Below are 56,474 nucleotides of genomic sequence, written 5' to 3'. Positions count from 1 at the left end.
AGTCGGGCGTGGCCTCGATCGAATTCGCGCTGATGTTTCCGATCATGATGGGCTTCTTCATGATGTCGGCCGAGATGGGTCTGATCCAGCTGCGTCAGGCCATGCTGGAACGCGCCATGGACATCGCGGTGCGCGAGCTGCGGCTCGGCAATCCCGCCTACAGGGATCCGGAGGCCCTGAAGGCCGCCGTCTGCGACGAGGTGTTGCTGATCTCGAACTGTCTCGACGACATCATGCTGGAGATGGGTCCGGTGGATCCCCGCGACTTCATCTACTCCGAGGGCTCGGTTCAGTGCGTGGACCGCACCCAGGCGCTCAATCCGGTCGTCAACTACCACTCGGGGGCCAAGAACGAGGCGATGCTGCTGCGCTTCTGCGTGCTGCACGATCCGATCTTCCCGAACACCGGCCTGGGCAAGATCCTGCCCGTGGCCGCGGGCGGCGGCTATCGTCTGATCGCATCCACCTTCTTCGTGAATGAACCGACATGAAACAGCCCGGCAAGATCCGCAGAACACTCCGCCGTTTCCGGAAGAATACCGACGGGAGCTATTCCATCGAGACGGTCCTGATCCTGCCGATCCTGATCTGGGGCATGCTCGCGACCTACACCTTCGTCGACAGCTATCGCACCCAGACACTGAACCTGCGGGCCACCTACACGATCAGCGATCTGCTGACCCGGCAGTGGAATCCGGTGGACGGCAAGTTCATCACCGGGATCGGCCGGTTCTACGAATTCCTGACGGCGGCGCAGCATCCCACCACGGTCCGCGTGTCGGTCGTGTACTGGGATGAACCGAACAACACCTACCAGCTGGTCTGGTCGCAGGTGCGCGGCGTCGGGCATCCGCAGTTGCAGCAGAGCGACATGCAGGCGATGGCGCCCAGCATCCCGGCGCTGGCCAATGCCGACAGTGCGATCATCGTCGAGACCTGGCTGAAGTACGAGCCGCCCTTCAACGTCGGCCTCGGCAAGTCCGAGTTCTTCAACCGCGTCATCACCTCGCCGCGCTTCGTGCCGCAACTGCTGTGGTCGGATAGCAATCCGGGCGACTACATCAACGACGGCAACCACGACGACGGCAACAGCTACAACTACGGGGGGCTCGACCTGCTGGCGAAGGGCACCGACAGCTGACGGGGTCAGCCGCGGCGCGCGGCGATGCGCGTCGCCAGGAGCTCGGCCATCACCTTCGCCTCGGTGCCCGAGGTCACGCCGCCCACGCCCACGCGCCGTCCGATGCGCCACCACAGCCCCGGCGCCCAGGCCCGGGGTGCGGGCGTGTCCAGCACCAGAACGAAGCCGTTCGAGGGCTTGAAGGCAAACACGCCGCGGTCGACGCCCCTCATGTCCTCGACCCGGGCCAGCACCCGGCCGGTGCTTTCGCGCAGCTCGTGCTCGGTCAGTTCCAGCCGGCGGGACGTCGCCTGCCACATCCGCACCGCGCCGAACAGCGCGACGGCCCCGAAGGCCAGGAGCCCCAGCCGCCACGGCAGCGTCGGCGCGGTGGTGGCGGCGATCCAGAGCAGGACCAGCCCCAGCAGGGCCAGCGCGCCGGTGCCGAAGGCGCGGCGCGGGGTCGATGGGGCGATGATGGCGATGACGTCGGACACGGGCGCGCTCCTCTGCACGGATCGCGCCCTCCTAGCCTGCCTGCCGGCAGAAATCGAGCCGGTCAGAGCACGACTTCGGCGCCGCGCTCCTCCGGCTCGGTGTCGGTCATCTCGGGGGGGAATCCCGGCGCGCGGATGTCGAGGCCGGTGGCCTCTTCCAGCCGCTTGATGATGTTCGGCGACAGCTCGCGCGGACCGAAGCGGGCGATGCCGTCGTCGAAGATCGAGATCAGGAGCGGGTTCAGCTCCAGCGGCACGCCCGCGCGGTCTGCGACGGCCTGGAACAGGCCGATGTCCTTCTTCACGAGGTCCATGGTGAAGGAGATGTCGCGCGAGCCGTTGAGGATCACCTGGCCTTCGGTCTCGTGCACGAAGGAGGTGCCCGAGGAGATGGCGATGGCGTGGTAGGCGGTGCGCAGGTCCATCCCCGCCCCGCCCGCGACGGTCAGCGCCTCGGTCACGGAGACGAGGTTGGCGGTGGCGAGGTAGTTGGTGATGACCTTCAGGATCGAGGCGCTGCCGATCGGCCCGGTGTGCAGGATCCTGCGGCCCATGATGGTGAGGAGCGGCAGCACCGTCTCGAAGGTCGCGCGGTCGCAGCCCGCGAGGATCGCGATGTTGCCGGTGTCGGCGCGGTGGCAGCCGCCCGAGACCGGGCAGTCGGCCGCCTGCCCGCCCCGCTCGGCGATCTTCGCGCCGAGGCGCTTCACCTCGGCCTCGTCGGTGGTGGACATCTCCAGCCAGATCTTGCCGGGGCCGACCTGGGGCAGCATGTCCTCGACCACCACGGCCGAGGCGGCGGGGCTCGGGAGGCAGGTGATGACGACGTCGCAGGCCGCCATCATCGCCGCCGGATTGCCCCCGGCCGCGGCACCGCGGGCGGTGAAGCCTTCCACGAGGTGGGGATCGAGGTCGTGCACCACGAGGTCGATGCCGTTGCGCAGAAGGCTCCCGGCGAGCTTCCCGCCCACGTTGCCAAGCCCGATGAAACCGACCTTCATGCGCTGTCCTCCCCTGTCGCGGCCAGTCAGGGCACGGGCCGCGGGGTCCGTCGCCACCAGAAGCGACATGGGGCGACGCAAAGTGCGACGTGCCGCGCGATGCCCTTCCCCCGGAGGCCGCGGCACGCTAGAGCAGGGACATGAGCGACACCCCCACCCCGCCCGGCGAGCGCATCGCCAAGGTCCTGGCCCGCGCCGGCGTCGCCTCGCGCCGCGAGGCGGAGCGGATGATCGAGGACGGCCGGGTCACGGTCAACGGCAAGTCGATCAGCAGCCCCGCCCTGAACGTCACGCCGTCGGACCGGATCACCGTGGACGGCAAGCCGGTGGAAGAACCGGAACCGGCGCGGCTCTGGCTCTATCACAAGCCCGCGGGTCTGGTGACGACGGCGAGCGACGAGAAGGGCCGCGAGACGGTGTTCGACAACCTGCCGCCCGAGCTGCCGCGGGTGATGTCGGTCGGCCGGCTCGACATCACCTCCGAGGGCCTGCTGCTGCTGACCAACGACGGGGCGCTGAAGCGGCGGCTGGAGCTGCCCTCGACCGGCTGGCTCAGGAAGTACCGGGTGCGGGTCAACGGCTATCCCAGGGACGAGTCCTTCGCGCCGCTGCGCCGGGGGCTGGTGCTGGAAGGCGAGAAGTTCCAGCCGATGGAGGTGACGCTCGACCGCCAGCAGGGGGCGAACGCCTGGCTGACGGTGGGGATCCGCGAGGGCAGGAACCGCGAGATCCGCCGCGCGATGGAGTCGATCGGCCTGCCGGTGTCGCGGCTGATCCGGGTCAGTTACGGGCCGTTCCGGCTGAACGACCTTAAGCCCGGCGCGGTGGAGGAGGTCAAGGCGCGGGTGCTGCGCGACCAGCTGGGCGAAGGCGGCGCCGAGCGGCTGAAGCCGAAGCGCAGCCGCCCGGGCGAAGGGCGCGCCGCACAGCGCCCCGCCCGCCGCCCCGAGCGCAAGGGCGACGGCCCTGCCCGGCCGAAGCGCTGACGCCACGGCAGCGCCCGGGCGGCAACGGCGTCGGCTTTTTCGTGTCGGGCACGTTCAAAACCGCACCCTGCGCCGTTATCTCCACAGGGGCACGTCGGACATCGGCGCGCCGCCGCCGATGCTCTGGGCAGCACCGGCGGCTTGGATTAACGTGGCACGGGAAGAACGGGGGCGGCTCCGATGGCGAGATTTGTGATCGTGGCGTTTGCGCTGGCGGTGCTGGCCTACGGGGCCTGGGGCGTCACCCGGGCCGTGTCGGCCACGGCGCGCGCAGGGCGCGACCGGGTGCATACGGATGACTTGGGAAACGGGTTCATGCAGAAACTGTCCTTCGTGCTGCTCTGCGCGCTGATCTTCTACGTCGCGATCTGGGGAGGCGCCTGAGATGGCGCAGCGCTACGGCGGAAAGCACAGCCCCGGCGGTGCGCCGGAGGCGGCGCCGCGTCCCGCGTCCGGTGCGTCCGGCTGGGAAGGCAGGCGGCGCAGCGCCGCGGGCGGGCGGATCAACGCGCTGTTCATCGCCCCCTTCCCGCTGCTGCCGCTCGCCTTTGCGAAGGAGCCGGTGGGGCTGGCGCTGAACCTCGTCGCCTTCGGCATCCTGATGGGCGCGGCCTACCTGACGAAGCAGGGCGTGCTGGCGCAGGAAGCCTACGCGGCGCGCAGCGTCGCCAAGCGCCCGGCGATCCCGCGGAAGATCTTTGCGAGCGTGCTGACCGGGCTCGGCCTGGCCGTCGCGGGGCTGGGCGGCGATCCGGTCGCGCCCGCGATCTTCGCGGTGCTGGGGGCCGGGCTGCATTTCCTCGCCTTCGGGGCAGATCCGCTGCGAGACAAGGGCGCCGAGGGGGTCGACAGCTTCCAGGCCGACCGGGTGGCGGCCGTGGTGGACGAGGCCGAGGCGCACCTGCGCGAGATGCACGATGCGATCCTGCGCGCGAAGGACCGCGAGGCGGTGGCGCGGGTCGAGCGGTTCCAGCTCACCGCGCGCAGGATGTGCCGCCAGGTCGAGGAGGATCCGCGCGACCTGACCGGCGCGCGCAAGTACCTCGGCGTCTATCTTCTGGGCGCGAAGGACGCGACGGTGAAGTTCGCCGACCTCTATTCCCGCAGCCAGGACGCGAAGGCGCGGCAGGATTATTTTGCCCTGCTGAAGGATCTCGAGCAGGGATTCACCCAGCGGATGGAGAAGCTGCTGGTGGAGGACCGCACCGACCTCGACGTCGAGATCGAGGTGCTGCGCGACCGCCTGGCGCAGGAAGGCGTGCGCACCCGCGCCGCAGAATAGTTCAAGCGATTCAACCCGGAGCGTTCGCCCATGTCCAAGACCGTCAGCCACAAGGCCGCCGAGAAGACCCCCGAGGTGGAGGAGACCGCCGCCGTGATCCTGCCCGAACCGAAGGCCGATGTCGTGCCGCTGGAACAGGCGGAACCCGCCGTCGCCGCCGAGATCGAGAAGCGGGTGGCGGAGATCGACATCTCCGACACCAACTCGATCGTCGGCTTCGGCGCCGCGGCCCAGGCCGAGTTGCAGACGATCAGCCAGGCGATGCTGGCGGACGTCCGGAACAAGGACGTGGGCCCGGCGGGGGATTCGCTGCGCGACATCGTCTCGACGATCAAGGGCTTCTCGATCTCCGAGCTGGACGTGCGCCGCGACCGGTCCTGGTGGGAGAAGCTTCTGGGCCGCGCCGCGCCGATGGCGAAGTTCGTGGCGCGATACGAGGACGTGCAGGCGCAGATCGACCGGATCACCGGCAACCTGCTGGAGCACGAGCACAGGCTCCTGAAGGACATCAAGTCGCTCGACATGCTCTATGACAAGACGCTGGCCTTCTACGACGAGCTCGCGCTCTACATCGCGGCGGGAGAGGAGAAGCTCCGGCGGCTCGATGCCGACACGATTCCCGCGAAGGAGGCCGAGGTCGCCGCCGCCGCCGATCCCGAGGGGGTGATGGAGGCGCAGGAGCTGCGCGACCTGCGTGCGGCGCGGGACGACCTGGAACGGCGGGTGCACGACCTGAAGCTGACGCGGCAGGTCACGATGCAGTCGCTGCCCTCGATCCGGCTGGTGCAGGAGAACGACAAGTCGCTGGTGACGAAGATCAACTCGACCCTCGTGAACACCGTGCCCCTGTGGGAGACGCAGCTGGCGCAGGCGGTGACCATCCAGCGGAGCCGCGAGGCGGCGGAGGCGGTGAAGGGCGCGAACGACCTGACGAACGAGCTTCTGCGGGCCAACGCGAAGAAGCTGCGCGACGCGAACCGCACCGTGCGCGCCGAGATGGAACGCGGCGTTTTCGACATCGAGGCGGTGAAGGCAGCTAATGCCGACCTGATCGCCACGATCGAGGAGAGCCTGCAGATCGCCGACGAGGGCAAGGCGCGGCGCGCCGCGGCCGAGCAGGATCTGAAGACGATGGAGGCGGAGCTGAAGTCGACCCTCGCCGCCGCCCGGTCCCGCAGCGACGGCGCGGGCTCCGGCACGCTTTCGAAAGGCTGAACCATGGTGCGCTGGTCGAGGGCGGCGGCGGTCCTGACGCTGGGCGTCGCGGTGGCGGGCTGCGAGGTGGCGAAGCCGGTGACGCCGGTGCCGCGTCCCCCTGCCCGCCCGGAAAACCTCCAGCCCGCCCCGCCGCCGAAGCCGGAGGCGCCGCCCGAGGTGCGCTCGTCGGACAGCCTCGTGCTCGAGAAGTACTATGCGCGGGTCGAGAAGGGGCTTCTGTCCCAGGGCCTGCTGCGCAAGGACGGCGGCGGCCGCGACACGCCCTACGGGCGGCGGCAGCTGGTCGAGAACTTCCTGAAGATCGCGCTCTACGACGAGTACGCGCGGGTCGGCGGCGGGCTGGTGGCGCGGACCACGCCCTCGGTCCTGCGCCGCTGGGAGACGCCGGTGCGGATGCAGGTGGATTTCGGCGAGACGGTGCCGAACCGCATCCGCTCCGCGGACCGCGCGGCGATCACCGCCTATGCCGCGCGCCTGTCGCGCGTGACCGGCCTGCCGATCAGCGAGGTCGGGCGGGGCGGCAACTTCCACGTCTTCGTGATGAACGAGGACGAGCGGCGCGCGCTGGCCCCGGTGCTGCGCACGCGCCTGCCGGGCCTGTCGGAGGCCGACGTGCGCACCATCACCGAGCTGCCGCAGCGCGACTACTGCGTGGTCTTCGCCCGGGCGGGCAGCGACGGCGCCTATTCCAGCGCGGTGGCCTTCATCCGCGCCGAGAACCCCGACCTGCTGCGGCTTTCCTGCATCCACGAGGAGCTGGCGCAGGGTCTGGGCCTGCCGAACGACAGCCCCTCGGCGCGACCCTCGATCTTCAACGACGACGAGGAGTTCGCGCTGCTGACGACGCAGGACGAGCTGATGCTGAAGATGCTCTACGACCCGCGGATGCGGGTCGGCATGAGCGAGGAGGAAGCGCGCCCGGTGGCCGAGGAGATCGCGGCGGAGCTTCTGGGCGGCGACAGCTGAGGCCGGGGGCCGGTTTCCTTGAGGAAACCGGTCCGTTTTCCTTCAGGAAAACGGCCCCGCCCCAGTCGTGCGGCCCGCATCGCCCCGGCCGCCGCGCCGTCTTTCGGGCGCGGGTGCCGGTTTCCTCAAGGAAACCGGACCATTTTTCTGAAGAAAAATGGCGCCCCGCGTCGGGGGCGATGGCACGCGCGGGGCGTCCGGGAAACCGGATGGCAGGGACAGGCGCGACGGGCTATAAGGCAGGGCAGGATCCGGCCTTCGGGGCGGGTCGGGCGACAGTGGGAGACAGCCATGAGAGACGATCTGCGAACCTTCCCGGGCCGCGCCGGGGGCGCGGGGACGTTCAGGCGGGGAGGTTGCTGAGATGTCGATCTTCGATTTCCTCTCCGGACAGTTCATCGACGTCATCCACTGGACCGACGACACCCGCGACACCATGGTCTGGCGGTTCGAGCGCTACGGCCACGAGATAAAGTATGGCGCCAAGCTGACGGTGCGCGAGGGGCAGGCCGCCGTCTTCGTCCACGAGGGGCAACTGGCCGACGTGTTCACCCCCGGGCTCTACATGCTCGAGACGAACAACATGCCGATCCTGACGACGCTCCAGCACTGGGACCACGGCTTCCGCTCGCCCTTCAAGTCCGAGATCTACTTCGTCAACACCACCCGGTTCGCGGACCTGAAGTGGGGGACCAAGAACCCAATCATGCTGCGCGACCCCGAGTTCGGGCCGACGCGGGTGCGCGCCTTCGGCACCTACAGCGTCAAGGTCAGCGATCCGGGTCGGTTCCTGACCGAGATCGTGGGCACCGACGGCGAGTTCACGATGGACGAGATCAGCTTCCAGATCCGCAACATCATCGTGCAGGAGTTCTCGCGCGTGCTGGCGACGAGCGGGATTCCCGTGCTCGACATGGCGGCGAACACCGAGGACCTGGGGAAGCTCGTCGCCGGAAAGATCTCCGAGACCATCGCCGCCTACGGGCTGGTGATCCCCGAGCTCTACATCGAGAACATCTCGCTGCCCCCGGCGGTCGAGGCGGCGATGGACCGGCGCACCTCAATGGGGGTGGTGGGCGACCTGAACCGCTATACCCAGTTCCAGGCGGCCGAGGCGCTCGGCAATGCCGACAGCGCCGCCGGTTCGGCCATGGCGACGGGGATGGGCGCCGGGCTTGGCATGGCGATGGGCGGGCAGATGGCGAACGCGGGCCCCTGGGGCCCCCGTGCGGCGCCCGCGGCCCCCGCCCCGGCGGCCGCATCCGGCATGGCCGCGCCGCCCCCGCCGCCGCCGCCGCCGGTCGAGCATGTCTGGCACATCGCCGAGAACGGCGCGACGCGGGGTCCGTTCTCGAAGGCGGCCCTCGGGCGCATGGTGACCGACGGCAGCCTGACGCGGGAGACCCACGTCTGGACGCAAGGCCAGGACGGCTGGAAACGGGCGGGCGAGGTGACGGAGCTGGCGCAGCTCTTCACCGTCATGCCGCCGCCCCCGCCCCCCGGCGCGTGAGGGAACCGGAGTGCTGACCGTCACCTGCGACTGCGGCGCCGTCACCGTGACCGCGCCCGGCCTGCCGGACGAGGTCAACGCCTGCCCCTGCGGCTGGTGCCAGCGGATCGGCGCCCGCTGGGGATATTACAGGCGGTCGAGCGTGACCGTGACCGGCGAGACCCAGGTCTACCTCCGCGCCAGCCGCCGGATCGAGTTCCACCGCTGTCTCGTCTGCGGCGCGGTCACGCACTGGCTGCCGAACACCGGTCTCGACCGCGCAGGGGTGAACCTGGCCAACCTCGACCCGTCCCTCTATGCCGCCGTCCCGGTCGTCGCCGAGGGTCCGTGACAGCGCGCCCGCCCCGGCCCGCGCGCCAAAGCACCCCTGCCGCCGGCATCCTGCCTGTGCCGCGCGTGCGGCCCCTGCCCCTCTACCGGATACACGCCTGAGCCCATGGACAAGACCGAACACCGCTTCCCCTGCGACGCCTGCGGCGCCGACATGCGCTTCGACCCGGCCCGCGGCCTGATGGTCTGCGATCACTGCGGCAACGAGACGCCGGTCAACGGGCCGAAGCCGCAGCTGGCCCCGATCCGGGAACTCGACTTCCGCGCCGCGATCGAGGCGCGCCTGCCCGAGGCCGAGATGGAGGAGACGCGCGTCACCTCCTGCCCGAACTGCGGTGCCGAGATCGGGTTCAAGCCCGACGTCCACGCCACCGAATGCCCGTTCTGCGCCACGCCCGTCGTCACCGGCACCGGCGCCAACCGCCACATCAAGCCACGCGGTCTCGTGCCCTTCGCGCTGGACGAGGGGCAGGCGCGGCAGGCGATGACGGACTGGCTGGGCTCGCTCTGGTTCGCGCCGAACGGGCTCACGGAGTATGCCCGCAAGGGGCGGCGGATGCAGGGGATCTATGTCCCCTACTGGACCTTCGACGCCGGGACCGAGAGCGATTATCGCGGCGAGCGCGGCATCGTCTATTACGAGACGCAGACCGTCATGCGCGACGGCAAACGCGAGACGGTGCAGGTGGAACGGGTGCGCTGGTACTCGGCCGCGGGCCGGGTGGCGCGGTTCTTCGACGACGTGCTGGTGCTGGCGTCGAAATCCCTGCCGAAGACCTATACCGATGCGCTCCAGCCTTGGGACCTGACGGCGCTGACGCCCTATGCGCCGGCCTTCCTGGCGGGTTTCCGGGCCGAGGCCTATCAGGTCGAGCTGACCGACGGCTTCACCGAGGCGCGCGCAATCATGGACCGCCAGATCGAACGCGACGTGCGCTTCGACATCGGCGGCGACCGGCAGCGGATCCACGACATCCAGACGCGGATCTCGGACGTGACCTTCAAGCACGTGCTGCTGCCGGTGTGGCTGGCGGCCTACAAGTACAAGGGCACCACCTATCGCTTCGTGGTGAACGGACAGACGGGCCGGGTGCAGGGCGAGCGGCCGTGGTCGGCGGTGAAGATCGCGCTGGCGGTGATCGCGGGCCTGATTGTGGCGGGCGTCTTCGGCTATTTCTACGCGCAGAACCGGTGAGGCTGGCGCGGGAACGCTGGTGGCGCTAACACCGTGTAACAAGCGGAAAGGAGAGCCCCGATGATCCTCTGTTGCGGCGAAGCCCTGATCGACATGCTGCCCCGGACCACCGCCGAGGGCGAAGCGGCCTTCGCGCCCCACGCCGGGGGCGCCGTGTTCAACACCGCCATCGCGCTTGGCCGTCTGGGGGTGGCGACCGGCTTCTTCTCGGGCCTGTCCACCGACATGTTCGGCGAGATCCTGGTCGAGACGCTGGCGGCCTCCGGCGTCGATGCAGCCCCCGCCCACCGGTCGGACCATCCCACCACGCTTGCCTTCGTGAAGCTGGTGGAGGGCCAGGCGACCTATGCCTTCTACGACGAGAACACCGCGGGGCGTCTTTTGTCGCCCGACAACCTGCCGGAACTCGGGGAGGAGACCGAGGCGCTGTTCTTCGGCGGCATCTCGCTGGTGGTGGATCCCTGCGGCATGGCCTACGAGGCGCTGGCCCGGCGCGAGGCGGGGCAGCGGGTGGTGATGTGCGATCCGAACATCCGCCCCGGCTTCATCCGCGACGAGGCTGCCTATCGCGGGCGGATCGCGCGGATGCTGGCGGCGTCGGACATCGTGAAGCTGTCGGACGACGACCTGCACTGGCTGGAAGGGCCGGGCGACATCGCCGGGCTGGCGCGCGGGATCCTGGAGAAGGGACCGTCCCTGGTCTGCATCACCGAAGGGGCGAAGGGCGCGACGGGATTCATCGCCGCGGGCGCGGTTTCGGTCGCGGCGACGCCGGTGACAGTGGCCGACACCGTCGGCGCGGGCGACACGTTCAACGCGGGCGTGCTGGCCTCCCTGTCCAAGGCGGGGCTGCTGACGCGGGACGGGGTGCGGAACCTGCCCGAGGACGCGGTGCGCGATGCGCTGACGCTGGGGGTCCGCGCGGCGGCGGTGACAGTCAGCCGGGCGGGCGCGAACCCGCCGCGCCGCGACGAGCTCTGATGCGGGCGCTTCTGCAGCGGGTGTCCGAGGCGTCGGTCTCGGTCGCGGGCGAGGTCGTCGGGCAGACGGGGCCGGGCCTTCTGATCCTCGTCTGCGCGATGGAGGGCGACACGGCCAAACAGGCCGGGGCGCTGGCGGCCAAGGCGGCGAAGCTGCGGATCTTCCGGGACGAGGCGGGCAAGATGAACCGGTCGCTGCTGGATTGCGGCGGCGGCGCGCTGGTGGTGTCGCAGTTCACCCTGGCCGCCGACACCTCGCGCGGGAACCGGCCCGGCTTCTCCGCGGCGGCGCGGCCCGAGGTCGGCGAAGCGCTGTACCTGGCCTTGGCCGAGGCGCTGCGGGAGCTCGGCGTGCGCGTGGCGACGGGGCGCTTCGGCGCCGACATGGCGGTGGCGCTGGTCAACGACGGGCCGGTGACGATCTGGCTCGAAGGCTGAAATTGCCGTTAAGGATTTGTTTACGCTGAGACCGCTAGAACGGTGTCAGTCCGGAGAATCTGGGCTGGATGCCGGGAACCACGGTGTCCGCCAGCGGCAGAGCCGGGAGGAGCCCGGCCTCGCCCCTTCACGGATCGCATGCGCCCGTCCCTCGAACAGGGGACTGGCGCATGGCCGTGGCGGCCTGTTGGCGCCGAATGTGCCAGTCCGGTCGCCACCCCCTGCGCGGTGCCGTCCCCGCCGACCTCGCGGTGAAGGACGGCGCACGGGCCGGGGCGGTCCGGGGATGGGCCGACCCTCCGGGACCGCCCGCGGGGATGACGGAAGCGGTGTGGCGGGCCGCCGACGCTCCCGCGCCGGGCAGGACCGGGCACGTCAGGGGGCCGCGCGGACGGGACGACGCGCGGACCCCTGGCGGGGCGACGGCCGGCAGGTCACGGTCGGCGGGTCATGTTCGGCAGATCACGGTCGGCGCGGGGGGCACGCAGGCGGGATGCGGGCGTGCGGCTCCTTCGCGTCGGACGCGCTGTGGCGGTCGTCGGAATGCCTGCGCGGCGCCATCTGCCAGATGCCTGCGCGGCGCCATCCGCCTGCTGGGCGGCCGGATACCGCTGCGGCGCCTCAGAGACCGCCGCGCGCGATGATCCGGGCCAGTTCGCGGATCGCCTGAGCCTGGGCGGTGGCGATGGTGCGCACGTCCTCGGGGTTGTAGGGCGCGGCGACCTCGAAGGGCTTGGCGACCTCGCGGCGGTTCCCGGAGGGCGACGAGATGTAGTACTGCCCGGCCATGCGGTATTGGCCATCGACCGAGGCGAGCGCCTTGGAGAAGCGCACCTCGAGGCGGGCGTCGGGCAGGTCGGACAGCGGCCAGGGCTCGGCCGCGACCTTGGCGCGGGTGATCGAGGACAGCGCATCGGCCAGCCCCTGCGTCACCGCCCGCGTGGGATCGTCGGCCCAGAGACGGTTCGGATCGGTCATCAGCTCGCCGTTCGGACCCTCGATCGCGATCGTCTCGAGCCCCGCGTAGAGCGGCAGGTCGGCCTCGCGCACCTCCAGCGAGCGTACGCCGACGCCGATGGTCGCGTCGTCGGCGACGTCGGGCACCGGATAGCGCAGGACCGGCGCAGAGGAGCAGGCGCCGAGCGCGACCAGGACGAGGGCAAGGGCGGGCAGTGATTTCATGTCAGCGTCCAAAGAGCAGGGAATTGGGATTGCGCTCGATCGCGCGGGCCAGGGAGTTGACCGAATTGGCGGCGTCGCGGATCTCGCGCAGGGTCGAGCGGGTCTCGCTGCCGAAGGTGCCGTCGCTGCTGTAGCCCGAGATCACCGTCTCGGCCTCGGCCAGCAGGCGGTTCATCCGGTTCAGCAGTTCGGGCAGGTTGTCCGACGTCGTCGCGATCGACCCCGCGGCCCGCTCGGCCGCGGCGAGGGTCGAGTTGGCGTTCTCGATCAGCCCCCCTGCCCGCGCCTCGGCCAGCACCGCCTCGACCTGCGCCAGAGCGCCGTTCAGCGCGGCCGGGACCGCCTGGCTGTCGGTGGAGGAGATCAGCGTGTTGGCGCTGTTCACGAGGTCGGTGGCGCGGTTGGCCAGCTCCTCCAGCGGCAGGTCGGCGGCGGTGTTCGCCAGCTCCTCCAGCTGCGTGGCGATGCCGTTCGCGCGCTCGACCAGGGCCGGCAGGTCGCTGGTGGCGGCGCTGAGGCTGTCGGCGGCGGTCCTGGCCGAGTCGAGCACCGGCATCAGCGCGTCGGTGATCCGCTGCACCGCCGCCGAAGTGGTGATGAGCGCGTCGTTCGCCCCCGCGATCAGGCCCGAGGTGCGGATGTCGGTGATCGCCCCCTGCGCCTGGCGCACGGCGGATTCCAGCTGGCCGGGCAGCGCCTTCGTCCCCGGATCGTTCAGCAGCGCGTTGGCCGAGGCGATGACGTCGTTGGCCTGGTTCACCAGGTCGTCGAGCGGCAGCTGGTCGGCCTTGACGAGCAGCGCGTCGGCGCTTTGCGCCACGCCGTCGATGCGCTCGATCAGCTGGGGCACGCCCTGAAGCGAGGTGTTGGCCTGCGCCACCGTCTGCTCGGCAGCGTCGATGACGGGCAGCAGCGCCTCGGTGACGCGCTGCACCGCCTGTTCGGTGGAGGTCAGCGTGCTGCCCACCTGTTCGATCACGCCGCTGCTGCGCACGTCGGCGATGGCGCCCTGCGCCTCCTGGATCGCCGCGCCAAGCTGCACCGGAAGCTGCTGCACGCCCTCGCTGTTCACCAGCGTGTCGGCGCTGGTCAGAAGCGTGCTGGCGCGGGTCAGAAGCTCGTCGAGCGGCAGGTTGTTCGCGGTGGTCATCAGGTTGTCGGCGCTGGCGGCCACCTCCTCGATGCTGGTGATCAGCTCGGGCACGTCGGCGACCGAGGCGATGACCGCTTCCGAGGCGTCCGAGGCGGCGTTCAGCGCATCGGTCAGGGCCTGCACCGTGCCGGCCTCGCGCACGCTCTGCAGGATCGCCTCGAACTCGTTCGCGCCCTCGTTCAGCGTCGCGATCATGTCGGAGGCCTGGACCGGCAGCCCCTGCACCTGTTCCGAGCCGACGAAGCTGCGCACGTCGTTCAGCAGCGCCAGCACCTCTTCGGGGGTGCGCTTCACATTGTCGTCGGAGAGGATCACGTTGACGCTGTCCAGCACGTCGACGGCCGAACTGAGAAGTTCCTCGATGGGCAGGTTGTTGATGCGGTTGAAGACGCCTTCGGCGGTGTCGGCGAAGTCCGAGATCTCGGCCGGGATCGAGGGCAGGATCGGATAGGGTTCGCCGTTCATGTCGATGCTGGCCGAGGGCTGGGGGCCGATGGTGTCGGGCAGCAGGATCGCCACCTTCAGCCCGCCGGTCAGCAGCGAGGCGTTCTGGAGCTGCGCGCGGTAGCCGCGCCGCACCGCGTCCTGCATGAACCGCAGTGCGCTTTCCTCGGTCGCGTCGGCCGGAAGCCCCAGCTTCGAGGTGGACAGCTCCAGCGTGGCCAGCAGGCGCACGGCGTTGTCGCCGAAGCGGTCGGGATCCACGAGGCCGGTGATGGCCGTGACCTTGCCGACCTTGATCCCTTGGAACTCGACGTCGGCGTCGTTGGTCAGGCCGCTGACCGCGCCCTCGAAGATCACGGCGAGGTTCAGCGTCACCCCCTCGGCCCCGTCGGTGAAGAGGCTGGCGCGGGCGCTGTCCTCGTCGTCGTAGAGCTGGAAGGTTGCGCCGTCGTCGACGGCGTTGCCGCCCGAGACCAGCGTCTCGAAGGCGACGCCGCCCGAGACGAGGGAGGCGAGGCTGGAGACGTTCAGCTGCGCGCCCTGTGCCCCGAAGGAGAAGGAGAAGCCGGAGGTGTCCCAGAACCGGGTGGCGGAGGTCAGCAGCCGGTCCTCGGGGGCGCGGATGAAGCCGTCGGCCAGCACCGAGACGCCGTCGTCGGAGAGCCGGAGGTTGGCGACGCGGCCCACCTCGATCCCGCGGTAGAGGATCGGCGTCCCCTCCCCCAGCCCCTTGGAGGAGCTTGTGCGCAGCGTGATCGCGGTGCCCTGCTGGTCGGAGCGGACGAGCGGTGCCTTGGGAAGGCCGTCGAACCTGCTCTGCGGCTCGCCCTTCTCGTTGTTCCAGGTGCCTTCGATGAAGACGCCCGAGAGCACGGTGTCGAGGCCCGAGACGCCCTGTGCCGTCACCTCGGGGCGCACGACCCAGAACTGCGCGTCGGCGTCGACGTATTCGGCGACGTCCTTGTCGACGCGGACATGGACCAGCACCGAGCCGAGGTTGTCGCTGAAGCTCACGGATTCGACGACGCCCACTTGCACGTCGCGGTATTTCAGCACCGTCTCGTTCGCCTTGACGCCCGAGGCGTTGTCGAAGGCGATCTCGATCATCGGGCCCTGGCTTGCGAAGCTCTGCCAGAAGACGGCGAGCGAGACGAGAAGCGCGCCGATCGGCACGACCCAGATGAAGGAGATGCGGTCGCGCCAGGATCGCCTGGCCGGGCGGACGTGAAGTTCGGGGGCGTCGGTCACTCTGTGTCTTCCTCTTCGGCGTCCCAGATCGAGCGGGGGTCGAAACTCTGCGCCGAGAGCATCGTGAAGATGACCGACAGCGCGAAGGTGATGGCGGCGGGCCCCGGATTGATCGCCGCGACGGCGCTTAACTGCACGAGAGAGCTGAGGATTGCCACCACGAATACGTCGATCATGGACCAGCGGCCGATGAACTCAACATATTCGTAGAGCCGGTGCCGGGCGGCGGCCGACAGCTTCACCTGGTGCTTCAGGCTGAGCGCGAGATAGGCGATGGCCACGAACTTGCCCATCGGGATCAGCACCGAGGCGACGATGATGATGATGGCGATGCCGACGGCGCCGTGGTGGATCAGCTCGATCGCGCCGCCGATGATGGTGCTTTTCGAGGTCGACAGCAGCGTCTGCGTCAGCAGCATCGGGTAGAGATTGGCGGGGATGTAGCAGATGATGCCGACCGCCATCCAGGCCCAGACCCGGCTGAGCGCGGTGGGGTCGCGCGATTGCAGGGGCGCGTGGCAGCGGCCGCAGATGTCGCGGTCGGCGGGCCAGACCCGCGAGCAGCGCGTGCAGGCCACCAGCCCGCTGCCCCTCGCGGTCACTGTCTGCTGCGGTCGAGCGCTTTCCATATCGTCCATCTGTTGATGTAGCTGTCCTGCACGACGATCACGACGACCAGCGCGGCGAACATCCAGAAGGCGGGGCCGAAGCCGACGCGGGCGAGGTCGGCGACCTTCACCAGCGCCACGGCGACGCCGATCACGAAGATCTCGGCCATGGACCAGGGGCGCATCGCCTCGGCATAGCGGAAGGCGTCGACGGCGTGGCGGAACGGCTTGCGGCCGAAGACCAGCGGGGTCAGGACGTAGAGGACCAGAACCGAGCGGGCGATGGGGATCAGCACGATCAGCGCGGCCACGGCGACCGAGAGCGCGAACATCGGCCCCCCCGCGAAGGCGAGCGCGGCATCCAGCACCGAGCTGGAGTTGGTCAGCCCGGCGACGCTGACCGACAGGAACGGGAAGATCGTTGCGCCGATCATCAGGACCACCACCGTCAGCGACAGGGCGGCGGCCCGCGCGAAGGCGCGGCGGCGGGACGAGATCAGGACGGTGTGGCAACGGGTGCAGTTGGCGCGTTCGCCATGGTCCAGCGACACGACCCGGTACAGCGCGTCACACTGCGGGCAGGCGATCAGCTCGCCCTCGTCCTCGGGGGTGTCGTCCACCGTCATCCATACCCTTTACACAAACCAACATGGCGCCTTCGCGTATCTATCAGGTCGCGCCCCCCCGCAAAAGCGGCAAAGTTACGCGGCGAAGTCGCACGGAACCTCAGACGGACACGGTTTTCTGGAGCGTCTCGCGGGGGATCTCGGACTTGGCGCCGCTGAGCTTCACGCTGCCGCGTTCGAGGACATTGAACCGGTCGGCGAGGTCATAGGCGAAGCTGAAATACTGCTCGACCAGGACGATCGCCATCTCGCCCTCGTCCCTCAGCCGCGCGATGACGCGGCCGATCTGCTGGATGATGTTCGGCTGGATCCCCTCGGTCGGCTCGTCCAGCAGCAGGAGCTTCGGCTTCGTGATCAGTGCCCGGGCGATGGAGAGCTGCTGCTGCTGGCCGCCCGAAAGGTCGCCGCCGCGCCGCGCGGTCATGTCCTTCAGCACCGGGAACAGCTCGTAGATCCGGTCGGGGATGCGGTGTTCGGACTTCGGCAGGCAGGCAAAGCCGGTTTCCAGGTTCTCCTTCACGGTCAGCAGCGGGAAGATGTCGCGCCCCTGCGGCACATAGCCGACGCCCTTCTGCGCCAGCACCTGGGCGGGCACCCTCCCGATCTCCTCGCCGTCGAGGCGATAGGTGCCGCCGGACCGGGGGTGCGTCCCCGATATCGCCTTCAGGAGCGAGGTCTTGCCGACGCCGTTCGTGCCCATGACGCAGGTCACCTGCCCCTTCGCGGCGGTCAGCGACACGCCGTTCAGGATCTGCGAGCCGCCGTAGTGCAGGGTAAGGTCGTTGACTTCGAGCATCAGCCGCGCCCCAGGTAGACGTCGATCACGTCCTTGTTGGCCGTGACATGGTCGAGGCTGCCCTCGGCCAGCACCGACCCCTCGTGCAGCACCGTGACCTTGCAGTTCAGGCGGCGCACGAATTCCATGTCATGCTCGACCACCACCACGGCGCGGGTCTTCGCCGCCTCCACCAGGATGTCGGTGGTGTGCTCGCGCTCGGCGAGCGTCATGCCGGCGGCGGGTTCGTCGACCAGCAGCAGGCGCGGCTCCTGCGCCAGCAGCATCCCGATCTCCAGCCACTGCTTCTGGCCGTGGCTGAGCTCGCCCGACTTGCGGGTGAGCGCGTCGGCAAGGCCGATCTCCCGCGCCAGTTCGCCGACCCGGGCGACGTCGGCCTCGGAGGGACGGAACAGCAGGGTGGCGAGGGGGCCGCGGGGCTTCTTCAGCGCCATCATCAAGTTGTCGAACACCGACTGGTCCTCGAACACGGTCGGGCGCTGGAACTTGCGCCCCACCCCGGCCTGGGCGATGCGGTTTTCCGAGAGGCCGAGGAGCGAGACGTGCTCTTCCCCCCAGAGCACGCTGCCCTCGTCGGGCCTCGTCTTGCCGGTGACGATGTCCATGAAGGTGGTCTTCCCCGCCCCGTTCGGCCCGATGATCGCCCTGAGTTCGGCTGGGCCGATGGAGAAGGACAGGTTGTTGATCGCCTTGAACCCGTCGAAACTGACGGAGACGCCGGAAACTTCGAGGAGCTGGGTCACGTCTCGGCCTCCTTCTCGCGGAAGCTGCCCTGGTCGGGGCCGAGGTCGGCGCCGCGCCGGTTCGGGCTGCGGATCCCGGCGGCGAGGTCGAACAGCCCGCCGATGCCCTTCGGCGCGAAGAGGGTGACGAGCACGAAGGAGAGGCCGAGCAGCACCAGCCACCAGTCGACCCACTTGACGGTGTAGACCCCGAGGTTCAGGTCGGGCGCCTGGCCGCCGGTGAAGAAGGTCGACAGCAGCGACACGAAGGCCGCGCCGATCACCGCGCCGTAGAGGCGGCCGCGCCCGCCGATGGCGACCCAGACGGCGAGGTAGATCGAGGCGATGGGCGCGATCTCGGCCGGGTTGATGATGCCGGCCTGGGGGTAGTAGAGGGCGCCCGCGATGGCGGCGATGATCGCGGTGAGGGTGAAGACGAAGAGCTTGAACGTCTCGACCGGGTAGCCGAGGAAGCGCACCCGCGCCTCGTCGTCGCGGATGCCGCGGATCACCGAGCCGAGCTTGCCCGAGACCACCCAGGCGGCGAGCAGGTAGCCGAGCGCGAGGGCGAGCGCGGAGGCCCAGAAGAACCAGAGCGAGACGAGGGATTGCGGGGTGTCGGCGAGGCCCGGAAGATTCTGGAGGCCGGAAAGGCCGTTGTTGCCCCTGAGGCCGCTGTCGTTCTGGAACAGGTAGAGCGACAGCGCGAGGGTCATCGCCTGGGTCAGGATCGACAGATACACACCGGTCACGCGGGAGCGGAAGGCGAGCCAGCCGAAGACGAGGGCGAGGACTCCGGGGACGAGCACCACCATCACGAGTTGCAGCGGCAGGCTGTGGGCGAAGGCCCAGACCGGCGGAAACTCGGCGCTGCCGACGACGCCGAAGATCTGGGTGCCGATGGCGTCGGCGATCTCCTGCTCCGTCGGCGGCAGGGGCGCGTTGGCGAGGCTGTCGACCACGATCAGCCGCGTGCGCTCGTACATCAGCCACATGCCGATGGCGTATCCCCCGAGGCCGAAGAAGGCGAAATGGCCGAGGGAGAGGATGCCGCAGTAGCCCCAGACGAGGTCCATGGCGATGGCGGCGAGGCAGAGGCAGAGGGTCTTGCCGAGCGTCTTGACGAAGCTCGTGGAGACGAGGTTGAGGCCGAGGCCTTCGGACAGGACGGTGACGCCGAGGGTGAACAGCGCGAGGCAGAGGAGGAAGGCGAGGACCGAGGGATTGCGGGCCAGGAAGGACTTCGTCATTGCGCCGCCTCCGGCGTCGCGACGGCGGGGGGCAGGCCCCCCGCACCCCCCGGGGCGACGGTGCGGCCTTTGTCGCGGACGGGATGGGTTGCGCTGCCGGGGGGCCAGCCCCCCGGACCCCCCGGGATATTTGTGAAGCAAAGATGGGAGGGGCGGTGGCACAGAGGGCGTGCGGCGGGGCGCGGTCCGTGGCTGCCTTGGCCGGTCGGTGTGGCCGGGCGGGTCATTGCGGCGCCTCCGGGGTGGTGGCGGCAGGGCCGAGGGCGCCCGGTGGGATGGGTGTCGGGCGCGGGAGGAAGAGCCGGAGCAGGGTCGGACGGTGCATGGTCAGTCTCCTGCCGCGCGGCCCCTGAGGGCGATGATGCCCCTGGGGCGGAACTGGATGAAGATGATGATGAAGACGATCATGTAGGTCTGGGCGGCCAGCGTGTTGGAGGGGTTCAGGAACTCGATCCCCTTCTGCAGGAAGCCGATGCCGGTGGCACCGATCAGGGTGCCCCAGATGTTGCCGACGCCGCCGACCACCACAGTCATGAAGGACTGGACGATGTAGTCGGCGCCCATTTCCGAGGTGACCTTGGCGTAGAGGCCGATGGCGACGCCGGCGATGCCCGCGATGCCGGAGCCGAGGGCGAAGGTCAGCATGTTGATCCGCCCCGGGTTGATCCCCATGGAGGCGGCCATGCGGGGGTTCTGGGTGACGGCGCGGACCTCGAGGCCGAGGCGGGTCTTCTTCATGATGAAGAGGAACAGGGCGAGGAAGAGGAGCGCCAGGACGAAGATCGCGATGCGGATGTAGCTGATCGACACCACGTCGTTCAGGGTGAAGGCGCCGTCGAGCCAGCCGGGCGAGGTCAGGGGCCGGGCCTGGGTGCCGAAGATCGTCTTCGCCAGCTGCTGGAGCGCGATCGAGATGCCGAAGGTGGCGAGGAGCGTCTCCAGCGGGCGGTGGTAGAGGTGGCGGATCACCAGCCGTTCCATGGCGATGCCGGCGGCCGCGGTGACGCAGAAGGCGAGCGGCAGGGCGACGATCAGCGAGAGCGTGTAGTCGGGGATCACCTGCTGCACGACGTAGCCGGTATAGGCGCCCATCATGATGAACTCGCCATGGGCCATGTTGATCACGCCCATGACACCGAAGGTGATGGCCAGGCCGATGGCGGCAAGGAAGTAGATCGAGGCGAGGGAGAGCGCGTCGAGGGTGAGGTCGAGGCCCTGGTTCAGGGCGAGCTTCGTCTCGATGGATTTCAGCGTTTCCTCGGCGGCGGCGGTCACGGCAGGGTCCGGCTCGCGGTAGAGGGCGAGGAACTCGGCGCCGTCGAGGGCGGTGTCGATCGTGTCGGCGGGCGACCAGGCGGGGACGAGACCCGCCTCGGCGAGGGCCGTGTAGGCGCGGTCGCGGGCGGCGTCGGTGTCGAGCGCTGCGACGGGGACACCGCCGACGGCGCCGTTGTCGATATGGGCGATCATCGCCTCCTTGCGGGCGGCGGCATCGGGCGGGCGGGCGAGGCCCCGTGCCTCGGCCAGGAGGTCGAAGGCCTGGTCGCGGGAGAGCTCGGGGCTGCCCGGCACGACAGGGCGCGCGACATTGGCGTTCGCGGGGGCATCCTCGGCCAGGACCACGCGGGTGGCGAGGAGCGGGTTCAGCGCCGCGCGGACGTCGACGGAGAGGGATCCGCGGAAGCTTTCGATGGCGGCGACGCGGTCCGCGGGGGCGCCGTACTGGATCGTCAGGAGGCGTTCGAGACGTTCCTTGCGGGCAAGGAGGCCCGGGTCGGTCTCGGACGGGATCGACTTCCTGAGCGCTTCGAGATGGGAGTCCTTGGGCCGCCGCTCGATGGCCCGGAGGCCCTCGGCGCGCTTCCTCGGGTCGGGGTCGGTCAGCTGGAACTGCACCAGCGCGGCGCCGATCAGGCCGCGGATGCCGCTGTTCGGCTTCAGCTGGTCGAGCGTCTTCGGGTCCTCGACCGCGAACCGTTCGCCGGTGGTGATGTCGACAAGGCCGAGGCCGCCGTCGGCTTTCTGGCCGAAGACGAACAGGCCGTCGGACTTCCTGACCCAGAGGTTCTTGTCCTGCCACTGGTTCAGCACCGCCCGCGCTTCCGGAAGGCCGCTTGTGGCCAGCGCGTCGATGGCGGGGCCTATGCTGGTGCGGGAGCTTTTCAGGATCACCGCCCTGTGCTCCTGAAGGAGCTGCTGAATCGGGCTGTCGGGGGACTGGGCGCGTGCTGCGGGGGCGAGGCCCGCGATGAGGCAGCAGACAAGCGCCAGGGCGCGGAATGGGATCACTTGGGTTGGTCCTGCTCGGAGGCTGCCCGGGGCAAGGCGCCCTGCCCCGGGTCGTGCCGCCTCAGTAGTTGGACTTGGTCTGCACGCAGGTCTTCGTCTCGGTGTTGTACATGCCGCACTTCAGCTCGGCCCAGTCGGCCTCCAGCACCGCCGACTCCGGCAGGTAGTCGGTCCAGGCGTCGCCCGGCACCGGCTCGGTCTCGCTGATGATGTCGAACTGGCCGTCGGCCTGGATCTCGCCGATCAGCACCGGCTTCGTCAGGTGGTGGTTCGGCAGCATCTCGGCGGTGGAACCGGTGAGGTTCGGATAGGTCTGGCCGATCATCGCTTCGGTCACGGGATCGACGTCGGTGGTGCCCGCCGCCTCGACCGCCTGCACCCACATGTTGAAGCCGATGTAGGTGGCTTCCATCGGGTCGTTGGTCACCCGGCTGTCGTCGCCGGTGAAGGCGTGCCAGGTCTTGATGAATTCCTCGTTCTCGGGGCTCTCGGCGGACTGGAAGTAGTTCCAGGCGGCGAGATGGCCGACGAGGTTCGAGGTGTCGAGGCCGGAAAGCTCTTCCTCGCCGACCGAGAAGGCGACCACGGGAATGTCGTCCGCCGAGATGCCGGCCGCCGCCAGTTCCTTGTAGAAGCCGATGTTGGCGTCGCCGTTGATGGTGGAGATCACGCCCACCTTCTTGCCGTCGGCGCCGAGCGCCACGACGTCGGCCACGATCTTGGACCAGTCGGAATGGCCGAAGGGGGTATAGTTGACGAAGATGTCCTCTTCCGCGATGCCCTTGTCCTTCAGGTAGGCCTCGAGGATGTTGTTCGTCGTGCGCGGATAGACGTAATCGGTGCCGAGCAGGGCGAACTTCTCGACCCCGAGTTCGTCGAGGAAATAGTCGGTGGCGGGGATCGCCTGCTGGTTCGGCGCGGCGCCGGTGTAGAATACGTTCTTCGAGCTTTCCTCGCCCTCGTACTGCACCGGGTAGAACAGCAGGCCGTTCAGCTCCTCGATCACCGGCAGCACCGACTTGCGGCTGACCGAGGTCCAGCAGCCGAAGATCACCGCCACGTCCTGCACGGTCAGAAGCTCGCGTGCCTTTTCCGCGAAGAGCGGCCAGTCCGACGCCGGATCGACCACCACGGCCTCCAGCTGCTTGCCCAGCACGCCGCCCTTCTTGTTCTGCTCGTCAATCAGCATCAGGACCGTGTCCTTCAGCGTCGTCTCGGAAATGGCCATGGTGCCCGAAAGCGAATGCAGCACGCCGACCTTGATCGTGTCCTGCGCAAAGGCGCCCCCCGCCAGCAGCAGCGAAAGGGCCGTGGCCCCCAGTGCCGTCACCTTCCTGAAATTCATCGTGATCTCGTCCTTGTCAGGGCGCGCAAGGACCGCACGCGCGGCGGCGGCCCTTGCACAAGGCCGCTCGCCGTGGTCGACTGCCCCCGCAACGCCAGTTGCATCGGTGCGGTGGTGACGGACCGCCAAGAACGCTCGCCACCGCACATCCTCAAGGGTCGGAAATGACCCTTGGATCAACCCAATCCGGTAACGGGGCGGGAACGAAGCGAAACCGCAAATACGGGATGGTTGACGCCGCAAGGGCGCGGGGGCTGCACGTTTTGTTGCCGCTGGGGAAGGCGCTGCACAAATTCTGCGCGGCGGCGTCACCGGAGCCTTCGCCCGGCGCGAAGAATCGCGCCGGGCGGAAACGGGTTCAGAACGCGACGTCCTGCGCCACGCCCCGTTCGATGGCGAGGTCGAGGACGGCCTGGGCCACCGCAAGGTCCTGAAGGCCGACTCCGGTCCCGTCGAACAGCGTGATCTCGCCGTCGCTGCTGCGTCCCGGGTGGTCGCCGTTGATGACGGCGCCGATCTCGACGATGTCACCAGCCTGCTTCAGCCCCTGCGCGACCGCATGCTGCGCCTCGCCGATGGTGGTGGACTGCGCCACCTCGTCCGTGAAGACCGTGGCGCGGGCGACCAGCGCCGCCTCGACCTCCTGCTTGCCCTTGGTGTCGGTGCCCATGCAGGCGAGGTGCGTGCCGTCCTTCACCTGCGCGTCCTTCAGGATCGCATCGAAGGAGGAGGTGATCGAGACGATGACGTCCGCCTCGGCGCCGAGGCGGTCGAGATCCACCGCCTCGAAGGGCAGGCCCAGCTCCTCGGCCGTCTCGGCGAGGCGGGGCAGCATCTCGGGGTGGAAGTTCCAGCCGATCACCTTCTCGAAGTCCCGCTGCTTCACCGCGGCGCGCATCTGGAAGGCCGACTGGTGGCCCGCGCCGATCATCCCCAGAACCTTCGAGTCCTTCCGGGCGAGGTGTTTGATCGACACCGCACTCGCCGCCGCGGTCCTGAGCGCGGTCAGGAGGTTCCCCCCGACCAGCGCCTTGACCCGGCCCGTGTCGGCGTCGAACAGGATCACCGTGGACTGGTGGTTGGTCAGCCCCTTCGCGGCATTGCCGGGCCAGTAGCCGCCGGATTTCAGGCCAAGCGCCAGCGACTCCCGGTCGAATCCCGACTTGAAGCCGTAGAGCGCGTCGCCGTGGCCGATCGCCTCGCGGATCACCGGGAAGTTGTAGGCCTTTCCGGACGACATCGCGGCGAAGACCGCCTCGACCGCGTCGAAACTCGCCTCGGGGGTGATCAGGCCGCCGATGGCCGCCTCGGGTACAATGAACATTCCGCTCTCCTCCATGAAGAAGGGGGCGGCAGAACCACCCCCCTGCTCTTTCTTGCTCCAGATACTCGAAAACCCCGCGCTCAGAACGCCTTGCCGCGGGCCGAAACGGGCCACAGCGTTTCGACCTTCCCGTTGCGCACGCCCACGTACCAGTCGTGCACGTTGCAGGTCGGGTCGCAGTGGCCGGGCACCAGCTTCAGCTTGTCGTTGACCTTCAACTTGCCCTCGGGGTCCATCACCACGCCGTGCTCGTCCGAACACTTGACGTATTTCACGTCGTCCCGGCCGTAGACCACGGGCAGGCCCGAGTCGACCGACTGCGCCTTCAGGCCGGCATCGACGATGGCCTTGTCGGCCTTGGCGTGGCTCATCACGGTGGTGAGGATGAACAGCGCGTTCTCCCATTCGCCGCGGTCGATGCGGTTGCCATCCTTGTCGAGGATGCGGCCATAGTCCGCGTCCATGAAGGCGTAGGAGCCGCACTGAAGCTCGTTGAACACGCCCGAGGCGCTTTCGAAGTAGTAGGAGCCGGTGCCGCCGCCGCCGACGATGGCGCATTCCAGCCCTTCGGCCTTCAGCGCCGCCACGGCGTCCTTCACCATGGCGATGGCGATGTCGGTCTTGGCCTTGCGCTCGTCATAGCTGTCGAGGTGCTGCATCGCGCCCTGGTAGGCCTGGAGCCCGGCGAACTTCAGCCCTTCGGCCGCGTCGATGGCTTTCGCCAGCGCCACAACCTCGGGCGTCGTCGTCACGCCGCAGCGCCCGGCGCCGCAGTCGATCTCCACCAGGCACTCGATCTCTGTGCCGTGCTTCACCGCCGCCGCCGAAAGGTTGGGGATGTTCGCCATGTCGTCGACGCAGCAGATCGTCCGCGCGCCGAGCTTCGGCAGCCGCGCCAGGCGGTCGATCTTGGTCGGGTCGGTGACCTGGTTGCTCACCAGCACGTCCTTGATGCCGCCACGAGCGAAGACCTCGGCCTCGCTGACCTTCTGGCAGCAGACGCCGACGGAGCCGCCGAGCTTTTCCTGCAGCAGCGCCACGTCCACCGACTTGTGCATCTTGCCGTGCACCCGGTGCCGCATCCCGTGGGACTTGGCGTAATCGCCCATCTTCCTGATGTTGCGCTCCAGCGCGTCGAGGTCGAGGACCAGGCAGGGCGTCTGGATCTCGCTCTCGTCCATGCCGATGGCGGCGGGAATGTCGTAGCCCACCTCGTAGTCGTCGAAGTTCACGTCTTTCATCTTGTCTCTCCCATGATGTCTGCAGGCAGGATGGGTGATATCACCCATCCTACGCCGAAAGGGTGGCGTAGGCCGGGCTTCAGCCCGGCATCCCCATCCAGGGCAGCTTCGCGAGGTCCACGTTGCCGCCGGTGATGATGACCCCGACCCGCTTGCCGCGGAACACCTCGGGGTTCTTCAGGATCACCGCCAGCGGAACCGAGCAGCTGGCCTCGATCACGATCTTCATCCGCTTCCAGGTCAGCTGCATCGCGTCGACGATCTCGTCCTCGGTCGCGGTCAGCACGTCGGTCACGTGGCGCGAGACGAAGTGCCAGGTCAGCTCCTTCAGCGGCACCTTCAGCCCGTCCGCCACCGTGTCGGGCGCGTCGTCGGCGATGATGTGCCCGGCGCGGAAGGACCGTGCGGCGTCATCGGCATTGACCGGCTCCGCGGCATAGATCTCGACCCCCGGCGCGATGTTGGAAAGCGTCAGGCAGGTGCCCGAGATCATACCGCCGCCGCCGATCGGCGCGACCACGGCATCCAGTCCCTCGACCTGCTCCATCAGTTCGCGCGAACAGGTGCCCTGCCCCGCGATCACCCGGGGATCGTTGTAGGGGTGGACAAAATCCGCCCCCGTCTCGGCGTGCACCTTGGCGAACACGGCCTCGCGGCTTGAGGTCGAGGGCTCGCACTCGGTGATGATCCCGCCGTAGCCGCGCACGGCGTCCTTCTTCGCCTGCGGCGCCGTCCGCGGCATCACCACGTGGCAGGGGATCCGCCGCCGCCCCGCCGCGTAGGACAGCGACAGCGCGTGGTTGCCGCTGGAGTGGGTGGCGACGCCCTTTTCCAGCATGTCGTCGGGCAGGCCGAACACGGCGTTCGAGGCACCGCGGACCTTGAAGGCGCCGGCCTTCTGGAAGTTCTCGCACTTGAAGAACAGCTCGGCCCCCGTCAGCTCGTTCAGGTAGGACGAGGTCAGCACCGGCGTCTTGTGGATATGGGGCCGGATCCGCTCGTGCGCGGCGATGACGTCGTCGAACGTCGGGATGATCATGTCGCCGGTATCCTTCATCACGCGGCCTCCTTCTTTGCCGTCTCCGTGCGACCCCGGGCATAGACCTTCTGGGCCGCGGCCACGCCCGAGCCCAATGTAATGTCCATGCCGAGATCCGCCATGCACATCTCGGCCGTGGCGAGGCCGCTCAGCATCATCGCGTCGGTCAGGTTGCCGAGGTGGCCGATGCGGAACAGCTTGCCCGCGACCTCGCCGAGGCCGACGCCGAACGCCATGTCGTAGACGCTGGCGGCCTGGCCGACGACCTCGGTGCCGAGCGGGGTCATCACGGCGCTGACCGTGTCGGACTGGACGTCCGCGGACTCGGCGCAGAGCTTCAGCCCCCAGGCCTCGACCGCCGCGCGCACGCCGGTGGCGATGCGGCGGTGGCGGGCGAAGACGTTCTCCAACCCCTCGTCCAGCAGCATCTCGGACGACATCTTGAGCCCGTTCAGCAGGCCCACCGACGGCGTGTAGGGATAGCCGTTGACCTGGTAGCCCTTCTCCATGTCGCGGATGTCGAAGAAGCAGCGCGGCAGGCCCGCCGTGGCCCCGGCCGCCTTCGCCTTTTCGGAGAAGCCGACGATGGCCAGGCCCGCGGGCAGCATGAAGCCCTTCTGGCTGCCCGTCACCGCCACGTCGACGCCCCAGTCGTCGAAGCGGAAGTCCATCGAGCCGATGGAGGAGACCCCGTCGACCAGCAGCCGCGCCGGATGATGGGCCCCGTCCATGGCCCGGCGGATCGCCGCGATGTCCGAGACGACGCCGGTCGCCGTCTCGTTGTGGGTGGCGAGCACGGCCTTGATGGTATGCGTCTTGTCCTCGGCCAGAATCGCGCCGAAGGTGTCGGCGGGGATGCCCTGACCCCAGGGAGTCTCGACCACCTGCACCTCCAGCCCGAAGCGGCGGCACATGTCGATCCACTTGTGCGAGAACATGCCGTTCCTCGCCATCAGCACCTTGTCCCCGGCGGAGAGCGTGTTCGTGATCGCGCATTCCCAGCCGCCGGTGCCGGTCGCCGGGAAGACGATGACCGAGGCGCTTTCGCTCTTCAGCACGGCGCGGACGTTCTCGCGCACGGGGTGCAGGATCCTGCCGAAGATGGGCGAGCGGTGGTCGACGGTCGGCATGTCGCAGGCCTTGCGGATCACTTCCGGGATGTTGGTCGGGCCGGGAATGAACACCGGGTTCTGAAAGCTCATCGCAACCTCCTCTTTGCGTCGGATGTGGTCTACGCCTCTCCCACCACATGCGCAATTTTTTTGAAATCGTTTTTCAAAAATGAAACGCGCCGATTTCCCTTGCAAGGTCAGCGCCTTGCCTTTTTCATCCAGCGAAACGGTTTTTCACGGAGCAGCCGGACATGCCCGCCGACGACAGCAGCCCCCGCCGCGGCCGCCCCCGCGCCTTCCACGACAAGACCGCCCAGAACACCGTGAAGTCTTTGGACCGGGCGGTGCAGGTACTGGAGACCCTCGCGCGGCTCGGCTCCGCCACCCTGTCGGGCCTTGCCGCCGAGATGGGCGAATCGCCTGCCACGCTCTACCGCGTGCTGGTCACGCTCCAGGCGCGCCGCCTCACCGACTTCGACGAGGCGGCGCAGACCTGGGCCATCGGCGCGGGCGCCTTCCTGATCGGCGCCGCCTTCCTGCGCCGCACCTCGCTGGTGGAAACCGCCCGCCCGACGCTCCGCGCGCTGATGGAGGCCACGGGCGAGACCGCCAACCTCGGGATCGAACGCGGCGACCAGGTGCTCTTCGTCGCCCAGGCCGAAACCCACGCGACCATCCGCGCCTTCTTCCCGCCGGGCTCGCTCTCGCCGCTCCACGCCTCGGGCATCGGCAAGGCGCTGCTGGCGCGCTGGAGCGAGGACCGCCTCGCCCGCTATCTCGCCAGGACCCCGCTCACGCCCTTCACCCCGCACACGCTGGTCAAGCCCGAGGCGCTGGCGGCCAATCTCGAAACGATCCGCAGCCGCGGGTACTCGGTCGATGCCGAGGAGAAGAACACCGGGATGCGCTGCATCGCCGCGGCGGTGACGAACGCACTGGGGGAGACCGTGGGGGGCATCTCGGTCTCGGGGCCCACAAGCCGGGTCGATGTCGCCAGCATCCCGGCGCTGGCGGGCCACGTCACCCGCGCCGCGGCCGAGCTCTCGCGGGCCATGGGCGCCCAGGCCTGAACACGGGCGCCCACGGACCCGTTCCCGCCGCAAGGCGGGGATGGGGACATGGTGTCGCGCCGAAGGCGCGCCAATCTAAAAGCTCTGCCGCAAGGCGCGCCAATTTCAAAGCTCTGCCGAAAGGCGCGACATTTCAAAAGCTCTGCCGCAAGGCGCTGCTTCCGGATCAATCCGGACGCGGGAAGATCAGAGCGCGGGCGCCTTCTGGAGCAGCGGCATCACCTCGGCCATCTCCGGGCCGCGGGTGCGCCCGGTCACGGCCAGCCGCAGCGGCATGAACAGGGCCTTTCCCTTCCGGCCCGTCTTCTCCTTCACCGCCGTCGTCCAGCTGCCCCAGGTGGTGTCGTCATAGGGCGGCGGCGGCAGCAGGGCAAAGGCCTCGGCCACGAAGTCGCGGTCCTCGCCCGCAAGCTCGGGCGCGGCGCCGTCGCGGAACATCGACCACCAGCCGGCCATGTCGGCGCGGGTCTCGACGTTCTCGCGCACGACCTGCCAGAAGCGCGGCGCAAGGTCGTCCGGCACGCCCAGCGCCGCGATCTCGTCCCGCACCGCCTCGAAGGGCATGGCGGCCACGGCGCGCGCGGTCAGCGGCTTCAGGTCCTCGGCGTCGAACTTCGTGGGCGCCGAGCCGAAATTCGACAGCTCGAAGCCGTCCAGCAGCTCCTGGTGGCTGGTGCGAAGCTCCACCGGGTCCGACGAGCCGAGCCGCGCCATCAGCGACAGGATCGCCATGGGCTCGATCCCCGCCGCGCGCAGGTCGCGCAGAGCCAGCGTGCCAAGCCGCTTCGACAGCGCCTCGCCCTGGGGGCCGGTCAGCAGCGAATGGTGGGCGAAGTTCGGGGGCGTGCCGCCCAGGGCCTGCATGATCTGGATTTGGGTCGCGGTGTTCGTCACGTGGTCCGAACCGCGGACAATGTCAGTCACGCCCATGTCGATGTCGTCGACGCTGGACGCGAAGGTATAGAGCACCTGGCCGTCGCCCCGGATCAGCACCGGATCGCTGACCGACCCTGCGTCGATCGAGAGGTCGCCGAGGATGCCGTCGGTCCACTCGATCCGCTCGATGTCGAGCAGGAAGCGCCAGTGGCCGCTGCGCTCGGCCCTGAGCCGCGCCTTCTCCTCGTCCGACAGCGCCAGCGCCGCGCGGTCATAGACCGGGGGGCGGCCCATGTTCAGCTGCTTCTTGCGCTTCAGGTCCAGCTCGGTCGGCGTCTCGAACGCTTCGTAGAGCCGCCCCTTGCCGCGCAGCTCCTCCGCCGCCTCGGCGTAGCGGTCCAGCCGGTCGGACTGCTTCTCGATCCGGTCCCAGGTCAGGCCCAGCCATTCCAGATCCTCCTGGATCGCGTCGGCATAGATCTGCTTGCTGCGCTCCGGATCGGTGTCGTCGAGGCGCAGGATGAAGGTGCCCCCGGCCTTCCTCGCGATCATCCAGTTGAACAGCGCGGCGCGGAGGTTGCCGATGTGGATGTATCCGGTGGGCGACGGGGCGAAGCGGGTGGTGGTCATGGGCGGTCTCCTGTTGGCCCGGGTGTTCCCACAGGCGGGCCCGCTTGTCCAGAAAAGCCGCAGGGCGCGGCGCGTCCGGCGCGCCTTTCCCGTTGCCGCGCCCCGCCGCCGGGGCCTAGATGGCGCCATGAGCGACACCGACCTCTCCACCCTCGAGGCCCCCTCCCTCGCCGATATCGAGGCGCTGGCCGAAGCCGCCCGCGTCGCCCTGCCCCGCGCCTTCGCGGCGGCCGCCGCCTCGGTCGTGATCCGGGTCGAGGATTTCGCCCCCGACGCGCTGCTCGACGAGATGGAGATCGAGGACGCCTTCGACCTCACCGGCCTTTACGACGGCATCCCCCTGACCGAGAAGTCCGTGGCCGACCAGCCCCGCGGCCCCGACACGATCTGGCTTTTCCGCCGGCCGATCCTCGACGAGTGGGCGGCCCGGGGCGACGTGACGCTGGGCGAGATCGTGACCCATGTCTACGTCCACGAACTGGCCCACCACCTCGGCTGGTCGGACGACGACATCGCCTCCGTCGACCGGTGGTGGGAGTAGCCCTCCGCATCCGCGCACAGCCTTGGTGCGGTCATGGACGCTGCCGGGCCGCGCCCTAGCTTCCCGCCCATCCTTCAACGCCGGGAGAGCACCATGACCGACACGCCGCCGACCATCACCCGCCGCGCCGCGCTTCTTGCCGGGGCCGCCCTGCCCGCCGCGGGCCTCCTGCCGGGCCTCGCAGGCCGCGCCGAGGCCGCCGCCCACGCGCCCGAGGCCACGTCCGCCCCGATCCAGAACACCTTCGCCATGGGCGACATGACCGTTTCGACCCTGCTCGCAGGCACCCGGACGGTGGAGGAGCCGCACAAGATCTTCGGCCTGAACGTGCCCGACGAGGAGTTTGCCGAGGTCAGCCGGGCCAACTTCATCCCCGCCGACGCCGCGCAGTTCTTCTTCACCCCGACCGTGGTGAAGGCGGGCGGGGAGCTGGTGCTGTTCGACACGGGTACGGGGGCCGAGGGCGTCACCGCCGCGCTGGCCGCCGCGGGCCATGCGCCCGAGGACGTGACCACCGTGGTCATCACCCACATGCACGGCGATCACATCGGCGGGCTGATGAACGGCGACGCCCCGACCTTCGCCAATGCCGCCTACGTGACCGGCCAGGCCGAGTACGATTACTGGAGCGGCCAGGACAACGAGGGTTTCAAGACCAAGGTCGCGCCGCTGGCCGAGAAGATGCGCTTCGTGAAGGACGGCGATTCGCCGGTGCCGGGCATCACCGCCATGGCCGCCTTCGGCCACACGCCGGGACACATGGTCTATCACCTCGAATCCGGGTCGGACCGCCTGCTGATCATGGCCGACACCGCGAACCACTATGTCTGGTCGCTGGCCCACCCCGACTGGGAGGTGTCCTTCGACGTCGACAAGGCCGCGGCGGCGGCGACGCGGCGCAAGATCCTGGACATGGTGGCGACGGATCGCATCCCGCTCGTCGGCTACCACATGCCTTTCCCCGGCCTCGGCTTCGTCGAGACGCGCGAGGACGGCTTCCGCTTCGTGCCCGAGACCTACCAGATGATGCTGAAGGGCTGACGCGTCCCGAAAAGGCACGGGGCCCGGATGCCGGGCCCCCTCGCCCCCCCGCCCCTTGCGGGCGCGAGAGAAACGCCTCCGGCTTCTTCTTTGCAAAAATACTCCCGCCGGAGGCGTCCGGCGGGTGACGCAGCCCACCGTCTGAAGGTGAGCGCCAGGGGCGACGCCCGCCCGCGCTCAGGAGGGATCGCGCCAGCGGTTGACGATCGGATAGCGGCGGTCGAGCCAGAACGAGCGCTTGGTCAGCCGCGCGCCGGGCGCGGACTGGAAGCGCTTGTATTCGCTGATGTAGATCAGGTGCTCGACCTTCTTCACCGTCTCCCTGTCGTAGCCCAGGGCGACGACGTCGGAGACCGCGGCGTCGCGGTCGATCAGCTGTTCGAGGATCGCGTCGAGCACCTCGTAGGGCGGGAGCGAATCCTCGTCCTTCTGGTCGGCCCTCAGTTCCGCCGAAGGCGGCTTGTCGATGATCCTCGGCGGGATCACCTCGCCCTCGGGGCCCTTCATCCAGGGGCGGTGGTTCTCGTTGCGCCAGCGGCAGGTCTGGAAGACGCGGGTCTTGTAGAGCTCCTTGATCGGGTTGTACCCGCCCGCCATGTCGCCGTAGATCGTCGCATAGCCGACCGCGACCTCCGACTTGTTGCCGGTGGTCAGGAGCATCTCGCCGAACTTGTTGGAAAGCGCCATCAGCAGCAGGCCGCGCAGGCGGGACTGGATGTTCTCCTCGGTCAGGTCTGGGGCGCGGCCCTCGAACAGCGGCGCCAGCGTCTCGGTGATCGCAGCCCGGCCCGCGTCGATCGGCACGAAGTCGTAGGGACAGCCGAGCCGCTTCGCCACCTCCTTCGCGTCGTCGAGCGAGCCTTGAGAGGTGTATTCCGAGGGCAGCATCACGCAGCGGACGTTCCCGGGGCCGAGCGCGTCGGCGGCGATGGTGGCGACCAGTGCGGAATCGATGCCGCCCGAAAGCCCGAGCAGTGCCTTCCTGAACCCGCTCTTCCTCATGTAGTCGCGCAGGGCCGTGACCATGACGCGATAGTCCTGTTCCCAGGCATCGGGGATCGGCGCCTCTTGCCCCTGCTCGATCCGCCAGCCGTTCACCCCGCGCACGAGGTCGATATGGGCCAGCGTCTCGTCGAACATCGGCATCTGGAAGGCGAGCTTGCCGCCGGGGTTCAGCCCGAACGAGCCGCCGTCGAACACCTGGTCGTCCTGGCCGCCGACCATGTTGAGATAGATCAGCGGCAGCCCCGTCTCGATCACCCGCGCGACCATGTGGTTGAAGCGCGTGTCGAGCTTGCCGCGGTAGTAGGGAGAGCCGTTCGGGACCAGCAGGAACTCGGCCCCCGTCTCGGCCAGGGTCTCGGACACCTCGGGGTGCCAGGCGTCCTCGCAGATCGGCGAGCCGACGCGGGTGTTGCCGACGGAATAGGGCCCGCCGAGGGGGCCGCTGTCGAACACCCGCACCTCGTCGAACACCGTCTCGTTCGGCAGGTTGTGCTTCAGCACGCGGGAGGTCACCTTGCCGCCCCGGCAGATGTGATAGGCGTTGAACAGCTCCGCCCCCTCGATCCAGGGGCCTCCGATGGCCAGCGCGGGACCGTCGGCGCAGTCCTGCGCCAGCCGCTCGATCGCGGCGATGGCGTGCAGGTGGAAGGCCGGCTTCATCACCAGGTCCTGCGGGTTGTAGCCGATGATGAAGAGTTCGGGCAGCGCGACCATGTCGGCACCCGCCGCGCGCGCCTTCTCCCAGGCGTCCCGGGCGAGGGCCGCGTTGCCCTCGATGTCGCCCACCGTGGGGTTCAGCTGGGCAAGCGTCAGGCGGAACCTGTCGCGGCCGGTCTCGCGGGACGGTTCGGTCATCGGGTCGGGCATCGGGCTTCCTTTCGCTGGGTGCCGATCTAGCAGAGTGCGCGGGAATGGGAAGGCGAGCCGCCGCCGGGCGGGGCAAAAAGCGTTGCGGCGTTTCCGGGCCGCGGCTAGGTTCGGGGACGCGGCGAAACAGGGGCCGTTCGGAACGATGGGGGCAGACGTGCGATACAGAGCGACCAAACGGTCCGGCCGGGTCCTCCGGCTGACGACGGCGGTTCTGGCGGCGGGGCTCGGCACCGGCTTCGCCATCGCGCAGGACAGCGGCGAGGTTCAGACCAAGCAGTACGACGACGGCGGCGTCTACGAGGGCACGTTCAAGGACGGCCGCCAGAACGGCACCGGCACCTACCGCCTGCCGAACGGCTACGAATATTCCGGCGAATGGGTCGACGGCGAGATCAGGGGTCAGGGCACCGCGCGCTTCCCCAACGGCTCGATCTACGAGGGGCAGTTCGCCAAGGGCAAGCCCGACGGGATCGGCAAGATCACCTTCGCCGACGGCGGCACCTACGAGGGCGACTGGGTCGACGGCAAGATCGAGGGCCAGGGCATCGCAACCTATGCCAACGGCGTGACCTACGAGGGCGGGTTCCGCAACGCACAGCACCACGGGATCGGCCGCATGACCTCGCCCAACGGCTATGTCTACGACGGCGCCTGGGTCGACGGCGAGAAGGAAGGCCGCGGCACCATCACCTATCCCGACGGCGCCATCTACGAGGGCGACCTCGTCGGCGGGGTGCGCGAAGGCGAAGGCACGCTGACCATGCCCGACGGACTGAAGTACGTCGGAAGCTGGAAGGACGGCGAGATCAGCGGCACGGGCGTCCTGACCCAGCCGAACGGCGACGTCTACGAGGGCGAGCTGGTGGCCGGCGAACGGCAGGGCCAGGGCAAGGTCACCTATGCAAACGGCGATGTCTACGTCGGTGCCTTCGCGGGCGACCAGCGCGAGGGCCAGGGCACCTTCACCGGCGCCGACGGCTATTCCTATACCGGCGACTGGGTCGCGGGGCGGATCGAGGGGACGGGCACCGTCACCTACCCCGACGGCTCGGTCTACGAGGGGCAGTTCAGGAACGACCTGGCCGACGGCTCGGGCAAGATCACCTATCCCGACGGCAGCACCTACGAGGGCCAGTGGAAGGCCGGGGTGATCGAGGGCGAGGGAATCGCGACCTATGCCAACGGCCTCGTGTACGAGGGCGGGTTCAAGGACGCGAAGAACGACGGCAAGGGCACGATGACCTATCCCGACGGCTACACCTACGTGGGCGACTGGAAGGAGGGAAAGAGGAACGGCCAGGGCGTCGCCACCTATCCCGACGGCACGATCTACGAGGGCAGCTTCGTCGACGGCCAGCGCCAGGGGCGCGGCAAGATCACCATGCCCGACGGCTTCAGCTACGTCGGCAACTGGGAGAACGGCGAGATCTCCGGCGAGGGCGTGGCGACCTATGCCAACGGCGACGTCTACGAAGGCGCCTTCGTCGAGGGCAAGCGCGAGGGCCAGGGGACGATCAAGTACGCCAGCGGCGAAGAGGCCTCGGGCGCCTGGAAGAGCGGCGTCCTGACCGAGCAGACGGAACAGGGCGGCCAGACCCAGCCCGATCAGCCGCAGACCGAAACGCCGTCCGAAACGCCGTCCGAAACGCAGTAGGGGGTGACAAGGGCGCGGCTCAGACCGTCGCGCCCTGGGCCATGCGGTTCAGGAAGGTCTCGGCCTCGGACAGGATCGTTTTCCGCTTTTCGGCATCCATCCGGTCCCAGGTCGCGTACATCTGCGCCATGCGCGGGTTCGGCTTGAAGCGGTCGCGGTGGCGGTCGAGGAAGGCCCAGTACAGCAGGTTGTACGGACAGGCCTGTTCGCCGGTCTTTTCCTTGACGGAATAAGCGCAGGACTTGCAGTAATCCGACATCTTGGCGATGTAGTTGCCCGACGAGACATAGGGTTTCGAGCCGACGATGCCGCCGTCCGCGAACTGGCTCATCCCGATGACGTTGGGCGCCTCGACCCACTCATAGGCATCGGCATAGACCGCAAGGTACCATTCGTGCACCTCGTGGGGGTCGATCCCCGCCAGCAGGGCGAAGTTGCCGGTGATCATCAGCCGCTGGATGTGGTGGGCATAGGCCTCGGTCCGGGTCTGCTCCACCGCCTTCTCGATGCAGTGCATCCGCGTCTCTGCACCCCAGAACATCGGCGGCAGGCTGCGCCCGTGCTTCAGCGCGTTCCGGCGGGTGTAATCCGGCCCTTCCCGGAAGTAGATGCCCCGCATGTATTCGCGCCAGCCGATGATCTGGCGGATGAAGCCTTCGACGGCGTTGATCGGAGCTTCGCCGTCCTTCCACGCCTGCTCTGCCGCCTCGCAGATCTCGCGCAAGTGCAGCAGGCCCGCGTTCAGGTACATCGAGACGACGGCGTGGTAGAGGAATCGCTCGTCGCGCAGCATCGCATCCTGGTAATCGCCGAACTTCGGCAGGGCGTTCCGGATAAAATGGGTCAGCGCCCGGCGCGCCTGGCCACGGTCGGTGGCGAACCAGAACGGGCGCAGCTCGCCGAAATTGTCGGAGAAGCGCGCCTCGACCAGCTCCAGCACCTCGTTCACCGTGTCGTCGGGGGTGAACTGCATCGGCCCGCCGAAATCGACCTCGTCCGGGGCGGGCTTGCGGTTGTCGTGGTCGAAGTTCCACTTGCCGCCCGCGGGCTCGTCCCCCTCCATCAGAAGGCCGGTCTTCCGCCGCATCTCGCGGTAGAAATACTCCATCCGCAGCTCCTTGCGCCCCTTCGACCAGGCCTCGAACTCGCTGTGGGAGGCGAGGAAGCGGTCGTCGGACAGCTGGCGGACCTTCAGCGGCATGTCGTTCAGCGCCTCGATCAGGCGCCACTCGCCGGGCTCGGTCGCGATGACCTCGGATGTTCCATACTGCTCGGCCCGGCGCAGAAGCTCGCCGGGGATCGAGCCGGAATTGTCGGTATCGTCCAGCTCGGTATAGGCGACGTCCCAGCCATCGTCGCGCAAGGCGGCGGCAAACTTGCGCATCGCGGCGAAGAGGAAGGCGATCTTCTTCGGATGGTGGGGCACATAGCTCGCCTCGTCGGCGACCTCGGCCATGACGATGACATCGCCCTTCTGCGCCGCCTTCAGCGCGGCGATCTCGGGCGAGAGCTGGTCGCCGAGGATCAGGATCAGGCGGCTCACCAGGGGATCTCCTTCCCGGCATAATCGTAGAAGCCACCGGACTGGTCGGGCGTCAGTCCGTCGATCACGTCGAGCAGGTTCTTCGCGGCGGCGGCTGGCGTCACCTTGTCGTGGTCGGGGTATCCGGCGGTGAAATCGGTCGCCACGGTGCCGGGGTGCAGGCAGACGGCGATGGCCTGCCTGTGGGTGCGCCCGATCTCGATGGCGGCACCGTGGATCAGCTGGTTCAGAGCGGCCTTGGACGCGCGGTAGGAATACCAGCCGCCCAGCCCGTTGTCGCCGATGGACCCGACCCGCGCCGAAAGCGCCGCGAAGACCGCGCGGCGGTTGCGGGGGATCAGGCGCAGCGCGTGCTTCAGAACCAGCGCGGGGCCGATGGCGTTGACGGCGAACTGGCCGCAAAGCCCCTCGGCCGACAGCGCCTTCAGCGACTTCTCGGGCTGGTGGCCATCGACGACCAGCGCGCCGGTGGCGACGAAGACCAGGTCGAACGGACCGTCGAGGCGGCCGAGATGCTGGGCCACGCTCGCCTCGTCCGTCACGTCGAGGCCGTCGCCGCTGCGCGACAGGGCGGTGACGTCATGGCCGCGGTCCCGGAGCTCGGTCGCGATGGCCGCACCGATGCCGCCCGAGGCGCCGATCACCAGGGCCCTCATCGCTCATTCCTCATAGATCATCTTCACGGTCATGCCGCCGTCCACCGTGATCGTCTGGCCGGTGACGAAGCCCGCATCGGCGAGATAGCGCACCGCCTCGGCGATGTCGGCGGGCGTCCCCGCCCGGCCCGCAGGGTGCTGGGCGTGATCCTCGGGGCGCAATTCGCCCGGATCGCCGGTGACGATCCAGCCCGGCGCCACGGCGTTGACGCGGATTGCGGGGCCGAGGCTGACGGCCAGCGCGTGGGTCAGCGCGGTGAGGCCGCCCTTGCTGGCGGCATAGGCCTCGGTATGCGGTTCGGACATGAAGGCGCGTGTCGAGGTGACGACGACGATGCTGCCCTGCGCCGCGCGCAGCTTCGGGACGCAATGCTTCGCCATCAGGAAGCTGCCGGTGAGGTTGGTCGCGATCCTGCGGTTCCATTCGTCGAGCGACAGATCCTCTACGGGTCCGTTCTCCGGCCCCGCGATCCCGGCGTTGCTGACCAGCAGATCCAGCCAGTCGAGCCGCGCGACGGCGGCCTTCACCGCCCCCTCGTCTGCCACGTCTCCGGTGATCCGCGTGAGTTCCGGCGCCTCCCCGAGCGCGTCGAGCGCCGTTCCGTCCACGTCCATGGCCGCCACCTGCCAGCCGTGTTCCAGCAGGTCGTGCACCACGCCCCGCCCGATTCCCTTCGCGCCGCCGGTGACGAGCGCCTGTCGCTTTTCCGTTGTCATGCCGGGGCAGCTAGCGGCGGCTGCCTCTCCGTCAATCGGGGGTTTTCTTTTGTCGCACCGGGGTTATAGTGCGGCCCATGGAACACCGCGCCCATATCCCTGCCCTGCCCGCCCGTCCGGCGGCGCCCGGCCTGCGCGGTCTGCTGCTTCTTAGCCTCTGCTGAGCGTGCCTTCCGGCGCGGCCGCTCGGCTTGGACAGCGTCGGAACCCAGGATCAGCCACAGGACCCCTCCCATGCAGAAGATCAACCTGGCCGGAACGCTCGGGCTGTTCGATGCCATGCAAGGTCAGCCCCGCGCGTCCGTTGACGTCGTGAGGTTGGACGTCCTGCCGATCAAACCTGTGGAACAGCCGTGTTCCGGCGTTTCCGGCGCCCCCAGAGCCGCCAAGACCCCTATCTGAAGGAGGCTTTCCGATGAGCCAAGAGACCCCCCAGGACCAAGACCGCGTCTTCATCTTCGACACCACCCTGCGCGACGGCGAACAGTCCCCCGGCGCCACCATGAGCCATGCCGAGAAGCTGGAGATCGCCGAACTGCTCGACGACATGGGCGTCGACATCATCGAGGCGGGATTTCCCATCGCCTCTGAAGGCGATTTCGAGGCGGTGAGCGAGATCGCGAAGCGCAGCAAGCGCGCCGTGATATGCGGCCTGGCCCGCGCCAACTTCAAGGACATCGACCGCTGCTGGGAAGCGGTGAAGCACGCGAAGCAGCCGAGGATCCACACCTTCATCGGCACCTCGCCGCTGCACCGGGCGATCCCGAACCTCGACAAGGACCAGATGGCCGAGCGGATCCACGACACCGTGACCCATGCGCGGAACCTCTGCGACAACGTCCAGTGGTCGCCCATGGACGCGACGCGGACCGAGTGGGACTACCTGGCGCGGGTCGTCGAGATCGCGATCAAGGCGGGCGCGACGACGATCAACATTCCCGACACCGTTGGCTATACCGCGCCGGTCGAATCGGCCGACCTGATCCGGCGGCTGATCGCCGAGGTGCCGGGCGCCGATGGGGTCATCTTCGCCACCCACTGCCACAACGACCTCGGCATGGCGACGGCGAACTCGCTGGCGGCGGTCGCGGGCGGGGCCCGCCAGATCGAGTGTACGATCAACGGATTGGGCGAGCGGGCCGGGAACACGGCGCTGGAAGAGGTCGTGATGGCGCTGAAGGTCCGGAAGGACATCATGCCCTGGACCACCGGCGTCGACAGCACCAAGATCATGCACATCTCGCGCCGGGTGGCGACGGTGTCGGGCTTCCCGGTGCAGTTCAACAAGGCCATCGTGGGCAAGAACGCCTTCGCCCACGAGAGCGGCATCCACCAGGACGGGATGCTGAAGAACGCCGAGACCTTCGAGATCATGCGTCCCGCTGACGTGGGTCTGAAGGAGACCAACATCGTCATGGGCAAGCATTCGGGCCGCGCCGCGCTGCGCTCGAAGCTGAAGGAGCTGGGGTTCGAACTGGCCGACAACCAACTGAACGACGTCTTCGTGCGGTTCAAGGCGCTCGCCGACCGCAAGAAGGAAGTCTACGACGAGGACCTGGAGGCGCTGATGCGCACCCAGGCGGGCAGCGACGCCGAGCGGATCTCGATCAAGTTCCTGCGGGTGATCTGCGGCACCGAGGCGCCGCAGTCGGCCGACCTGACGCTGACCATGGACGGCAAGGACCACCAGGTGACGGCCACCGGCGACGGGCCGGTGGATGCAGCGTTCAAGGCGGTGAAGCAGGTGGTCGGCCACGACGCGCGGTTGCAGCTCTACCAGGTGCACGCGGTGACCGAGGGCACCGACGCGCAGGCCACCGTGACCGTGCGGCTGGAGGAGAACGGGCGCATCGTGACCGGGCAGTCGGCGGATACCGACACCGTCGTCGCCTCGGCCAAGGCCTATGTCGCGGCGCTGAACCGGCTCCTGCTGCGCCGCGCGATGTCGGGACCGGATGCCGACGTGAAGGGCGTGAGCTACAAGGACGCCGGCTGATCGCCGCGTTTCGGGACGGCATCCATGGTGCCGTCCCGACCTGCCGACGCCGCGTCGGCAGAGGATTTCGCGGGGCGGGCGCTGAAAATGCCACACCCTGCCCGGCCTTCCAATTTCGAACATTCCGCCGCCCCGGACCCCTTGAGGCCCGGGGCAGCTTTTCACTTTTCCCGCAACACGGCTGCCGGATGCGGCATTTCGACCGTGCCGGCGAAGGCCCCGGCACGCGGGAATTGGCCGAAAGCCGCCAATCGGGCCTTTCCCGTCCCCGGCCGCCTGCCTATAAGCCGGACGGACCTGCGGGGGGTGGAGTCGCGGGGCCAGAACCATCTTTCAAGGGGTAACGCGCCGATGGGAAGTTTTACCGGTCTGTTCTCGTCCGACATGGCGATCGACCTCGGCACGGCCAACACGCTGGTCTATGTCAAGGGACGGGGAATCGTGCTGAACGAGCCCTCGGTCGTCGCCTTCCACATCAAGGAAGGGCGCAAGCAGGTGCTTGCCGTGGGCGAGGACGCGAAGCTGATGCTGGGCCGCACCCCGGGTTCGATTCAGGCGATCCGGCCCATGCGCGAAGGCGTCATCGCCGATTTCGACGTGGCCGAGGAGATGATCAAGCACTTCATCCGCAAGGTCCACAAGCGCACCACCTTCTCGAAGCCGAAGATCATCGTCTGCGTCCCCCACGGCGCCACCCCGGTGGAGAAGCGGGCGATCCGGCAGTCGGTGCTGTCGGCCGGCGCGCGGCGCGCCGGGCTGATCGCCGAGCCCATCGCGGCGGCCATCGGGGCCGGCATGCCGATCACGGATCCGACGGGGAACATGGTCGTCGACATAGGGGGCGGCACCACCGAGGTCGCGGTGCTCTCCCTCGGCGACATCGTCTATGCCCGCTCGGTGCGGGTCGGGGGCGACCGGATGGACGAGGCGATCGTCAGCTACCTGCGCCGCCAGCACAACCTCCTGATCGGCGAGGCGACGGCCGAGCGGATCAAGACCACCATCGGCACCTCGCGCATGCCCGACGACGGGCGCGGCGCGGCGCTGATGATCCGGGGGCGCGACCTGCTGAACGGCGTGCCGAAGGAGACCGAGATCAACCAGGCCCAGGTGGCCGAGGCGTTGGCCGAGCCGGTGCAGGCGATCTGCGAGGCGGTGATGATCGCGCTGGAAGCGACTCCGCCCGACCTCGCCGCCGACATCGTCGACCGGGGCGTGATGCTGACCGGGGGCGGCGCGCTGCTCGGCGACCTCGACCTCGCGCTCAGGGAGCAGACGGGGCTGGCCGTTTCGGTGGCCGACGAGTCACTGAATTGTGTCGCCCTCGGCACGGGCAAGGCGCTGGAATACGAAAAGCAGCTCCGGCATGTGATAGACTACGACAGCTGAGCGGCGGGACCGTTCCGCCCATCGACCCGCAGCACGGGACAGGCCCATGGCACGCGACAGAGGGACCAGCGATACCTATGTCCGCCCGATCCGCCGCATCCTGGCGTTCGGGATCATCGGCCTGTGCCTTGCGATCTTCCTGTTCTGGCGCATCGACAGCCCGCGGGCCGAACGCTTCCGCGCGCAGGTGGTGGACCGCGTCGTGCCGTCCTTCGACTGGGCGCTGGTGCCGGTGACGCGGGTCGCGCTGATGGTCGAGAACTTCCAGAGCTACACCCGGATCTACGAGCAGAACCAGGAGCTGCGCCGCGAACTCCAGCAGATGAAGGCCTGGAAGGAAGCGGCGCTCCAGCTGGAACAGGAGAACGCGAAGCTTCTGGACCTGAACAAGGTGCGGCTGGACCCCTCGCTGACCTACATCACCGGCGTGGTGCTGGCCGACTCGGGCTCGCCCTTCCGGCAGTCTGTGCTGCTGAACGTCGGCGCGCGGGACGGGATCCAGAACGGCTGGGCCACCACCGACGGGCTGGGGCTGGTCGGCCGCGTCTCGGGCGTCGGGCAGAGCAGCAGCCGGGTAATCCTGCTGACCGACAACAACTCGCGCATCCCGGTGACGATCCAGCCCTCCGGCCAGCGCTCGATCCTGGCGGGGGACAACACGCCGCTGCCGCTGCTCGACTTCCTCGAGGCGCCCGAGGCGGTCCGCCCCGGCGACCGGGTCATCAGCTCGGGCGACGGCGGGGTGTTCCCGGCGGGGCTGCTGGTGGGCCAGGTGGTGCTGGGCACCGACCGGCAGCTGCGCGTGCGCCTCGCCGCCGATTCCGAGCGGCTGGAGTTCCTGCGGGTGCTGAGAAGCCACGCGGCCGAGTCGATCACCGACCCCGGCACCCTCGTCGTGCCGCAGCGCGCCATCGCTCCCATCGTGACGGGGGATGCCGATGGTTGATCCCGTCGCCCGCCGCAGGATCGCCTACCGGCTGCTGTTCGTGGCCATCGCCATGGTGGTGGTCTTCGTCCAGCTGCTGCCCTTCCGCCTGGGCGATCCGCGGTTCCCGGGGCCGGACATCCTGGCGCTGCTCGCCTTCGCCTGGGTGCTGCGCCGCCCGTCCTACGTGCCGGTTCTGCTGGTGGCGCTGGTGTGCCTGTTCACCGACATCCTGTTCCTGCGGCCCATCGGCCTCTGGTCGGCGCTGACCCTCGCCGGGCTCGAGTTCCTGCGCGCCCGCGAACATCTGAGCCGCGACCTTCCCTTTCTCGTCGAATGGTTCATGGTGAGCGGGATCCTGGGACTGATGACCATGGGCAACGCGCTGATCCTCGCCATCTTCTTCGTGCCGCACCCGCCCGTCGGCATGGCGGCGCTGCAGCTCGTCACCTCGATCCTCGGCTATCCGCTGGTGGTGCTGGTGTCGCGCTATGCCTTCGGCGTGCACAAGATGGCCCCGGGCGAGGCCGACGCATTGGGACACAGGGCATGAAGCGATCCCCTAAGGATACCGAGGCTTCGGCCAGGAAGATCACCCGGCGCGGGCTGGTACTGGGCGGATTGCAGGCGGGCATGCTGGGCGTGCTGGGCTGGCGGATGCGGCAGATGCAGGTCGAGCAGGCGGACGAGTTCCGCCTGCTGGCCGAGGAGAACCGCATCAACATGCGCCTGATCGCCCCGGCGCGCGGGCTGATCTTCGACCGCAACGGCATCCCGGTGGCCGAGAACACCCAGAACTACCGCGTGGTGATCGTGCGCGAGGATGCGGGCGACGTCGACACCGTGATCGACCGGCTGCGCCAGCTGATCTACCTCGACCCCGACGAGCTGGAGCGCAGCTTGCGCGAGATGCAGCGCCGCAGCCCCTTCGTGCCCGTGACCCTGACCGATCAGCGCAGCTGGGAGGACATCGCGACCGTCGCCGTCAACGCCCCTGCCCTGCCGGGGATCTTCCCCGACGTTGGCCTGACGCGGCACTATCCGCTGGGCCCCGACTTCTCGCATATCGTGGGCTATGTCGGCCCGGTCAGCGACTACGACCTGAACCGGATCGAGGACAACGATCCCCTGCTCCAGATCCCGAAGTTCCAGATCGGCAAGACCGGGGTCGAGAACAAGTACGAACGCGACCTGCGCGGCAAGGCCGGAAGCAAGCGGATAGAGGTCAACGCCGCCGGACGGGTGATGCGCGAGCTTGGCCGCGACAACGGCGTGCCGGGGTCGGACCTGCAACTGACGGTGGACACCAACCTCCAGAACTTCGTCGAGGCGCGGCTGATGCTGGAGGAAAGCGCGGCGGCGGTGGTGATGGATCCGCGCTCGGGCGACCTGCTGGCCATCGGCTCGGCCCCGACCTTCGATCCGAACAAGTTCGTGCGCGGCATCTCCAGCGCCGATTATGCCGAGCTGACCGAGAACAAGTACCGCCCGCTCGCCAACAAGTCGGTGCAGGGCGCCTATCCGCCGGGCTCGACCTTCAAGATGATGGTCGCCCTCGCCGCGCTCGAAAGCGGCATCAGTTCGGAAGAGACGGCCTATTGCCCCGGCTTCACCAAGGTCGGCGACCGCCGCTTCCACTGCTGGAAGCGCGGCGGCCACGGCTACGTCAACCTCGAGAAGAGCCTCCAGCAGTCCTGCGACGTCTACTATTACGAGATGGCGCAGAAGATCGGCGTGGACAAGATCGCCGAGGTGGCGCGCCGCTTCGGATTCGGCGAACGGTTCGACATCCCGATGTCGGCCGTCACCGGCGGGATCATGCCGGACAAGCAGTGGAAGCGTGAACGCTACGGCAAGGACTGGCTGGTGGGCGACAGCCTCAACGCCTCCATCGGCCAGGGCTTCGTCCTGGCCTCGCCGCTGCAACTGGCGGTGATGACCGCGCGGCTGGCCTCGGGCAACGCGATCATGCCGCGGCTGGTGAAATCCATCGACGGGATCGAGACCGAGATCGTCGGCGCCTCGCCCCTCGGCTTCAACGAAAATCACCTGCGGCTGGTCCGCAAGGGCATGTACGCGGTCGCCAACACCCGCCGCGGCACCGGGTATTCGGTCAGGATCGACGCCGACGGCCACAAGCTGGCCGGCAAGTCGGGCACCAGCCAGGTCAGGAACATCACCGCGGCCGAGCGGGCGCGCGGCGTGACCTCGAACAGCGACCTGCCGTGGGAGCGGCGCGACCACGCGCTCTTCGTCGCCTTCGCCCCGTTCGAGAACCCGACCCACGCCGCGGCTGTGGTCGTCGAACACGGCGGCGGCGGATCCTCGGTGGCCGGGCCGCTGGCGCGCGACGTGCTGCTCTACGCGATGTACGGAGGGATGCCGCCGATCGAGGCCTATCCGTCCTACCAGCGCGGGAAGATCCGCGAGATGCAGGCGAAGCTGGTGCTGCGCGACAGCGCGGCGAGCCCCGGCCGCGACCGGGCCTGAGGGGAAGCGCATGAGTTACCTCGAATACAACGTCAAGCGGGTGCCCACCGGCCTGTCGAAGATCCTCTATCTCAACTGGCCGCTGATCCTGCTGCTGATGGCGGTCGCCTCGGTCGGCTTCCTGATGCTCTACTCGGTGGCCGGCGGCTCGCTCGAACCCTGGGCCGAGCCGCAGATGAAGCGCTTCGCCCTCGGCATGGCGGCGATGCTGACCATCGCCATGGTGCCGATCTGGTTCTGGCGCAACATGGCGGGGCTCGCCTACGGCGTGTCGATCCTGCTGCTGCTGGCGGTCGAGTTCTTTGGCACCACCGGCATGGGCGCGACGCGCTGGATCGACCTCGGCTTCATGCGGCTCCAGCCCTCGGAGCTGACGAAGATCACGCTCGTGATGATCCTGGCCGCCTATTACGACTGGCTCGACATCCGCAGGACGTCGCATCCGCTCTGGGTGGCGATCCCGCTGATCCTGATCCTGCTGCCGACCTTCCTGGTGCTGAAGCAGCCCGACCTCGGCACCGCGATCCTGCTGGTCGCGGGGGGTGGCACGGTGATGTTCCTCGCCGGGGTCAGCTGGTGGTACTTCGGCGTGGTCATCGCCGGGGTCGGCGGGCTGGTCTTCGCCGTCTTCGCGTCGCGCGGGACGGACTGGCAGCTGATCAAGGACTACCAGTTCCGCCGGATCGACACCTTCCTCGACCCCTCGTCGGATCCGCTCGGCGCAGGCTACCACATCACCCAGTCGAAGATCGCCCTCGGCTCGGGCGGCTGGACGGGACGCGGCTTCATGCAGGGCACGCAGTCGCGGCTGAACTTCCTGCCCGAGAAGCACACCGACTTCATCTTCACCACGCTGGCCGAGGAGTTCGGCTTTCTCGGCGCCTCCTCCCTCCTCGTGCTCTACGGACTCATCATCTTGTTCTGCTTCTACTCCGCCTTCTCCAACAAGGACCGGTTCGGCTCGCTCCTCACGCTCGGGATCGGGACGACCTTCTTCCTGTTCTTCGCGATCAACATGTCGATGGTCATGGGCCTCGCCCCCGTGGTCGGCGTGCCGCTGCCGATGGTCAGCTACGGCGGCTCGGCGATGCTGGTGCTGCTCGTCGCCTTCGGGCTGACCCAGTCGGCCCACGTGCACAGGCCGCGCGGCCGATGATCCGCGTCCTGTTCTCCGCGAGGCCCGATCGCTGGGACGAGTACGAGGCGCCGCTGCGGCGGGCCTTCGCCGCCGAGGGGCTGGACGTGGACCTCGCCACGTCGCATCCGCCCGAGACGGTCGATTACATCGTCTTCGCCCCGAACGGGCCGGTGACGGACTTCACGCCCTACACCGCCTGCAAGGGCGTGCTCGGCCTCTGGGCGGGGGTCGAGACGGTGGTCGGCAACCCGACGCTGACACAGCCGCTGGCCCGGATGGTCGACACCGGCCTGACCGAGGGTATGGTGCAGTGGGTGGCGGGCCACGTCCTGCGCCACCTCCTGAACCTCGACGCCGACATCAAGGGACAGGACGGCCGCTGGACGCCCCGGCTGCCGCCGCTCGCGCGCGAACGGCAGGTCGGCATCCTCGGCCTCGGCGCCCTCGGCGCGGCCTCGGGACAGGCGCTGGCCGGGCTCGGCTTTCCCGTTGCAGGCTGGAGCCGCCGCGAGAAGGCCGTGCCGGGCATCACCTGCCATCATGGCGCGGAGGGGCTCTCCGAGGTGCTCTCGACCTCCCACTTCCTCGTCCTGCTGCTGCCCCAGACCCCGGCGACGGAAAACCTGCTGGACGCCGAAAGGATCGCCCTGCTGCCCGAGGGCGCGGTGATCCTGAACCCCGGCCGCGGCCCCCTGATCGACGACGCGGCCCTGCTTGCCGCGCTCGACAGCGGCCACCTCGCCCATGCCACGCTCGACGTCTTCCGGACCGAACCGCTGCCCCCCGACCACCCCTTCTGGGCGCATCCGAAGGTGACGGTCACCCCACACATCGCCAGCGAGACCCGGTCCGACACGGCAGCCCAGACCATCGCCGCGAACATCGCCCGCAGCGAGGCGGGCCAGCCCCTGCTGCACCTCGTCGACCGCGCGGCGGGCTACTGATCCCGGGCCGGTCCGGCGCAGGGACCCGGTCCCTTGCGCCGCGCCCCGTGCCTGCCGATGTCAACCCAGCGGCACCACGGGGAATCTCAAACTCCCCTGTTTCTTCTTTGTACAAATACTCCCGCCGGAGGCATCCGACTTCTCCGCCAGCACCCCCGCCGACCGTTCAGCGCAGCTTCGGCGGCCGCTCCGGATCCATTCCGGGCGCGACGGGGGCCGCGGCCTCGGCCTTCGGGATGTCGAAGCGCAGCCCGACCCGGGCGAGCCGCGCCGCCAGCGGATCGGCGGCGGCAAGGAAGGCGACGTCGAGCGTCCCAGCCTCGATCCCCGAGAAGGTCAGCGCCTCGCCCGCGGCCCGGGCCAGTGCCGGTTCCGCCCCCGGCAGCGCACCGACGAAGGCCAGCAGGTGCCCCTGCCCGCCGCCGTCGTACCGCACCCCGGCGAGATAGGCCGAGGACGCCAGCCCCCGCGCCGTCGCGAGCTTGGTGTCGAGCGCACCCAGCAGCACCTCGGGCAGGCCGCGGGGCGCGCTCACCTCCTCGGGGCGGGTCTCGACCGTGTCGGGCACCCGGGCCAGCGTCGCGTGCAGCCAGTCCACCGCCTCTGCCCCGAGCAGGGTGGCCGAGGGCGCGGCCTCGGGGTTCAGGGCAAGGCCCAGCCCCTGCCCCGCCAGCATGGCGATCACGCTGCGCCCCGAGAGCGCGGCATAGGGGGCGGGGCGGCCGGTGAAGGCGGCGAGCCGGTCCTCGCGGTCGAAGACCAGCACGAAGCGGCCGTCGGCGGTGTCGAACACGTCCGGGTCCAGCGTCTCGCCGTCGGAGTCGCGGGCGAGAAGCAGGAACAGCTCGCCATCGGCGAGGCGTTCGTAGAAGCGCAGGCGCGCGGCATCGTCCTCGGGCGCGGCCTCCATGGCGGCGTGGGCGCGGTCAAGCGGGGTCATCGGATCTCCTCGGCGACGCGGGCGCGCAGGGCGGGCAGCAGTTCGGCCTCGAACCACGGATGCCTGCGCAGCCACGCGGTATTGCGCCAGGACGGGTGAGGCAAGGGGAAGACGGCGGGCGCATGGTCGCGCCAGGCGGCGACATGGGCCGCGACCGTGCCGGGGCCGAGGTGCCACTTCTGGGCATAGCCGCCGACGAGCAGGGTCAACGGCACATGCCCGATGTGGTCCATGACCGCGTTCCGCCAGGTCCGGGCGCAGATCGCGGGGGGCGGCAGGTCGGACCCCTTGGCGTCGTAGCCCGGGAAGCAGAAGCCCATGGGCACGATGGCGACGCGGTCGCGGTCGTAGAAGGTTTCGGCGTCGAGCCCCGTCCAGTCCCTCAGCCGGTCGCCCGAAGGATCGCTGAACGGCCGCCCCGAGGCATGGACCCGCGCGCCGGGCGCCTGCCCCGCGATCAGGATGCGAACGCCGGGGCGGAACCAGACCACGGGGCGGGGCCGGTGGGCGGTCGCCGTGGCGGCGAAGCGGTCGGCGCAGAGGGTGCAGGCGGCAAGGCGGTCGGGAACGGACATGGGCGGCACATAGGCGTCGCGGGGGGCATCGGCAAATGCGGCTTGCGCGATTTCCATATTTCTAAGATTATCGAAATGAACAGAGGGAGAATCGCGCCATGGACCTGACCCCCGCCTGTGGCCTCAGCATCGAGGAAGCCGCCTCGACCTTCGCGGCCCTCGGGTCGGAGCAGCGCCTCGGCGTGCTGCGCGTGCTGGTGCGCGCCGGGCCGCCGGGGCTCTCCATCGGCGCGCTCGGCGCTGCCGCGGGCGTCACCGGCTCGACCCTCACCCACCACCTGCGGATCCTGACCCAGGCGGGGCTGGTGCAGCAGACCCGGCAGGGCCGCTCGATCATCTGCGCCGCCGCCGCCTTCGACCGGGTGCAGGCCCTGTCGGGATATCTTCTGACCGAATGCTGCGCCGATTGCGCCACGCCCGGAGAGCACGACCATGGCTGACATCACCACCGCCCCCGCCCCGCGCCGGAAACTGCCGGGCTGGACCTTCTCGGCCTGGACGGCCTCGGTCGCCGTGGTGCTGGCCGTCGCGCTGCTCGACACGGCCGCCGCGCCGGAGATCGTCGCGAAAGCCGCGGGATCCTTCCTGCACACCCTGCCCTTCATCGTCTTCGCGGTCCTTGCCGTCGCATATCTGAAGGCGAGCGGGGCCGAGACGCTGCTGGCCCGTGCCTTCGAGGGGCGGGAGGTCAGGATGATCGCGCTGGCCGCGCTGCTCGGGGGGCTGTCGCCCTTCTGCTCCTGCGAGGTGATCCCCTTCGTCGCCGCGATGCTGGCGCTCGGGGCGCCGCTCTCGGCCGTGATGGCCTTCTGGCTGGCCTCGCCGCTGATGGACCCGGCGATGTTCCTGATCACCTCGGCCACGCTCGGCTTCGATTTCGCGCTGGCCAAGACGATCGCGGCCGTCGCCATCGGGCTTCTCGGCGGGGCGACGGTGATGGCGCTGAAGGCGAGCCCGGTCTTCGCCGATCCGCTGAAGCCGCAACCCGCGCGCAAGGGCTGCTGCGGCGCGAGGAAACCCTTTGCGGGCAAGCCGGTCTGGACCTTCTGGACCGAGGCGCCCCGGCGCGAGACCTTCCGCGACACGGCGGTCGAGAACGGCCTGTTCCTGACTAAGTGGCTGCTGCTGGCCTATCTGTTCGAGGCGCTGATGCTGGCCTATGTCCCGGCCGAGACGGTGGCGGGGCTCCTCGGCGGCACGGGGCTGAAGCCGATCCTGATGGGCGCGCTGGTGGGCGGACCGGCCTACCTGAACGGCTATGCCGCGGTGCCGCTGGTCGACGCGCTGCTGGTGCAGGGCATGGCGCCGGGCGCGGCGATGTCCTTCGTCATCGCGGGCGGGGTCAGCTGCATCCCCGCGGCCATCGCCGTCTGGGCGCTGGTGAAGCCGCGGGTCTTCGCCGCCTACATCGGCCTCGCCATGACCGGCGCGATCCTCGCCGGGCTGGCCTGGGGCGCGCTGGCCTGAGCGCGCCCGGGGCGGGGCCCATTCCTTCGCAGCGGGCAGATGTGCACAATTTGCGCGGAATCTGCGCGGATGTCCCGGCGGGTCCGTCCTGTCCGGTTGCCCAAGGATAGGGGATCGCGTACCCCTTTCGGACAAAACGGCCTGGGGGACACCGCCACATGTATCGCGTCTGGAACTTCGTCACCAACTATTCGCTGCTGCTGATCTTCGGCGCGCTGATCGCGCTGGTCTGGGCGAACGTCGATCCCCACAGCTATCACCACATGGTCGACTATCCGCTGTGGTTCAACGACCTGGTGGGCACCGACGCCAGCAAGTGGCTGGCCGCCTACGGCGAGGACTTCCACATCGACAGCATCGGCGACACCACAAAGGTGCTGAGCTTCCACTACCTCGTGAACGACGTCCTCATGGCCTTCTTCTTCGCCATCGCCGCGAAGGAGGTCTGGGAGGCGGTGATCCTCCAGAACGGCTCGCTGCGCGGCAAGAAGGCGGCGACGCCCCTGGTGGCGACGCTCGGGGGCATGCTCGGGCCGATCACGGTGTACCTCGGCCTCGCGCTGTTCCTCGGGTCGGACACGTTCAACGCGGTTCATCGCGGCTGGGCGATCCCAACGGCCACCGACATCGCCTTCTCCTATCTCGTCGGCCGCATCGTCTTCGGCGCGGGGCATCCGGCGGTGCGGTTCCTGCTGCTTCTGGCCATCGCGGACGATGCCGCGGGCCTGATCATCCTCGCGATCTTCTATCCCTCGGGCGATCTCGCGCCGCAGATGCTGCTGATCTCGCTCGCCGCCGCGGTGATCGTGTTCCTCCTGTTCAACTGGCTGCCGCGGCGGCTGGACCGCCACAACGAGGTGCGCCCGAACTCGACCTGGGTGCGCGAGAAGCTGTCGTTCTGGCCCTACCTCGTGGCGGGCTGCATCAGCTGGTGGGCGTTCCAGGAAAGCGGCCTGCACCCCGCGCTTGGCCTCCTGCCGATCGTGCCGACCCTGCCCCACGCCGACCGCGCCTTCGGCATCTTCAGCGAGGCCGAGCAGTACCTGACCGACCTGCTGAACCATGCCGAGCACCTGCTGAAGCATCCCGTCGAGGTGATCCTGTTCTTCTTCGGCCTGCTGAACGCTGGGGTCGAGTTCAACTCGATCGGCGCACCGACCTGGCTGGTGCTGGCGGGCCTGCTGATCGGCAAGCCGGTGGGCATTTTCCTGTTCGGCTACATCGCCGCCTACCCGCTGAAGCTCGGGCTGCCGAAGGGCATGCGCTCGGTCGACCTGGTGGTGGTGGGCTGCGTCGCGGCCATCGGCTTTACCGTGTCGCTGTTCGTCGCCTCGGTCGCCTTCCCGGGCGGGCCGGTGCAGGACGCGGCGAAGATGGGGGCGCTCTTCAGCTTCGCGGCCGCCATCGTCTCGATCATCGCGGGCAAGATCGCGCGAGTCGAAAAGCAGACCGGCTGAGCCCGATCATGGCGCAACGGTGCCCCCCGGGGCGCCGTCGCCCTGGCTCGATTGTGCAGGGATCTGTCAAAATTGCGTGCAGGGCCGCAGACAGTGCCCGGAATCGGGCTTAATCTGGCCGAATTGGATCTGTAGGTGTTGGGTTAACCACAGTTGCGCTACTGTGACCGAACCCACCGCAATGCGCCGGGGCGCGAATGATCGAGTTCGAGAACGTCAGCAAGTCCTACTGGACGGGATCGCATCACAAGGTGATCCTGGACTTGGCTTCGTTCCGCATCGAGCTTGGCAATTCCCTGGGGATCCTCGCCCCGAACGGCACCGGCAAGACCACGATCATCAACATGATGGCCGGGCTCGAGAAGCCGGACGAGGGGCAGATCAACCGCACCAGCCGCATCTCCTTCCCGCTCGGCTTCATGGGGGGCGTCATCAACCGCCTCTCGGGCACCGAGAACGCGCGCTTCATCGCCAAGCTCTACGGCATCGACCCCGACTACCTCGAGGCGTTCTGCCGCTGGCTTTGCGGCCTCGGCGAATACTTCGACATGCCGGTGGGCACCTACTCGGCCGGCATGCGCTCGCGGCTCAGCTTCGCGCTGCTGCTGGCGCTGGAGTTCGACATCTACCTGATCGACGAAGGCATGCCCTCGACCACGGATGTGGAATTCAACCGCAAGGCCGGCTCGCTGCTGCGCGAACGGCTGGAGAACGCGACCATCGTGATCGTGTCGCACCAGGCCCAGACGCTCGAGAAATTCTGTCGCTCCGCGGCCGTCCTGATGAACGGACAGTTGCAGATGTTCGACACACTGGAAGAGGCGAAGGCACTTTATGACTACGAAACCCAAGGTTAGAAAGTTCCGCATCCGCCGTTCCAGTCCGCTGGCCATGGTGATCGAGGACGACCTGCCCGCCGCCCCCGCGACCCCGGACGCCGTCCCCGCGCGCGCGGAGCGGCAGGCGCCCGAGACCGCCCCGCGCCGCCCGCGGGTGCAGCCGATCCTGGAGCCGGGCGATACCGCCGCCCGCGCCCCCGCCAACGACTCCCCCACCCCGGCCGAGGACGCGCGGATCGCCGACCCCGGGGAACTTGCCGCCGAAGAGGACATCAACGCCCTGCGCCGGGAGGGGCTGACCGGCCGCCAGCTACGGATGGCCCGGCGCCTGGCGCAGAAGCACGGCCTGACCCCGACGTCGGACTTCGAGGCGGTGCGCCAGCTGCGGGCCCGGGGCATCGACCCGTTCGAACGTGCGAACATGCTGGAACTGGTGGTGCCCGACGCGGGCCAGGGCGAAACGCGGCAGACGGGCCGCGAGGTGGGAGAAAGCCGCGTGCAGCTGCCGCAGACGGTCGCCCCCGGCGCCGTCCCCTCGACCGAGGTCCGGCACGCCGATCCCCGCGCCGACCGCATGGCCGAGATCCGCCGCATCCAGCGCGACATCGCGCGCCGCCGCCGCCGCAAGTCGCTGCTGCTGCTGGTGCGGCTGGCCTTCTTCGTCGGCCTGCCGACGCTGCTGGCGGGCTACTACTATTACGCCATGGCCACCCCGATGTACGCCACCAAGTCCGAGTTCGTGATCCAGCAGAACGAGGGCGGCGGCGGCGGCGGCGGCGCCCTGTCGGGTCTGTTCTCGGGCACCGGCTTTGCCACCAGCCAGGACTCGATCACCGTCCAGAGCTATCTCCAGTCGCGCGACGTGATGATGCGCCTCGACGGCGACGTTGGCTTCAAGAAGGTCTTCGCCGATCCCGCCATCGACCCGATCCAGCGCCTGCCGGCCGACGCCACGAACGAACAGGCCTACAAGGTGTTCCGCAGCAACGTGGAAATCGGCTACGACCCCTCCGAGGGGATCATCAAGATGGAGGTCGTGGCCCCCGATCCGGAGCTGAGTGCCGAGTGGTCGCGGAAGATGATCGCCTATGCCGAGGAGCAGATCGACAACCTGACCCAGCGTCTGCGCGCCGACCAGATGGAAGGCGCCATGGAAAGCTACCAAGACGCCGAGGCGAAGATGCAGGCGGCCCAGCAGAAGGTGCTGGACCTGCAGGAACAGCTGGGCGTCTTCGACCCCCGCGCCGAAAGCGGCGGCGTGATGAGCCAGATCACCACCTTCGAGGTCCAGCTCCAGGAGAAGCGGTTGCAGCTCCAGCAGCTGCTGGACAACCGCCGCCCCAACCAGGCCCGGGTCGACGGCGTGCGCGGCGACATCGAGCGGCTGGAGAAGCTCGTCGCCTCGCTGCGCGGCCAGCTGACCGACGGCACCGGCGACGGCCGCTCGCTGGCGCAGGTCAGCAGCGAACTCCGCATGGCCGAGGTCGATCTCCAGACCCGGACGCTGATGATGCAGCAGGCGCTCCAGCAGCTCGAGACCGCGCGGATCGAGGCGAACCGCCAGGTACGCTATCTCTCGGTCGGCGTCAGTCCGATCCCGCCGGACGAGGCGACCTATCCCCGCGCCTTCGAGAACACGCTGCTGGCCTTCCTGATCTTCTCGGGAATCTACCTGATGTGTTCGCTCACCGCGTCGATCCTGCGCGAACAGGTCTCGGCCTGACGGCGCGCGCCCCGGCCCCCCGGCCGGGGCTTCCCTGCCCGCTCCGGCCCGGCTAACCTTCGGCGACGAAGACCGAAGGCACGCCGCTCCATGATTTCCCTTTTCCGCCTGACCGGCGCCCTTCTCGCGATCTGCCTCCTGACGGCCGCGCCGGTGCCCGCCCAGGACACCCGCGCCGCCGACGGCGGCGCCACGACCACCGAGGACAGGCCCGAGGCCACCCCCGACGGCGAGGCCGGACAGGTCTCCCTCGCCGATGACATCGCCACCGACGCCCGCATCGCCGAGCGCATCCGCGGCATCCTGATCGAACTCGACGGCTACGAGGCGGTGGATGTCACCGTGCGCTCGGGGATCGTGACCCTGACCGGCGAGGTGCTGGACGCCAACGCGCTGGCCCGGCTGGAAACGCTGGTGGCGGGCATCGACGGCGTTCTGACGGTGCAGAACGAGGTGGTCGAGACCACGGACCTGGCAAAGCGGCTGAACCCGGCGGCCGAGCGGATGCTGGTGCGGCTGCGCCAGGGCGCCGCGGCGCTGCCGCTGCTGCTGGTGGCGCTGACCGTCGCGGGCGCGATCCTCGCGATCGGCCTGCTGCTGGCCCGCCTGCAGCGCCCCTGGGACCGGATCGCCCCCAATGCCTTCATCGCCGACATCTACCGCCAGATCGTGCGGCTGGTCTTCGCCGTCGCGGGAATCGTCGTCGCCCTCGACATCCTGAACGCCACGGCCCTGCTCGGCACGATCCTCGGCGCCGCCGGGATCATCGGCCTCGCCATCGGCTTCGCCGTCCGCGACACGGTCGAGAACTTCATCGCCTCGGTGATGCTGTCGATCCGCCAGCCGTTCCAGCCCAACGACGCGGTCGAGATCGACGGCGACCAGGGCAAGGTGATCCGCCTGACCAGCCGGGCGACGATCCTGCTCAGCTTCGACGGCAACCACATCCGCATCCCCAACGCCACGGTGTTCAAGAGCCGCATCGTCAACTTCACCCGCAACGCCGAACGCCGCTTCCAGTTCTCGCTGCCCGTGGCCCCGGACAGCGACCTTGCCGCGGTGCGCAGCCTGATGGAGGAAACGGTCGCCGCCCTGCCCTTCACGCTCGAGCAGCCGGGCATCTCGGTCTGGATCGAGGGTCTGACCGACCGCGGGGTCGAGTTCACCGTGACCGGCTGGATCGACCAGCGCACGACATCGCTGCTGCGCGCCCGGGGCGAGGCCTTCCGCCTGGTGAAGGCGGCGGTGGAGGCCTCGGGCGTGCGGGTGCCCGAGGCGACCTACGGCCTGCGCCTCGACGGCGACGTGGGCCTGCCCGAAGTTACTGCCCCCGCTCCCGCCCGGCCAGGTCCCGTGGGCCCCCTGCCCGGCGCCCCGGTGGCGGCGGATGTCGACGCGAAGGACGACGTGGCGCTGGAGGAGATGATCGCCCACGAGCGCCGCGACGAGGCGAATCCCGACCTCCTGCGCCGCGAGGCCCCGACCGAGTGAGGGCCGTTCCGGAAGCTGTCGTCGCCACGCATTTTTTGCCTTGCACCGCCCGACGGCCCCCAGTAGAAACCGCGCACCGTTGGGGTGTAGCCAAGTGGTAAGGCATCGGTTTTTGGTACCGTGTATCGTAGGTTCGAATCCTACCACCCCAGCCATGTTTCCCAATCAGACGCAAAAAGCCCAAGAATATTGGGTCGACAGGCCCCTGTCCCAAAACCCTGTGTCACACTCCGCCGAGCCTGTGACACACGCCATGACACAAACGGCCTCGCGGCCAAGCGCGGGGGGTGCCGGTGCCCGGCGCCGTCCGGCCGGCCCCTACCTCCAGCGCCGAGGCCGCATTTATTACTTTCGCAAGCGTTTACCCGACGTCATCGCAAAAAGGGGGCGCCAAAAGTTTTTCTGTCTCTCGCTTCGGACCGCTTTACTGCCCGAGGCGATGAGCCGCGCGGCTCGTCTCCTCGTAGTGGCTCTGTTGCGCAAATCACCTGGCGACCGAGGTTCCCCTTTCCCCGGACAGACTTATCCCACGGCCTCTGTGACGGGGATGCCGAGCGCGGTGTAGCCGTTGAGGACGGCTATGCGGACCTGGAGT

At 68.9% G+C, this 56,474-nt stretch carries 52 protein-coding genes, 1 tRNA gene and 1 pseudogene; 32 read left to right on the top strand and 22 right to left on the bottom strand.

Annotated elements, in window-relative coordinates; genetic code table 11:
• The first annotated feature begins 8 nt into the window (after positions 1-8).
• Positions 9-491, top strand: coding sequence for a TadE/TadG family type IV pilus assembly protein (locus A7B20_RS09070; protein WP_157937636.1), 483 nt, complete (start codon positions 9-11; stop codon positions 489-491).
• Positions 488-1,141: a TadE/TadG family type IV pilus assembly protein gene (locus A7B20_RS09065; protein ID WP_102108254.1), complete on the top strand. Its 654-nt coding sequence runs from the start codon at positions 488-490 to the stop codon at positions 1,139-1,141. Before A7B20_RS09070 ends, A7B20_RS09065 begins: the two co-directional genes overlap by 4 nt.
• Positions 1,142-1,146: 5 nt before the next feature.
• On the opposite strand, the gene A7B20_RS09060 is transcribed toward A7B20_RS09065, so the two are convergent.
• A complete protein-coding gene (locus A7B20_RS09060) occupies positions 1,147-1,617 on the bottom strand; it encodes a hypothetical protein (protein WP_172960982.1) in 471 nt (156 codons plus the stop codon).
• 62 nt (positions 1,618-1,679) lie between these two features.
• Complete coding sequence (locus A7B20_RS09055) at positions 1,680-2,618, bottom strand: NAD(P)-dependent oxidoreductase (RefSeq protein WP_102108252.1); 939 nt, start codon at positions 2,616-2,618, stop codon at positions 1,680-1,682.
• 140 nt (positions 2,619-2,758) lie between these two features.
• Here A7B20_RS09055 and A7B20_RS09050 point away from each other — a divergent pair, with 140 nt between their 5' ends.
• The 10 genes from A7B20_RS09050 to dtd all read left to right on the top strand — a co-directional run bounded on the left by A7B20_RS09050 (position 2,759) and on the right by dtd (position 11,523).
• The gene (locus A7B20_RS09050; protein WP_102108251.1) at positions 2,759-3,604 is read left to right on the top strand and encodes a pseudouridine synthase; all 846 of its coding nucleotides are present in this window, start codon (positions 2,759-2,761) and stop codon (positions 3,602-3,604) included.
• 180 nt (positions 3,605-3,784) lie between these two features.
• On the top strand, positions 3,785-3,988 hold the full coding sequence (locus A7B20_RS09045) for a hypothetical protein (protein WP_102108250.1): 204 nt from the start codon (positions 3,785-3,787) through the stop codon (positions 3,986-3,988).
• Position 3,989: 1 nt separating this feature from the next.
• Entirely contained in the window at positions 3,990-4,886 is an 897-nt protein-coding gene (locus A7B20_RS09040; RefSeq protein ID WP_102108249.1) for a 5-bromo-4-chloroindolyl phosphate hydrolysis family protein, read from the top strand.
• A 30-nt stretch (positions 4,887-4,916) separates the two neighbouring features.
• Positions 4,917-6,101: a toxic anion resistance protein gene (locus A7B20_RS09035; protein WP_102108248.1), complete on the top strand. Its 1,185-nt coding sequence runs from the start codon at positions 4,917-4,919 to the stop codon at positions 6,099-6,101.
• A 3-nt stretch (positions 6,102-6,104) separates the two neighbouring features.
• A complete protein-coding gene (locus A7B20_RS09030) occupies positions 6,105-7,070 on the top strand; it encodes a DUF2927 domain-containing protein (RefSeq protein WP_102108247.1) in 966 nt (321 codons plus the stop codon).
• A 364-nt stretch (positions 7,071-7,434) separates the two neighbouring features.
• Positions 7,435-8,580 (top strand): SPFH domain-containing protein, encoded by a 1,146-nt coding sequence (locus tag A7B20_RS09025; RefSeq protein WP_102108246.1) that lies wholly within the window; start codon positions 7,435-7,437, stop codon positions 8,578-8,580.
• A gap of 10 nt (positions 8,581-8,590) precedes the next feature.
• Positions 8,591-8,911: a GFA family protein gene (locus A7B20_RS09020; RefSeq protein ID WP_102108245.1), complete on the top strand. Its 321-nt coding sequence runs from the start codon at positions 8,591-8,593 to the stop codon at positions 8,909-8,911.
• A 105-nt stretch (positions 8,912-9,016) separates the two neighbouring features.
• Positions 9,017-10,105, top strand: a complete 1,089-nt coding sequence (locus tag A7B20_RS09015) for a TFIIB-type zinc ribbon-containing protein (protein WP_102108244.1) — start codon at positions 9,017-9,019, stop codon at positions 10,103-10,105.
• 60 nt (positions 10,106-10,165) lie between these two features.
• A complete protein-coding gene (locus tag A7B20_RS09010; protein WP_102108243.1) occupies positions 10,166-11,086 on the top strand; it encodes a carbohydrate kinase family protein in 921 nt (306 codons plus the stop codon).
• On the top strand, positions 11,086-11,523 hold the full coding sequence (dtd, locus tag A7B20_RS09005; protein ID WP_102108242.1) for a D-aminoacyl-tRNA deacylase: 438 nt from the start codon (positions 11,086-11,088) through the stop codon (positions 11,521-11,523). The genes A7B20_RS09010 and dtd overlap by 1 nt, the downstream gene beginning before the upstream one ends.
• A 621-nt stretch (positions 11,524-12,144) precedes the next feature.
• On the opposite strand, the gene A7B20_RS09000 is transcribed toward dtd, so the two are convergent.
• The 13 genes from A7B20_RS09000 to bhcA form a co-directional block, all read right to left on the bottom strand.
• Entirely contained in the window at positions 12,145-12,705 is a 561-nt protein-coding gene (locus tag A7B20_RS09000; RefSeq protein WP_102108241.1) for a PqiC family protein, read from the bottom strand.
• A 1-nt stretch (position 12,706) separates the two neighbouring features.
• Positions 12,707-15,550 carry a PqiB family protein gene (locus tag A7B20_RS08995; RefSeq protein ID WP_102108240.1) on the bottom strand — a complete coding sequence of 948 codons (2,844 nt, stop codon included), beginning with the start codon at positions 15,548-15,550 and terminating at the stop codon, positions 12,707-12,709.
• Positions 15,547-16,179, bottom strand: a complete 633-nt coding sequence (locus tag A7B20_RS08990) for a paraquat-inducible protein A (RefSeq protein ID WP_102108239.1) — start codon at positions 16,177-16,179, stop codon at positions 15,547-15,549. Before A7B20_RS08990 ends, A7B20_RS08995 begins: the two co-directional genes overlap by 4 nt.
• Entirely contained in the window at positions 16,149-16,784 is a 636-nt protein-coding gene (locus tag A7B20_RS08985; RefSeq protein WP_102108238.1) for a paraquat-inducible protein A, read from the bottom strand. The genes A7B20_RS08990 and A7B20_RS08985 overlap by 31 nt, the downstream gene beginning before the upstream one ends.
• A gap of 100 nt (positions 16,785-16,884) precedes the next feature.
• The gene (gene urtE / locus A7B20_RS08980; RefSeq protein WP_102108237.1) at positions 16,885-17,580 is read right to left on the bottom strand and encodes an urea ABC transporter ATP-binding subunit UrtE; all 696 of its coding nucleotides are present in this window, start codon (positions 17,578-17,580) and stop codon (positions 16,885-16,887) included.
• Entirely contained in the window at positions 17,580-18,323 is a 744-nt protein-coding gene (gene urtD, locus A7B20_RS08975) for an urea ABC transporter ATP-binding protein UrtD (RefSeq protein ID WP_102108236.1), read from the bottom strand. Before urtD ends, urtE begins: the two co-directional genes overlap by 1 nt.
• On the bottom strand, positions 18,320-19,552 hold the full coding sequence (urtC, locus tag A7B20_RS08970; protein ID WP_102108235.1) for an urea ABC transporter permease subunit UrtC: 1,233 nt from the start codon (positions 19,550-19,552) through the stop codon (positions 18,320-18,322). The genes urtD and urtC overlap by 4 nt, the downstream gene beginning before the upstream one ends.
• 327 nt (positions 19,553-19,879) lie before the next feature.
• On the bottom strand, positions 19,880-21,823 hold the full coding sequence (gene urtB / locus A7B20_RS08965) for an urea ABC transporter permease subunit UrtB (RefSeq protein WP_425437141.1): 1,944 nt from the start codon (positions 21,821-21,823) through the stop codon (positions 19,880-19,882).
• A gap of 79 nt (positions 21,824-21,902) precedes the next feature.
• Positions 21,903-23,186 (bottom strand): urea ABC transporter substrate-binding protein, encoded by a 1,284-nt coding sequence (gene urtA / locus A7B20_RS08960; RefSeq protein ID WP_102108234.1) that lies wholly within the window; start codon positions 23,184-23,186, stop codon positions 21,903-21,905.
• A 358-nt stretch (positions 23,187-23,544) separates the two neighbouring features.
• A complete protein-coding gene (gene bhcD, locus A7B20_RS08955; RefSeq protein ID WP_102108233.1) occupies positions 23,545-24,510 on the bottom strand; it encodes an iminosuccinate reductase BhcD in 966 nt (321 codons plus the stop codon).
• A gap of 80 nt (positions 24,511-24,590) precedes the next feature.
• Positions 24,591-25,751: a 3-hydroxy-D-aspartate aldolase BhcC gene (gene bhcC, locus A7B20_RS08950; RefSeq protein ID WP_102108232.1), complete on the bottom strand. Its 1,161-nt coding sequence runs from the start codon at positions 25,749-25,751 to the stop codon at positions 24,591-24,593.
• A gap of 79 nt (positions 25,752-25,830) precedes the next feature.
• Positions 25,831-26,808 (bottom strand): beta-hydroxyaspartate dehydratase BhcB, encoded by a 978-nt coding sequence (gene bhcB / locus A7B20_RS08945; RefSeq protein ID WP_102108231.1) that lies wholly within the window; start codon positions 26,806-26,808, stop codon positions 25,831-25,833.
• Positions 26,808-27,992, bottom strand: coding sequence for an L-aspartate--glyoxylate aminotransferase BhcA (gene bhcA, locus A7B20_RS08940; protein ID WP_102108230.1), 1,185 nt, complete (start codon positions 27,990-27,992; stop codon positions 26,808-26,810). The genes bhcB and bhcA overlap by 1 nt, the downstream gene beginning before the upstream one ends.
• Positions 27,993-28,153: 161 nt before the next feature.
• Here bhcA and bhcR point away from each other — a divergent pair, with 161 nt between their 5' ends.
• Positions 28,154-28,972: an HTH-type transcriptional regulator BhcR gene (bhcR, locus tag A7B20_RS08935; RefSeq protein ID WP_102108229.1), complete on the top strand. Its 819-nt coding sequence runs from the start codon at positions 28,154-28,156 to the stop codon at positions 28,970-28,972.
• A 186-nt stretch (positions 28,973-29,158) separates the two neighbouring features.
• Here the strand turns inward: bhcR and gltX are convergent, their stop codons facing one another.
• Entirely contained in the window at positions 29,159-30,478 is a 1,320-nt protein-coding gene (gene gltX / locus A7B20_RS08930; protein WP_102108228.1) for a glutamate--tRNA ligase, read from the bottom strand.
• A 127-nt stretch (positions 30,479-30,605) separates the two neighbouring features.
• Between gltX and A7B20_RS08925 the strand changes: the two genes are divergently transcribed.
• Together A7B20_RS08925 and A7B20_RS08920 are read left to right on the top strand one after the other, a co-directional pair.
• Positions 30,606-31,019, top strand: a complete 414-nt coding sequence (locus A7B20_RS08925) for a metallopeptidase family protein (protein ID WP_102108227.1) — start codon at positions 30,606-30,608, stop codon at positions 31,017-31,019.
• Positions 31,020-31,112: 93 nt separating this feature from the next.
• Entirely contained in the window at positions 31,113-32,060 is a 948-nt protein-coding gene (locus A7B20_RS08920) for an MBL fold metallo-hydrolase (RefSeq protein WP_102108226.1), read from the top strand.
• A gap of 177 nt (positions 32,061-32,237) precedes the next feature.
• Here A7B20_RS08920 and A7B20_RS08915 read toward each other — a convergent pair whose 3' ends face one another.
• Positions 32,238-33,932 carry an NAD+ synthase gene (locus A7B20_RS08915; protein WP_245866741.1) on the bottom strand — a complete coding sequence of 565 codons (1,695 nt, stop codon included), beginning with the start codon at positions 33,930-33,932 and terminating at the stop codon, positions 32,238-32,240.
• Between the two features lie 214 nt (positions 33,933-34,146).
• Between A7B20_RS08915 and A7B20_RS08910 the strand changes: the two genes are divergently transcribed.
• Positions 34,147-35,589: an MORN repeat-containing protein gene (locus A7B20_RS08910; protein WP_245866749.1), complete on the top strand. Its 1,443-nt coding sequence runs from the start codon at positions 34,147-34,149 to the stop codon at positions 35,587-35,589.
• Positions 35,590-35,608: 19 nt separating this feature from the next.
• Here the strand turns inward: A7B20_RS08910 and A7B20_RS08905 are convergent, their stop codons facing one another.
• From A7B20_RS08905 to A7B20_RS08895, 3 genes are read right to left on the bottom strand one after another with little or no spacing between them, the layout of a single operon-like run.
• Entirely contained in the window at positions 35,609-37,135 is a 1,527-nt protein-coding gene (locus A7B20_RS08905; RefSeq protein ID WP_102108288.1) for a cryptochrome/photolyase family protein, read from the bottom strand.
• The gene (locus tag A7B20_RS08900; protein ID WP_102108224.1) at positions 37,129-37,788 is read right to left on the bottom strand and encodes an SDR family NAD(P)-dependent oxidoreductase; all 660 of its coding nucleotides are present in this window, start codon (positions 37,786-37,788) and stop codon (positions 37,129-37,131) included. The genes A7B20_RS08905 and A7B20_RS08900 overlap by 7 nt, the downstream gene beginning before the upstream one ends.
• Positions 37,789-37,791: 3 nt before the next feature.
• On the bottom strand, positions 37,792-38,505 hold the full coding sequence (locus tag A7B20_RS08895; protein WP_102108223.1) for an SDR family oxidoreductase: 714 nt from the start codon (positions 38,503-38,505) through the stop codon (positions 37,792-37,794).
• Between the two features lie 234 nt (positions 38,506-38,739).
• Here A7B20_RS08895 and A7B20_RS21205 point away from each other — a divergent pair, with 234 nt between their 5' ends.
• The 8 genes from A7B20_RS21205 to A7B20_RS08860 all read left to right on the top strand — a co-directional run bounded on the left by A7B20_RS21205 (position 38,740) and on the right by A7B20_RS08860 (position 47,387).
• Positions 38,740-38,907 carry a hypothetical protein gene (locus A7B20_RS21205; RefSeq protein WP_157937635.1) on the top strand — a complete coding sequence of 56 codons (168 nt, stop codon included), beginning with the start codon at positions 38,740-38,742 and terminating at the stop codon, positions 38,905-38,907.
• A 13-nt stretch (positions 38,908-38,920) separates the two neighbouring features.
• On the top strand, positions 38,921-40,501 hold the full coding sequence (locus A7B20_RS08890) for a 2-isopropylmalate synthase (protein WP_102108222.1): 1,581 nt from the start codon (positions 38,921-38,923) through the stop codon (positions 40,499-40,501).
• Between the two features lie 351 nt (positions 40,502-40,852).
• Entirely contained in the window at positions 40,853-41,890 is a 1,038-nt protein-coding gene (locus A7B20_RS08885; RefSeq protein ID WP_102108221.1) for a rod shape-determining protein, read from the top strand.
• 46 nt (positions 41,891-41,936) lie between these two features.
• Positions 41,937-42,836: a rod shape-determining protein MreC gene (gene mreC, locus A7B20_RS08880; protein ID WP_102108220.1), complete on the top strand. Its 900-nt coding sequence runs from the start codon at positions 41,937-41,939 to the stop codon at positions 42,834-42,836.
• Complete coding sequence (locus tag A7B20_RS08875) at positions 42,829-43,368, top strand: rod shape-determining protein MreD (protein WP_102108219.1); 540 nt, start codon at positions 42,829-42,831, stop codon at positions 43,366-43,368. The genes mreC and A7B20_RS08875 overlap by 8 nt, the downstream gene beginning before the upstream one ends.
• Positions 43,365-45,305 (top strand): penicillin-binding protein 2, encoded by a 1,941-nt coding sequence (gene mrdA / locus A7B20_RS08870; RefSeq protein WP_102108218.1) that lies wholly within the window; start codon positions 43,365-43,367, stop codon positions 45,303-45,305. The genes A7B20_RS08875 and mrdA overlap by 4 nt, the downstream gene beginning before the upstream one ends.
• Before the next feature lie 10 nt (positions 45,306-45,315).
• The gene (gene rodA, locus A7B20_RS08865) at positions 45,316-46,461 is read left to right on the top strand and encodes a rod shape-determining protein RodA (protein ID WP_102108217.1); all 1,146 of its coding nucleotides are present in this window, start codon (positions 45,316-45,318) and stop codon (positions 46,459-46,461) included.
• Positions 46,458-47,387, top strand: a complete 930-nt coding sequence (locus A7B20_RS08860; protein WP_102108216.1) for a 2-hydroxyacid dehydrogenase — start codon at positions 46,458-46,460, stop codon at positions 47,385-47,387. The genes rodA and A7B20_RS08860 overlap by 4 nt, the downstream gene beginning before the upstream one ends.
• A 166-nt stretch (positions 47,388-47,553) precedes the next feature.
• On the opposite strand, the gene A7B20_RS08855 is transcribed toward A7B20_RS08860, so the two are convergent.
• A complete protein-coding gene (locus tag A7B20_RS08855) occupies positions 47,554-48,327 on the bottom strand; it encodes an SseB family protein (RefSeq protein ID WP_102108215.1) in 774 nt (257 codons plus the stop codon).
• A complete protein-coding gene (locus tag A7B20_RS08850) occupies positions 48,324-48,902 on the bottom strand; it encodes a uracil-DNA glycosylase family protein (RefSeq protein ID WP_102108287.1) in 579 nt (192 codons plus the stop codon). Before A7B20_RS08850 ends, A7B20_RS08855 begins: the two co-directional genes overlap by 4 nt.
• A 98-nt stretch (positions 48,903-49,000) precedes the next feature.
• On the opposite strand from A7B20_RS08850, the gene A7B20_RS08845 reads away from it, so the two are divergent.
• The 8 genes and pseudogenes from A7B20_RS08845 to A7B20_RS21790 all read left to right on the top strand — a co-directional run.
• Positions 49,001-49,342, top strand: coding sequence for an ArsR/SmtB family transcription factor (locus A7B20_RS08845; RefSeq protein ID WP_102108214.1), 342 nt, complete (start codon positions 49,001-49,003; stop codon positions 49,340-49,342).
• A complete protein-coding gene (locus A7B20_RS08840; RefSeq protein WP_102108213.1) occupies positions 49,335-50,369 on the top strand; it encodes a permease in 1,035 nt (344 codons plus the stop codon). The genes A7B20_RS08845 and A7B20_RS08840 overlap by 8 nt, the downstream gene beginning before the upstream one ends.
• Before the next feature lie 158 nt (positions 50,370-50,527).
• Positions 50,528-51,826, top strand: a complete 1,299-nt coding sequence (locus tag A7B20_RS08835) for a Na+/H+ antiporter NhaA (protein ID WP_102108212.1) — start codon at positions 50,528-50,530, stop codon at positions 51,824-51,826.
• Positions 51,827-52,023: 197 nt separating this feature from the next.
• The gene (locus A7B20_RS08830) at positions 52,024-52,683 is read left to right on the top strand and encodes an ABC transporter ATP-binding protein (RefSeq protein WP_102108211.1); all 660 of its coding nucleotides are present in this window, start codon (positions 52,024-52,026) and stop codon (positions 52,681-52,683) included.
• Positions 52,661-54,388: a capsule biosynthesis protein gene (locus tag A7B20_RS08825; RefSeq protein ID WP_102108210.1), complete on the top strand. Its 1,728-nt coding sequence runs from the start codon at positions 52,661-52,663 to the stop codon at positions 54,386-54,388. The genes A7B20_RS08830 and A7B20_RS08825 overlap by 23 nt, the downstream gene beginning before the upstream one ends.
• A 90-nt stretch (positions 54,389-54,478) precedes the next feature.
• The gene (locus A7B20_RS08820) at positions 54,479-55,879 is read left to right on the top strand and encodes a mechanosensitive ion channel domain-containing protein (protein WP_102108209.1); all 1,401 of its coding nucleotides are present in this window, start codon (positions 54,479-54,481) and stop codon (positions 55,877-55,879) included.
• An 80-nt stretch (positions 55,880-55,959) separates the two neighbouring features.
• Positions 55,960-56,034, top strand: a tRNA-Gln gene (locus A7B20_RS08815).
• A pseudogene (locus A7B20_RS21790) lies at positions 56,034-56,285 on the top strand (hypothetical protein); the annotation flags it as partial. The gene A7B20_RS08815 and the pseudogene A7B20_RS21790, both read left to right, overlap by 1 nt.
• Between the last annotated feature and the right edge of the window lie 189 nt (positions 56,286-56,474).

Source organism: Oceaniglobus roseus (assembly GCF_002869745.1).
Classification (GTDB): domain Bacteria; phylum Pseudomonadota; class Alphaproteobacteria; order Rhodobacterales; family Rhodobacteraceae; genus Oceaniglobus; species Oceaniglobus roseus.
Note: the sequence above shows the minus strand (reverse complement) of the source record. Positions and strands in the feature narration are given on the sequence as shown.

Excerpts from the sequence above, each read along its gene's own strand:
- A7B20_RS09065 (WP_102108254.1), top strand. The coding sequence starts at position 488 with ATGAAACAGCCCGGCAAGATCCGCAGAACACTCCGCCGTTTCCGGAAG.
- A7B20_RS09055 (WP_102108252.1), bottom strand. The coding sequence starts at position 2,618 with ATGAAGGTCGGTTTCATCGGGCTTGGCAACGTGGGCGGGAAGCTCGCC.
- A7B20_RS09050 (WP_102108251.1), top strand. The coding sequence starts at position 2,759 with ATGAGCGACACCCCCACCCCGCCCGGCGAGCGCATCGCCAAGGTCCTG.
- A7B20_RS09045 (WP_102108250.1), top strand. The coding sequence starts at position 3,785 with ATGGCGAGATTTGTGATCGTGGCGTTTGCGCTGGCGGTGCTGGCCTAC.
- A7B20_RS09040 (WP_102108249.1), top strand. The coding sequence starts at position 3,990 with ATGGCGCAGCGCTACGGCGGAAAGCACAGCCCCGGCGGTGCGCCGGAG.
- A7B20_RS09035 (WP_102108248.1), top strand. The coding sequence starts at position 4,917 with ATGTCCAAGACCGTCAGCCACAAGGCCGCCGAGAAGACCCCCGAGGTG.
- A7B20_RS09030 (WP_102108247.1), top strand. The coding sequence starts at position 6,105 with ATGGTGCGCTGGTCGAGGGCGGCGGCGGTCCTGACGCTGGGCGTCGCG.
- A7B20_RS09025 (WP_102108246.1), top strand. The coding sequence starts at position 7,435 with ATGTCGATCTTCGATTTCCTCTCCGGACAGTTCATCGACGTCATCCAC.
- A7B20_RS09015 (WP_102108244.1), top strand. The coding sequence starts at position 9,017 with ATGGACAAGACCGAACACCGCTTCCCCTGCGACGCCTGCGGCGCCGAC.
- A7B20_RS09010 (WP_102108243.1), top strand. The coding sequence starts at position 10,166 with ATGATCCTCTGTTGCGGCGAAGCCCTGATCGACATGCTGCCCCGGACC.
- dtd (WP_102108242.1), top strand. The coding sequence starts at position 11,086 with ATGCGGGCGCTTCTGCAGCGGGTGTCCGAGGCGTCGGTCTCGGTCGCG.
- A7B20_RS09000 (WP_102108241.1), bottom strand. The coding sequence starts at position 12,705 with ATGAAATCACTGCCCGCCCTTGCCCTCGTCCTGGTCGCGCTCGGCGCC.
- A7B20_RS08990 (WP_102108239.1), bottom strand. The coding sequence starts at position 16,179 with ATGGAAAGCGCTCGACCGCAGCAGACAGTGACCGCGAGGGGCAGCGGG.
- A7B20_RS08985 (WP_102108238.1), bottom strand. The coding sequence starts at position 16,784 with ATGACGGTGGACGACACCCCCGAGGACGAGGGCGAGCTGATCGCCTGC.
- urtE (WP_102108237.1), bottom strand. The coding sequence starts at position 17,580 with ATGCTCGAAGTCAACGACCTTACCCTGCACTACGGCGGCTCGCAGATC.
- urtC (WP_102108235.1), bottom strand. The coding sequence starts at position 19,552 with ATGACGAAGTCCTTCCTGGCCCGCAATCCCTCGGTCCTCGCCTTCCTC.
- urtA (WP_102108234.1), bottom strand. The coding sequence starts at position 23,186 with ATGAATTTCAGGAAGGTGACGGCACTGGGGGCCACGGCCCTTTCGCTG.
- bhcD (WP_102108233.1), bottom strand. The coding sequence starts at position 24,510 with ATGTTCATTGTACCCGAGGCGGCCATCGGCGGCCTGATCACCCCCGAG.
- bhcC (WP_102108232.1), bottom strand. The coding sequence starts at position 25,751 with ATGAAAGACGTGAACTTCGACGACTACGAGGTGGGCTACGACATTCCC.
- bhcB (WP_102108231.1), bottom strand. The coding sequence starts at position 26,808 with ATGAAGGATACCGGCGACATGATCATCCCGACGTTCGACGACGTCATC.
- bhcA (WP_102108230.1), bottom strand. The coding sequence starts at position 27,992 with ATGAGCTTTCAGAACCCGGTGTTCATTCCCGGCCCGACCAACATCCCG.
- bhcR (WP_102108229.1), top strand. The coding sequence starts at position 28,154 with ATGCCCGCCGACGACAGCAGCCCCCGCCGCGGCCGCCCCCGCGCCTTC.
- gltX (WP_102108228.1), bottom strand. The coding sequence starts at position 30,478 with ATGACCACCACCCGCTTCGCCCCGTCGCCCACCGGATACATCCACATC.
- A7B20_RS08925 (WP_102108227.1), top strand. The coding sequence starts at position 30,606 with ATGAGCGACACCGACCTCTCCACCCTCGAGGCCCCCTCCCTCGCCGAT.
- A7B20_RS08920 (WP_102108226.1), top strand. The coding sequence starts at position 31,113 with ATGACCGACACGCCGCCGACCATCACCCGCCGCGCCGCGCTTCTTGCC.
- A7B20_RS08915 (WP_245866741.1), bottom strand. The coding sequence starts at position 33,932 with ATGCCCGACCCGATGACCGAACCGTCCCGCGAGACCGGCCGCGACAGG.
- A7B20_RS08900 (WP_102108224.1), bottom strand. The coding sequence starts at position 37,788 with ATGAGGGCCCTGGTGATCGGCGCCTCGGGCGGCATCGGTGCGGCCATC.
- A7B20_RS08895 (WP_102108223.1), bottom strand. The coding sequence starts at position 38,505 with ATGACAACGGAAAAGCGACAGGCGCTCGTCACCGGCGGCGCGAAGGGA.
- A7B20_RS21205 (WP_157937635.1), top strand. The coding sequence starts at position 38,740 with ATGCAGAAGATCAACCTGGCCGGAACGCTCGGGCTGTTCGATGCCATG.
- A7B20_RS08890 (WP_102108222.1), top strand. The coding sequence starts at position 38,921 with ATGAGCCAAGAGACCCCCCAGGACCAAGACCGCGTCTTCATCTTCGAC.
- A7B20_RS08885 (WP_102108221.1), top strand. The coding sequence starts at position 40,853 with ATGGGAAGTTTTACCGGTCTGTTCTCGTCCGACATGGCGATCGACCTC.
- mreC (WP_102108220.1), top strand. The coding sequence starts at position 41,937 with ATGGCACGCGACAGAGGGACCAGCGATACCTATGTCCGCCCGATCCGC.
- A7B20_RS08875 (WP_102108219.1), top strand. The coding sequence starts at position 42,829 with ATGGTTGATCCCGTCGCCCGCCGCAGGATCGCCTACCGGCTGCTGTTC.
- mrdA (WP_102108218.1), top strand. The coding sequence starts at position 43,365 with ATGAAGCGATCCCCTAAGGATACCGAGGCTTCGGCCAGGAAGATCACC.
- rodA (WP_102108217.1), top strand. The coding sequence starts at position 45,316 with ATGAGTTACCTCGAATACAACGTCAAGCGGGTGCCCACCGGCCTGTCG.
- A7B20_RS08860 (WP_102108216.1), top strand. The coding sequence starts at position 46,458 with ATGATCCGCGTCCTGTTCTCCGCGAGGCCCGATCGCTGGGACGAGTAC.
- A7B20_RS08855 (WP_102108215.1), bottom strand. The coding sequence starts at position 48,327 with ATGACCCCGCTTGACCGCGCCCACGCCGCCATGGAGGCCGCGCCCGAG.
- A7B20_RS08850 (WP_102108287.1), bottom strand. The coding sequence starts at position 48,902 with ATGTCCGTTCCCGACCGCCTTGCCGCCTGCACCCTCTGCGCCGACCGC.
- A7B20_RS08845 (WP_102108214.1), top strand. The coding sequence starts at position 49,001 with ATGGACCTGACCCCCGCCTGTGGCCTCAGCATCGAGGAAGCCGCCTCG.
- A7B20_RS08840 (WP_102108213.1), top strand. The coding sequence starts at position 49,335 with ATGGCTGACATCACCACCGCCCCCGCCCCGCGCCGGAAACTGCCGGGC.
- A7B20_RS08835 (WP_102108212.1), top strand. The coding sequence starts at position 50,528 with ATGTATCGCGTCTGGAACTTCGTCACCAACTATTCGCTGCTGCTGATC.
- A7B20_RS08830 (WP_102108211.1), top strand. The coding sequence starts at position 52,024 with ATGATCGAGTTCGAGAACGTCAGCAAGTCCTACTGGACGGGATCGCAT.
- A7B20_RS08825 (WP_102108210.1), top strand. The coding sequence starts at position 52,661 with ATGACTACGAAACCCAAGGTTAGAAAGTTCCGCATCCGCCGTTCCAGT.
- A7B20_RS08820 (WP_102108209.1), top strand. The coding sequence starts at position 54,479 with ATGATTTCCCTTTTCCGCCTGACCGGCGCCCTTCTCGCGATCTGCCTC.